The 57671-nt window shown below is 68.2% G+C and carries 53 protein-coding genes, 1 tRNA gene and 3 pseudogenes (1 of these 57 cut by a window edge); 32 read left to right on the top strand and 25 right to left on the bottom strand.

What is annotated here, in order from left to right; translation table 11 throughout:
• Positions 1-8: 8 nt before the first annotated feature.
• From O7605_RS29965 to O7605_RS29985, 5 genes are all read right to left on the bottom strand, one after another.
• Complete coding sequence (locus tag O7605_RS29965; protein WP_269742326.1) at positions 9-1310, bottom strand: hypothetical protein; 1302 nt, start codon at positions 1308-1310, stop codon at positions 9-11.
• On the bottom strand, positions 1307-2002 hold the full coding sequence (locus tag O7605_RS29970; RefSeq protein WP_269742327.1) for a GGDEF domain-containing protein: 696 nt from the start codon (positions 2000-2002) through the stop codon (positions 1307-1309). The genes O7605_RS29965 and O7605_RS29970 overlap by 4 nt, the downstream gene beginning before the upstream one ends.
• A 244-nt stretch (positions 2003-2246) precedes the next feature.
• On the bottom strand, positions 2247-3002 hold the full coding sequence (locus tag O7605_RS29975) for a hypothetical protein (protein ID WP_269742328.1): 756 nt from the start codon (positions 3000-3002) through the stop codon (positions 2247-2249).
• Positions 3003-3110: 108 nt separating this feature from the next.
• Positions 3111-4100 carry a DUF4192 domain-containing protein gene (locus tag O7605_RS29980; RefSeq protein ID WP_269742329.1) on the bottom strand — a complete coding sequence of 330 codons (990 nt, stop codon included), beginning with the start codon at positions 4098-4100 and terminating at the stop codon, positions 3111-3113.
• Positions 4101-4234: 134 nt separating this feature from the next.
• Positions 4235-5404 carry a hypothetical protein gene (locus tag O7605_RS29985; protein ID WP_269742330.1) on the bottom strand — a complete coding sequence of 390 codons (1170 nt, stop codon included), beginning with the start codon at positions 5402-5404 and terminating at the stop codon, positions 4235-4237.
• Positions 5405-6054: 650 nt separating this feature from the next.
• Between O7605_RS29985 and O7605_RS29990 the strand changes: the two genes are divergently transcribed.
• Both O7605_RS29990 and O7605_RS29995 read left to right on the top strand, forming a co-directional pair.
• Complete coding sequence (locus tag O7605_RS29990; protein ID WP_269742331.1) at positions 6055-6537, top strand: hypothetical protein; 483 nt, start codon at positions 6055-6057, stop codon at positions 6535-6537.
• A 182-nt stretch (positions 6538-6719) separates the two neighbouring features.
• Positions 6720-7610 carry an alpha/beta fold hydrolase gene (locus O7605_RS29995; RefSeq protein WP_269742333.1) on the top strand — a complete coding sequence of 297 codons (891 nt, stop codon included), beginning with the start codon at positions 6720-6722 and terminating at the stop codon, positions 7608-7610.
• A 39-nt stretch (positions 7611-7649) separates the two neighbouring features.
• Here the strand turns inward: O7605_RS29995 and O7605_RS30000 are convergent, their stop codons facing one another.
• The gene (locus O7605_RS30000) at positions 7650-8504 is read right to left on the bottom strand and encodes a TRM11 family SAM-dependent methyltransferase (protein ID WP_269742334.1); all 855 of its coding nucleotides are present in this window, start codon (positions 8502-8504) and stop codon (positions 7650-7652) included.
• A 4-nt stretch (positions 8505-8508) separates the two neighbouring features.
• Positions 8509-9081: a hypothetical protein gene (locus O7605_RS30005; RefSeq protein ID WP_269742335.1), complete on the bottom strand. Its 573-nt coding sequence runs from the start codon at positions 9079-9081 to the stop codon at positions 8509-8511.
• 281 nt (positions 9082-9362) lie between these two features.
• Between O7605_RS30005 and O7605_RS30010 the strand changes: the two genes are divergently transcribed.
• Positions 9363-10136, top strand: coding sequence for a hypothetical protein (locus tag O7605_RS30010; RefSeq protein ID WP_269742336.1), 774 nt, complete (start codon positions 9363-9365; stop codon positions 10134-10136).
• A 306-nt stretch (positions 10137-10442) separates the two neighbouring features.
• Here O7605_RS30010 and O7605_RS30015 read toward each other — a convergent pair whose 3' ends face one another.
• Positions 10443-11990 carry a hypothetical protein gene (locus O7605_RS30015; protein ID WP_269742337.1) on the bottom strand — a complete coding sequence of 516 codons (1548 nt, stop codon included), beginning with the start codon at positions 11988-11990 and terminating at the stop codon, positions 10443-10445.
• The gene (locus tag O7605_RS30020; RefSeq protein ID WP_269742338.1) at positions 11941-12552 is read right to left on the bottom strand and encodes a hypothetical protein; all 612 of its coding nucleotides are present in this window, start codon (positions 12550-12552) and stop codon (positions 11941-11943) included. Before O7605_RS30020 ends, O7605_RS30015 begins: the two co-directional genes overlap by 50 nt.
• 244 nt (positions 12553-12796) lie before the next feature.
• Here O7605_RS30020 and O7605_RS30025 point away from each other — a divergent pair, with 244 nt between their 5' ends.
• The gene (locus O7605_RS30025; RefSeq protein WP_269742339.1) at positions 12797-13975 is read left to right on the top strand and encodes a hypothetical protein; all 1179 of its coding nucleotides are present in this window, start codon (positions 12797-12799) and stop codon (positions 13973-13975) included.
• 291 nt (positions 13976-14266) lie between these two features.
• On the opposite strand, the gene O7605_RS30030 is transcribed toward O7605_RS30025, so the two are convergent.
• Positions 14267-15592, bottom strand: coding sequence for a hypothetical protein (locus O7605_RS30030; protein WP_269742340.1), 1326 nt, complete (start codon positions 15590-15592; stop codon positions 14267-14269).
• Positions 15593-16350: 758 nt separating this feature from the next.
• Between O7605_RS30030 and O7605_RS30035 the strand changes: the two genes are divergently transcribed.
• Positions 16351-17019 carry a class I SAM-dependent methyltransferase gene (locus tag O7605_RS30035; RefSeq protein ID WP_269742341.1) on the top strand — a complete coding sequence of 223 codons (669 nt, stop codon included), beginning with the start codon at positions 16351-16353 and terminating at the stop codon, positions 17017-17019.
• 207 nt (positions 17020-17226) lie between these two features.
• Here O7605_RS30035 and O7605_RS30040 read toward each other — a convergent pair whose 3' ends face one another.
• The 3 genes from O7605_RS30040 to O7605_RS30050 all read right to left on the bottom strand — a co-directional run bounded on the left by O7605_RS30040 (position 17227) and on the right by O7605_RS30050 (position 18446).
• Positions 17227-17352 (bottom strand): hypothetical protein, encoded by a 126-nt coding sequence (locus O7605_RS30040; RefSeq protein WP_269742342.1) that lies wholly within the window; start codon positions 17350-17352, stop codon positions 17227-17229.
• 207 nt (positions 17353-17559) lie between these two features.
• Positions 17560-17949 carry a hypothetical protein gene (locus O7605_RS30045; protein ID WP_269742343.1) on the bottom strand — a complete coding sequence of 130 codons (390 nt, stop codon included), beginning with the start codon at positions 17947-17949 and terminating at the stop codon, positions 17560-17562.
• A 179-nt stretch (positions 17950-18128) separates the two neighbouring features.
• Positions 18129-18446 carry a hypothetical protein gene (locus tag O7605_RS30050; RefSeq protein ID WP_269742344.1) on the bottom strand — a complete coding sequence of 106 codons (318 nt, stop codon included), beginning with the start codon at positions 18444-18446 and terminating at the stop codon, positions 18129-18131.
• A 150-nt stretch (positions 18447-18596) separates the two neighbouring features.
• Between O7605_RS30050 and O7605_RS30055 the strand changes: the two genes are divergently transcribed.
• Positions 18597-19106 (top strand): O-acetyl-ADP-ribose deacetylase, encoded by a 510-nt coding sequence (locus tag O7605_RS30055; protein ID WP_269742345.1) that lies wholly within the window; start codon positions 18597-18599, stop codon positions 19104-19106.
• A gap of 67 nt (positions 19107-19173) precedes the next feature.
• Here the strand turns inward: O7605_RS30055 and O7605_RS30060 are convergent, their stop codons facing one another.
• The 4 genes from O7605_RS30060 to O7605_RS30075 form a co-directional block, all read right to left on the bottom strand.
• Positions 19174-19677, bottom strand: a complete 504-nt coding sequence (locus O7605_RS30060; protein ID WP_269742346.1) for a DUF4265 domain-containing protein — start codon at positions 19675-19677, stop codon at positions 19174-19176.
• Between the two features lie 172 nt (positions 19678-19849).
• Complete coding sequence (locus tag O7605_RS30065; protein WP_269742347.1) at positions 19850-20098, bottom strand: hypothetical protein; 249 nt, start codon at positions 20096-20098, stop codon at positions 19850-19852.
• 88 nt (positions 20099-20186) lie between these two features.
• Positions 20187-20630, bottom strand: a complete 444-nt coding sequence (locus O7605_RS30070; RefSeq protein WP_269742348.1) for a DUF1707 SHOCT-like domain-containing protein — start codon at positions 20628-20630, stop codon at positions 20187-20189.
• 98 nt (positions 20631-20728) lie between these two features.
• On the bottom strand, positions 20729-21103 hold the full coding sequence (locus O7605_RS30075) for a VOC family protein (protein WP_269742349.1): 375 nt from the start codon (positions 21101-21103) through the stop codon (positions 20729-20731).
• A gap of 162 nt (positions 21104-21265) precedes the next feature.
• Between O7605_RS30075 and O7605_RS30080 the strand changes: the two genes are divergently transcribed.
• The 16 genes from O7605_RS30080 to O7605_RS30155 all read left to right on the top strand — a co-directional run bounded on the left by O7605_RS30080 (position 21266) and on the right by O7605_RS30155 (position 37183).
• The gene (locus tag O7605_RS30080; protein ID WP_269742350.1) at positions 21266-21760 is read left to right on the top strand and encodes a YfbM family protein; all 495 of its coding nucleotides are present in this window, start codon (positions 21266-21268) and stop codon (positions 21758-21760) included.
• Positions 21761-22117: 357 nt separating this feature from the next.
• Complete coding sequence (locus tag O7605_RS30085) at positions 22118-22408, top strand: pilin (RefSeq protein WP_269742351.1); 291 nt, start codon at positions 22118-22120, stop codon at positions 22406-22408.
• Position 22409: 1 nt separating this feature from the next.
• Entirely contained in the window at positions 22410-23342 is a 933-nt protein-coding gene (locus tag O7605_RS30090) for a conjugal transfer protein TrbL family protein (RefSeq protein WP_269742352.1), read from the top strand.
• 62 nt (positions 23343-23404) lie between these two features.
• Complete coding sequence (locus tag O7605_RS30095) at positions 23405-24298, top strand: PrgI family protein (RefSeq protein WP_269742353.1); 894 nt, start codon at positions 23405-23407, stop codon at positions 24296-24298.
• The gene (locus tag O7605_RS30100; protein WP_269742354.1) at positions 24295-26046 is read left to right on the top strand and encodes a VirB4 family type IV secretion system protein; all 1752 of its coding nucleotides are present in this window, start codon (positions 24295-24297) and stop codon (positions 26044-26046) included. Before O7605_RS30095 ends, O7605_RS30100 begins: the two co-directional genes overlap by 4 nt.
• Complete coding sequence (locus tag O7605_RS30105; protein ID WP_269742355.1) at positions 26043-28502, top strand: type IV secretory system conjugative DNA transfer family protein; 2460 nt, start codon at positions 26043-26045, stop codon at positions 28500-28502. The genes O7605_RS30100 and O7605_RS30105 overlap by 4 nt, the downstream gene beginning before the upstream one ends.
• 209 nt (positions 28503-28711) lie before the next feature.
• Positions 28712-29569: a replication-relaxation family protein gene (locus O7605_RS30110; RefSeq protein WP_269742356.1), complete on the top strand. Its 858-nt coding sequence runs from the start codon at positions 28712-28714 to the stop codon at positions 29567-29569.
• A gap of 321 nt (positions 29570-29890) precedes the next feature.
• Entirely contained in the window at positions 29891-30580 is a 690-nt protein-coding gene (locus tag O7605_RS30115; protein WP_269742357.1) for a hypothetical protein, read from the top strand.
• 91 nt (positions 30581-30671) lie between these two features.
• A complete protein-coding gene (locus tag O7605_RS30120; RefSeq protein WP_269742358.1) occupies positions 30672-31400 on the top strand; it encodes a hypothetical protein in 729 nt (242 codons plus the stop codon).
• 12 nt (positions 31401-31412) lie between these two features.
• The gene (locus tag O7605_RS30125) at positions 31413-32009 is read left to right on the top strand and encodes a hypothetical protein (RefSeq protein WP_269742359.1); all 597 of its coding nucleotides are present in this window, start codon (positions 31413-31415) and stop codon (positions 32007-32009) included.
• 178 nt (positions 32010-32187) lie between these two features.
• Positions 32188-33441: a helix-turn-helix domain-containing protein gene (locus O7605_RS30130; protein ID WP_269742360.1), complete on the top strand. Its 1254-nt coding sequence runs from the start codon at positions 32188-32190 to the stop codon at positions 33439-33441.
• 70 nt (positions 33442-33511) lie between these two features.
• Positions 33512-34501 (top strand): DUF932 domain-containing protein, encoded by a 990-nt coding sequence (locus tag O7605_RS30135; RefSeq protein WP_269742361.1) that lies wholly within the window; start codon positions 33512-33514, stop codon positions 34499-34501.
• An 89-nt stretch (positions 34502-34590) separates the two neighbouring features.
• Positions 34591-35025, top strand: coding sequence for a hypothetical protein (locus tag O7605_RS30140; RefSeq protein WP_269742362.1), 435 nt, complete (start codon positions 34591-34593; stop codon positions 35023-35025).
• Between the two features lie 43 nt (positions 35026-35068).
• The gene (locus O7605_RS30145) at positions 35069-35467 is read left to right on the top strand and encodes a hypothetical protein (RefSeq protein WP_269742363.1); all 399 of its coding nucleotides are present in this window, start codon (positions 35069-35071) and stop codon (positions 35465-35467) included.
• A 98-nt stretch (positions 35468-35565) separates the two neighbouring features.
• Complete coding sequence (locus tag O7605_RS30150) at positions 35566-35895, top strand: hypothetical protein (protein WP_269742364.1); 330 nt, start codon at positions 35566-35568, stop codon at positions 35893-35895.
• A 265-nt stretch (positions 35896-36160) separates the two neighbouring features.
• Complete coding sequence (locus O7605_RS30155; RefSeq protein WP_269742365.1) at positions 36161-37183, top strand: C40 family peptidase; 1023 nt, start codon at positions 36161-36163, stop codon at positions 37181-37183.
• 135 nt (positions 37184-37318) lie between these two features.
• On the opposite strand, the gene O7605_RS30160 is transcribed toward O7605_RS30155, so the two are convergent.
• On the bottom strand, positions 37319-37468 hold the full coding sequence (locus O7605_RS30160) for a hypothetical protein (RefSeq protein WP_269742366.1): 150 nt from the start codon (positions 37466-37468) through the stop codon (positions 37319-37321).
• A 416-nt stretch (positions 37469-37884) separates the two neighbouring features.
• Between O7605_RS30160 and O7605_RS30165 the strand changes: the two genes are divergently transcribed.
• On the top strand, positions 37885-38397 hold the full coding sequence (locus tag O7605_RS30165) for a helix-turn-helix domain-containing protein (RefSeq protein ID WP_269742367.1): 513 nt from the start codon (positions 37885-37887) through the stop codon (positions 38395-38397).
• Positions 38398-38645: 248 nt separating this feature from the next.
• Here O7605_RS30165 and O7605_RS30170 read toward each other — a convergent pair.
• Positions 38646-39357: pseudogene (locus O7605_RS30170) on the bottom strand (IS256 family transposase); the annotation flags it as partial.
• Positions 39358-39438: 81 nt separating this feature from the next.
• On the opposite strand from O7605_RS30170, the gene O7605_RS30175 reads away from it, so the two are divergent.
• A complete protein-coding gene (locus O7605_RS30175) occupies positions 39439-41001 on the top strand; it encodes an ISL3 family transposase (RefSeq protein WP_269742368.1) in 1563 nt (520 codons plus the stop codon).
• Positions 41002-41028: 27 nt separating this feature from the next.
• Here the strand turns inward: O7605_RS30175 and O7605_RS30180 are convergent.
• Positions 41029-41613, bottom strand: a pseudogene (locus O7605_RS30180) (transposase); the annotation flags it as partial.
• 516 nt (positions 41614-42129) lie between these two features.
• Between O7605_RS30180 and O7605_RS30185 the strand changes: the two are divergent.
• The 3 genes from O7605_RS30185 (at position 42130) to O7605_RS30195 (ending at position 44621) form a co-directional block, all read left to right on the top strand.
• A complete protein-coding gene (locus O7605_RS30185) occupies positions 42130-42507 on the top strand; it encodes a hypothetical protein (RefSeq protein ID WP_269742369.1) in 378 nt (125 codons plus the stop codon).
• Positions 42508-42544: 37 nt separating this feature from the next.
• Complete coding sequence (locus O7605_RS30190; protein ID WP_443083905.1) at positions 42545-43864, top strand: IS701 family transposase; 1320 nt, start codon at positions 42545-42547, stop codon at positions 43862-43864.
• A gap of 451 nt (positions 43865-44315) precedes the next feature.
• Positions 44316-44621, top strand: coding sequence for a hypothetical protein (locus O7605_RS30195; protein ID WP_269742370.1), 306 nt, complete (start codon positions 44316-44318; stop codon positions 44619-44621).
• A gap of 269 nt (positions 44622-44890) precedes the next feature.
• On the opposite strand, the gene O7605_RS30200 is transcribed toward O7605_RS30195, so the two are convergent.
• Positions 44891-47638: a BTAD domain-containing putative transcriptional regulator gene (locus tag O7605_RS30200; protein WP_269742371.1), complete on the bottom strand. Its 2748-nt coding sequence runs from the start codon at positions 47636-47638 to the stop codon at positions 44891-44893.
• Between the two features lie 126 nt (positions 47639-47764).
• Here O7605_RS30200 and O7605_RS30205 point away from each other — a divergent pair, with 126 nt between their 5' ends.
• Entirely contained in the window at positions 47765-49738 is a 1974-nt protein-coding gene (locus tag O7605_RS30205) for a hypothetical protein (protein WP_269742372.1), read from the top strand.
• Between the two features lie 278 nt (positions 49739-50016).
• Here the strand turns inward: O7605_RS30205 and O7605_RS30210 are convergent, their stop codons facing one another.
• Positions 50017-50583, bottom strand: coding sequence for a hypothetical protein (locus O7605_RS30210; RefSeq protein WP_269742373.1), 567 nt, complete (start codon positions 50581-50583; stop codon positions 50017-50019).
• A gap of 618 nt (positions 50584-51201) precedes the next feature.
• Here O7605_RS30210 and O7605_RS30215 point away from each other — a divergent pair.
• Complete coding sequence (locus O7605_RS30215) at positions 51202-52911, top strand: recombinase family protein (RefSeq protein WP_269742374.1); 1710 nt, start codon at positions 51202-51204, stop codon at positions 52909-52911.
• On the opposite strand, the gene O7605_RS30220 is transcribed toward O7605_RS30215, so the two are convergent.
• Positions 52893-52976: transfer RNA gene (locus O7605_RS30220), tRNA-Leu, on the bottom strand. The two genes, O7605_RS30215 and O7605_RS30220, sit on opposite strands and share 19 nt — an antisense overlap.
• A gap of 192 nt (positions 52977-53168) precedes the next feature.
• Between O7605_RS30220 and O7605_RS32235 the strand changes: the two are divergent.
• A pseudogene (locus O7605_RS32235) lies at positions 53169-53351 on the top strand (hypothetical protein); the annotation flags it as partial.
• A gap of 782 nt (positions 53352-54133) precedes the next feature.
• On the opposite strand, the gene O7605_RS30230 reads toward O7605_RS32235, so the two are convergent.
• Positions 54134-54271 (bottom strand): hypothetical protein, encoded by a 138-nt coding sequence (locus O7605_RS30230; protein ID WP_269742799.1) that lies wholly within the window; start codon positions 54269-54271, stop codon positions 54134-54136.
• A 75-nt stretch (positions 54272-54346) separates the two neighbouring features.
• Positions 54347-54862 carry a hypothetical protein gene (locus tag O7605_RS30235; RefSeq protein WP_269742800.1) on the bottom strand — a complete coding sequence of 172 codons (516 nt, stop codon included), beginning with the start codon at positions 54860-54862 and terminating at the stop codon, positions 54347-54349.
• Between O7605_RS30235 and O7605_RS30240 the strand changes: the two genes are divergently transcribed.
• Positions 54855-55805 (top strand): fibronectin type III domain-containing protein, encoded by a 951-nt coding sequence (locus O7605_RS30240; RefSeq protein ID WP_269742781.1) that lies wholly within the window; start codon positions 54855-54857, stop codon positions 55803-55805. The two genes, O7605_RS30235 and O7605_RS30240, sit on opposite strands and share 8 nt — an antisense overlap.
• Before the next feature lie 208 nt (positions 55806-56013).
• A protein-coding gene (locus O7605_RS30245; RefSeq protein ID WP_269742375.1) for a fibronectin type III domain-containing protein crosses the window boundary here: on the top strand, positions 56014-57671 show its 5' portion. The gene runs 961 nt beyond the window's last position; only the first 1658 of its 2619 coding nucleotides appear in the window; it begins with the start codon at positions 56014-56016; its stop codon lies beyond the right edge, outside the window.

The raw sequence follows: 57671 nt of genomic DNA on the forward strand, positions 1-57671 counted from the left end.
TTGGGCCGTTACTTGAGGTCTTCGGCGCCCGGCGGTTGCCGTGTGCCGAGTATCCGCACCGTGGTGCTGAGCTTGATCGGTTTGTCCTCGGGCCCCTTCAGGAACGGTTCGATGCTGATCTTCTTCCGCAGGCGTCGGCCCGGCCCGTATGCCTGGTTGCGTTCGTGGCCGGACACCCAGTACCGATAGTCCGGCCCGGTTCGACTCCGCTCGGCGCCGGCTGCCTCCGCTTCGGCAGGCGGTCTGGCGGCTGGCGGTTTGATCCGTACGACGCGCACGTCAGGTGCGGGGCGTTGTTGTCTCTGGTAGGCCCTGCGGATGGACTTGGGCACGGTGGCGGTGGCGGCTTCGGCCATCTGTTGGTTCATCAGCAGCCAGGTGGTGATGAGCGGTCCGAGTGGGTGGGTGCCGTCCACGACGGTGCCGGTGGTGAGGTGTTCGGTGTGGATGGGGATCAGCCAGCCGATGTCGTGGCGCAGTGACGGCATCAGATCCTCCGGGACGCCGCCCCCGATGCTGCGGTAGCACAGGACGTGCCAGCCTCCCGGTTGCGGGGTCCACGACGCGGCGGCGACTTGCCGGCGCTGGCCGAGGGGTCGGGGCCAGGCGACGAGTCCGCTCGGGGTGGGGGTGAGTCGTTCGGTCACCGGCGCGGGTGGCTGATCCGGGCTCACTTCGTTGATCAGGTCGGTGAACTCGTGGTCGATCCAGTACAGCGGGGCACGGTCGAGGTTCTCGGCCAGCGCGTTTCGGGTGGTGGGCGTGCGGAGGGGTTCGGGAAGGTCTACCGGGCTGCGGAGCAGTCCGGTGAGCCGGTCGCGGATCTTCGGCACCATACCGAGCTGGATCGTGGCGGGTGGCCACGTCGTGGTGGTCAGCAGCGTGCGTCCTTCGCGGGCGTAGATGATCGCGCGGTGCACCATGCCGAGCAGGGCGTGGCGTGGGTCTGTGGGCTGCCAGCCCATGACGGCGGCGCTGGCGGCGGTGAGGGCGTCGGGGTTGTCGGCTTCGATGTGGTGGGCGCAGCGCAGGCAGACGTGCCAGCGGGTGTTGTAGGTCTGGATGACCTCGCGGCTACCGCCGATGCCGTGGGCTTCCAGTTCGGCGGTGCGGTACACCCAGACGGGACGGGCGGCGCTGCAGATGTGGCAGCGGTCGTAGACGTCACCGACGAGATCGGCGGGCACGGGGACGGGTCGGTGCCGGTCGGTTTCGCTGACCGGATGCCGGTAGACGACCTGGCCGGCGTCGTGGTGTTCGGTCAGGGCGTAGCCGCAGGTGGCGCAGGCGATCAGGGTGCCGAGGTTCACGCGCCGGCCCTCCCCGGGGTGCGGTGCTGGTCGCGGGGGCGCGGCCCACGGCGGGGGGTGCGTGCCGGCATCGCCATGCCGGGGACATAGAGGACGTGTCGGTTCCCGCCGCCGTGTTTGGCGTGGTACATGGCGACGTCCGCGCGGTGCAGGGCGATCTCACCGAAACCGTCGGTGCTGTCCACGAGGGCGACACCGATGCTCGCCGTGACCGTGACGGTCGTGGGTGCGCCGTCGATGTCCAGGCGGGCGGGTTCGGCGATGACGGCGACGAACGCCGCGCCGAGGCGGTCCGGGTCGTGGCCGTTGGCGGGTAGCAGGGCGGCGTACTCGTCGCCGGAGAGGCGGGCGGCGGTGCCGCCGTACAGGTCGGTGAGTTCCTCGACGCGGTCGGCGATGGTGATGAGCAGGTCGTCGCCGGTGTCGTGCCCGTGGGTGTCATTGACGGTTTTGAAGCCGTCGAGGTCGATGAGCACGACGATGATCGGCTGCGGGGTGGCCGCGATGATGGTGTGGGCGGCGAGCAAGCCGGCGCGGTTGCACAGGCCGGTGAGGGGATCGTGGGCCAGCTGCCAGGCGGCGTCGGTGAGCGCGGCCCGCAGCCGACGCGTCTCGACGCTCACGTGGCGGGCCCAGGCGCCGAGGACGATCGCCACGGCGGCGGTGGCGATCACGGTCAGGGTGGTGAACACTGGGTTCCTCCATTTCTGGTGGAGAACCCGGGACGCACACGTTTCCTAGGCGAGGGCGTCCCGGGTCCAGACATGACGGCGGCCCGCCGGTGGCGGGCCGTTCTGCGTGGGGTGCTGCCTGCGGTTCGGGTGGCACCGTGTGGTGGTGCTCGGCAGCCGGTGCCGCCCCGTGCGACCCTGCGACCGTGCGGCCGTCGTGGACGGCCGGTGGTGCCGGTGATGGTTGTCGCGGGTGGAGAGTGGGTCAGGTAGGCAGGTCCCACAGGAGGTGGTGGGCGAGCCAACCGGCGGCGGTGGGCAGCACGATGGCGTAGGTCGCGCCGACGCGCCGGCCGCGCGCGACGAGGTGGCCGTCGGGCGGGTTGACCGAGGCGACGAGGACCAGGCCCCGGCAGGACAGGCGGCGGCGGGTCCGGGCGATCAGGTCGGCACCGATGATGATCAGAGGGCGGCGGGTGGCGTGACGGCGGCCCTGGGCAACCGTGTCGGCGTAGTCGAACTCGTAGCCGGACTGCTGTTCGACGGCGTGCAGTTCGGTGCGGAGCAGTCGGCTGCCGGTAATGGCGACGGGCGGGAACCAGATGCCCGTCATGCGGACCTTCCGGCGGTGCGCGGCCGGCTCCGGATGAGCGGTGGGCACGGCGGCAGGGTCGAGGTCGGCGATCCCGCTGGGCAGGGCGCAGCGCAACGTCGGCGCGGCGGCGGTCCCGGTGAGGTGCGGGCTGCGGGGTACCGGGTGGGTGGCTTGGTCGGTGCGTAGCGTGGCGGCCAGGTCAGCTGGCACGACGGCGTAGGGTCGCACGGCGTCGAGGACCTCGGACGGGTCGAGGATCGTGTCGATCAGCCCGAGTCGCAGGCACACCGGTTCGGTATCGGTGTCGGCCGCCGGGTCGTCGGTGAGGTCGACGACGGTGGCGAAGAAGGTGCGGTGCGGGTTCCAGCCGACCTGGATCGTGTACCGCTCGTATCCGGGTCGGGGCGCAAGGGTGTAAAGGCTCACTGTCGTTCCCTTCGATGAGGGCAGCCGGGGCGCCGCTGCACGAGGTCGGCGGCGTGCCGGCAGGGATGGGTCCGCCCCGCGCTGGCGGTTCGCCCGAGAGGTGGGCGGCTACCGGGTGGAGGGATCGGTCCGGTCGGTGACCTGCGCGAAGGTGGCCGGCGGTAGACCGGCGCGCAGGGCCTGCAGCAGCAGGTCGGCCAGCCGGTAGGCGGGATCGACCTGCAGGGCCCGTTCTGCGGCCATGACGGCCAGGGCGCCGTCGCCGCACCGCCAAGCGGCGAACGCGAGCAGGGTGGCCGGAGCGCACACGAGCGGTTCGGCGGCGCGGCGGGTGACGTCGGCCCAGAATGTGACGTGCCGGTCGGTGGGCTCGGTGAGTTCCACCGCCCGGTCCCGCACGGACGGCCGGGTCAACAGCACCGTGAGCCAGGCGACCTCGTCGTCGCTGAGGCTCCCGTCGTGGCGTAGCGCCTCACCGACGGCCTGCACGCCGACTTCGTGCACGGGCGTGCCGGCGGCGAGCATCCGCTCCAGGCGGAGCACCGCCTGGTCGGTGGCCTGCCGCATCCGGTCGCGGGCGGCGCCGTCGACCGGTGCGAATCGGGCGGCGACGGCGGCCCGGTCGGCGAAGGCGACCAGCCCGGCGGCGGTGGCCTGCACCGCGATCAGCGACGCGGTCGGATCGAACGGTGTTCCCTGCGGTGGGCAGCAGGCACGGTCACGGCAGAGCAGGCTGACCCATCGGGTGCCGGTCACCCGCAGCAGGTCCCGCACGGTCATGTCGGCGGCGGTGACCGCCTCGTTCACGGCGTGCAGGGACGTATCGACGTGGTCGGTGTCGCCGTAACCGACGATCACCAGGTCGGTGACCGCGCGCTGACGTCGCACGACGCGGATCAACTGACCAGCGAGGTCGCGGATCTCCTGGTCGGGAGCATCTGGGGCGGGCAGGTCGGTGCGGGCGACGAAGACGACGCGGCGGCCGTCGGTGACGATCACGACGATGCTGGCGTCGTCGGGGCGGAAACCGAGCAGGTACGGCACGGCGGCCACCACATCGGCCGGCGAGCGCAGCGACAGCTTGGGGGGAAACGACACGAGAACCTCCAAAAGGGGTGTCGGGATGAGGGTGAGAAGGCCGGTGAGCGGGACCGAGCCGCCACCGGGCGAGGTGGCCGGGTTCGCCTGCGGCCGGCCTCGAATCGACCGGTCTCGAATGGGCGACCGAAATTTCAGTCCCGGTCGGGGTCCAGACACAGGTCGATACCTGCGGTCTCGACGGTGGCGGTCACCGTGACCAGCTGATGGTCGACGCCCGTCAGGGCACGGGTCAGGTCCGCCTCCACCAAGAGTTCCGCTGCGGCGGCGGCGTCAGCGGACGTGGCCTGATCACGCAGCCGGATCTCGTACTCGTGCCGCCACGGCACCCGCCACCTGCCCCGGTCGACGCTGGCGTGCTCGCGGTCCGTCCACCCGTACGCGCTCCACGGCCGGGTCTCGTCCGACCCGTCGGTGGTGACCGCCCGCATCGTGTCCCGCACCGCCTCGCACGCCTGCTCGGCGGTATCGGCGGCGATCAGCAGGACCAGGTCCGCGACCGCGATGACATGGTGGGCGCGGGGCAGCGCATCGAGTCCGAGACCGGTCAGAAAGCCGTCGACCCGCGGTGCCACACGGTGCGAGCTGCCACCGAACTCGTCGTCGACCAGCGCGCGGATCGCACGTGACCGGATACGGCGACGCAGGCCGGCCAGGGCGTCGAAGGCCACGTCCCGCGCCGCGATCGCTGCGACGAGGTCATCATCGAGCTGATCCCCCGCCGTCTGGGCGCCGCTGTCGGTGTCCGTCGCCCCGTCGTCGTCGCTGTCGAGGGCATGCCAGGTCAGGTCGGTCAGCATGATGCCGGCGGCGGCCAACACCGGCAGCTGCCGCTGCACCGCCGCCTGCGCGGCGACCTGCGCGTCCACGGCCCGGGTCGCCGTCGCCCAGGTCTGCAGGTCGACCCGCACGGTGAGGCGATACCGCGTCGGCGACGCGTCGTCCCCGTCCGGCTCGCGGGTCACCTCCACGACCTGCCGTGGGTAGACCGCCACGGCGGGGTCCAACCGGCGCACCTCCTCCGGCACACCGAAACGTGCCTGCTCGCGGGCCTGCTGGTCGTCGCTGTGCGACCGCGTGTACGACAGCACCGCATCCGCGCACACTGTCCACCGCTCCGGCAGCGGCTCCAGACCCCACTCGGCGAGGGCGTCCTCACACCCAGGCCGGCAGATCAACCGGTTCTCCAGCGCGGCCATCAGCGCCGACCGCGCCTCGACCGCCAGCGTCACCCGTTGTGCGATCGCGGCCGCCGTCTCACCACGCAGCAGGCGAATCTGCTCCGGCAGGCTCACGTCGCTCATCGCGACACCCCCCGGCGGGCGACGGGAGCAATGGGGACCCCGATGACCGGTCCGCACGAGGGCACCCCCTGGGTGGGGGTCGTGTCGTCGGCGGGGCCGGATCGGCGGTCGTGGCGTGCGGCTGCGGCGTTACCGGTACGGGGATCGGGTGAGGTTGCGGTACAACGGACGGCTGTCGGGTCGCCGTCCGGGTGCCGGTAGGGATTAGGCATGGTGTCCTCCTTGGACACGACGAAACGGCGGTCACCCGGGTGGTGACCGCCTGAGGGACAGGGGTTCGCGCCCAGACCACTGCTGCTGCGGCCAGGGGCAGGTGACGAGTGCTGCGGCTCGGAGGCGTACCGACGGCGGCCGACCGGAGGGTGGGCGCGATGCCGTCGCGGGGCGCGTCAGATCAGCACAGGCAAAAGAGAGGGAAGAGCCTTCAGGCTAGCGGCGGCACCGTGGCCAGGGCCGGGGCTGTCAGAACCGACCGTCTGGCAGATCCTGACAGCCCTGCCGGTACCGCAGGCCACGACGGCATCCCGCGATGTGAGGACCCCGATTCGCCACGACACGCCTGCATCGAGACCGGTGGCGCGCATGGCCGAGCCGACCCCGGACGGCGATAACCAGCGGCGCCGGTGCCGGACGTGGGTCACCATGACGATGTGAACCCGAACGAGGCACTGCTCGCCATGCGTGAGGCGGTGGCGCTGTGGAGCGTCGGCGACGTCACCGCCGCCGAGGTGGTTCGTCACGCCTGTGACCTACTGGTGGCAGGTCACGACGGACCTGCCCTGCGCATGCTGGCCGCAGTGTCACTACGTCACGCAGACGACGAGATGCCCGACGTCCTCGAAACCGCGCTGGCCGAGCTCAGCCTGCCCTACTACGAGCGCGGCAGCCCTGCCGGGCAGGAAGCAACCCTTCGGGTGCTTGCCGCCCGAGTGGTGGCCGAGACCATGTCGCCGTCGAGCCTCACCGTCTGGGCACACTCGAAGATCGGCCACGATCGGCTTCCCCTCGCCGAACGGCTTGTGCAACTCGACGACGTCTACGGCTGCGTCGAATACAGCGATACGACCGACGAGGACGTCGACGCTGAGGTGGTGGCTGAAGCCCGCCGGATCACGCAGTCAACTTCCCGGTGACTCCTCACCGATGCGGTGAACGCAACCGGCGCTCAGCGGCACGGCTCACTGGTGCCCCTGCTGAGCACGCCAATCCGACGATTCGACGTCCCACGGTGGCCGGGCGCACGCGGCCAACCATCAACTGACCCGGCTGTCTCGCACCGCGGAGCGGCCCGGCACAAGCCGCCATACTGTCGCCTGTGAACCCACACGTGCGCAGCGACGACAACTGCCACCTGTGGGCCGAGCAGGCCGGCACCGGGCCGCCGCTGGTGCTCTGTCACGGCGGTCCGGGCCTGTGGGACTACCTCACCCCGGTCGCCCGGCTGCTCGACGACCATGCCCGCACCATCCGCTGGGACCAACGCGGCTGCGGACGCTCCCAGCGGCGCGGACCCTACAGCGTGGCCCGCTTCGTCGCCGACCTCGACGCGGTACGCGACCAACTCGCCGGACCGGTCATGGCGCTGCTGGGCCACTCGTGGGGTGCGCACCTGGCGTTGCGGTATGCCATCGAGCACCCCGAACGGGTCAGCCACCTGATCTACGCGCCCGGAACCGGCATCGACCCCGAACGCGGCTGGCACCCGCACTACCAGCGGAACCTGCGACAGCGCCTCGGTCACAATCTGGACCGGTGGGAGGCGCTCGGTGCCCGCGTCCGCACGCCCGCAGAACAACGCGAACGGGCGGTACTGCAATGGTCGGCCGACTTCGCCGACCCCGGCACCGCCCTGCGGCACGCCGAACGTATGGCCACTCCATGGCTGGGCATCAACCAGGACTGCAACCAGGCCCTCAACGCCGAGGTCAAGCAGGAGCTCAGGAACTCCGACCTGGTCGTGCGGTGCCGGGCGCTCGACCTTCCCGTGCTGATCATCGACGGCGCCGAGGACATCCGCCCCCGCTGGGCCGTCGACTCGCTGCACGAAGCGCTGCCAAACAGTCAACGGGTGAGCCTGGCCGGCTGCGGCCACCTGCCGTGGGTCGAGAACCCGCACGACTTCCGACAGGCGGCAACCACCTTCCTGACGCGACACAGTCACCAGACTCCCAGCCAGGTACACCGCAGGCCCCCGGATCCGCGATAGCGTGACTGCGGTCGAACCCTTGGGTACACGTCGAGAACCTCAGGTCCCCGAACTCGCGGACTTCCAGCCTCGTGTGAGGACCAGCACGTCCTCGTGGGCGATGAGGTGCACGGGCAGTCCTTCGGCCCTGGACCGGCGTACGGATATGAGCCCGAACATCGAGGCACGGTGCACGATCTGCCCGTCGCGGACGGCGGCGAGCATCGCCGCGCACCGCTGCACCGGGACCAACCCCACCGACCGGGCGACCGCGAGCAGTTCGCCCGGCAGGTCGATGAAGTCGTCCCGCTGGCGGCGTACCGGCCGGCAGGTGATGATCACGATCCCGTCGGGACGCAGCAGCGGGTAGCTGGCGGCCAGGATTGAGGCGAACCCGTCGAGCAAGCGGGACCAGCCGCCGTAGGCCAGGTTGCCGTGCTCCCGGTTCCCGTACTGGTGGTACCGCTTGCGTACCCCGGTACTTGTGACCCGCACGAGACCGTGGGTGCCGCGCCCGTACGGCGGTGAGGTGAGCAGGAGTCCCACCCGGCCGACCGCGGACGCGGGTACCAGATCGAGCAACCCGGTGGCGTCGCCGGTGAGCACCTGCGCCGTGCCGGCCGCGTCCTTCGACGCGGCGAAGGCGACGTTGGCCTCGGCCATGGCGGTGTAGCGGGGCTCGATGTCGATCCCGATCCCCTGTCGACCAAGGTGCATGGCCTCGACGAGAGTGGTGCCGGACCCACACATCGGGTCGAACACCAGATCGCCCGGGGCGGTGTACGAGCTGATCGCGTGGGCGGCCAGGTGCGGCAGCATCTTGGCCGGATGGCTGGAGGTTTCCGGGACGTAGCGGCCCCTGCGCTGGTCACGAGCAGGTATCTGGCAGGTCAACCAGACCGAGGTGACCGGCATGGACTCAACCATCGGCGCCCCCGGCCTCCGTGCTGCGCGTCAGGATCAGCACGTCGGTATGAATGTCGAGCTGCGTCTGCTGGCCACGTCGGGGCGGTCGGTCGGCCACAACGATGTGCTGCAGGTACGCCAGGCCGGCTCGCTTCGCGGCGATGACCACGTCGACCGGCAGGACGACGTCGCCGTGCGGCAGCAGCACCGCCACGCAGCCGCCGGACACAAGGCTTTCACAGCAGCGGAGAAAGAAGTCCACCGGCGAGGTGGCCTCGGTCAGCGGCCAGCCGACGACGATCAGGGTCGCCGCCTCCCGGCCCCAGCCGACCTGCCGAGGCGCCTGCAGGTGACTGCGGCGGCCGGCGGCGATGACCGCGCGGGCCAACTGCGGCCCGCCGGCCAGGTCGATGATCAGATCGGACGGGTGGGTGAGGTTGTGGACCAGCCGCACGCCCATCGCGTTGGACATGGTCTCACCCACTGCGGGAGCGGGGACCGGCCAGACGGTAATCGGCACGGGCGGGTCGCCGGGCACCACGTCCCCCACCGGGATCGGCGCGCGGCGCGGATTGCTGTCGGTCATAGGCACGGTGGCCCCCGGACCGGCGGGCGTACTGACGATCCCCAGTGCGCCGCTGACAGGCCGATCGAACCCACCCCGCCCCTGACAGAACCCGTCACCCCGGCCGCCTGACAGCCTCCCGACCGGGTGTGCGGGCCGTCCTGACAGATCGGAACCTGACAGGACCGGACACCACCTGCCCCGGTCTGACAATCGCCTCTGGTGTCAGGTCGAGCTGTCCCAATCGGTGCTCACGGAGCCTTCGCACAAGGCGGCGCGCTCCACGTCGAAGGGACATCACCATGGCAACCATCAGCCGCACAAGGACTGCCGACACGGCACTGACCACCGCCGAGAAGGCATTCGAGCTGCTGACGTGCGCACCCGCGCCGCTGGTGTTCGACGCACGGCCGGTGCCCGGCCTGCCGGACACCACGATGCCGCTGGACAAGCTCCGCCAGCTGCTCATGCTCGAGTGCTACGACAGCACCACCACCGACGAGCTGTGGCGGCAACTCGCCCACCACGCCCGCGAATGGGGACCCGCCTGGCTCGTCGGCGCGATCGGCGTAGCGCTGCCCGCGCTCACGCACCTCGCCGCGAAGATCAGCCGCGGCGCGGCTCGGCACGCCGACGACGTGGACTCCGAAGTCCTCGCCGGGTTCCTCCACGCCCTGCGCACGGCAGACCTCGCCCCACCCCGGCTGTGGCTGCGGCTGTGCTGGGCGGCCTACCGTGCAGGCATCGCGGCCGTCAAGGCAGACGACAGCGAGGAGCTACCGCCCGACCTGCCCAGCGGGTCACGCTCACCACGCATGCCCTACGGGCACCCAGACCTGCTGCTCGGCCGGGCAGCCGCCACCGGCATGATCACCACCGAAGCCGCCGAACTGATCAGCGCAACCCGATTCGGCGACGCCCTGATCGAGCACCTAGCCGCCGAGCAAGGCATAACCGCATCGGCCCTGCGCATGCGCAGAAGACGAGCCGAGCGCATCGTGGCCACCGCCATCACACGCGGCGACCTCTCCGGCCCGGTCCACTCGTCCAGCCGCCGCGAAGGCATGGCGGCCTAACAACGCACCACTCTTCATCTACAGGAGGCCGCCCCGGCATTCCCCCGGGGCGGCCTCTGTCGGCGTACAGCGTCGAGTGCAGAGGTACGTACGGCTGCAAGTGCACAGCGGCACTGAGTTCGATCTACGTCCGGACACCCGTCGCCTGACCTGGCGGCGAATCGAGTCGGTGACGTTGGGTGATGCGGGTTGCTGAGCCCAGCCGTCCTCGGCGTCCGGATCTGCCGAGTTGAGTACGTCTGATCACATCGAGTGCAGCTTGAACGAACATGAACAAGCTGCATGCTTATCTTGATGTCTTAGCCTCTAAATATTTTCACTAGGTTCAATCTTCCCAGCCAAAGCCAGGTCCACAATGGCCTGAAATGGATGTCGGTTGCGGGGAAGAGTCGACAGGGCCAAGGCGTCCCACGAGTCGATTGTATCGACTCGTGCCAAATGATGCTGAGCGAAAGGTGGACCGTCAGTCCATTTGGCGGCGTATCGTGCATTAGTGATGGCTCGTAGACCGAACTCTCCGGCACCCCACCTTGCGAGACTCTCGTCCGCCAAAAGCAGCGTCGGGACGACACCGAGAGCTTGCAGATCCCCGACTCCCTGCTCATATAGCCTAGGTAGGCCGAATATCACACAAAGATCCAGCAGGACGGCGGCGAGATACGAATGACTCCTTTGCTTTTTCTCGACATGAAGGAGCGGTGGACCTACCAGGAATTCTATTTCTTCAGTCTCTGTCGCTTCCGATGACGGCAATCCCCACCCGTCTTCATATCGATCGAGGAGCCACACGAAGACAGCTTCAAGGTATCGTTCGACCGATTGTCCACCGACCACCCAGCTGCCAAGAGCTCCGAGCAGCACGCTATGCGCCCACCCATCCGACGGAGGCCTTTCGACACCTGGTTGCGATGACAGCACGGTGGAGACGGCTTCGGCACACGCTCGCCGTTCCGGCTCCGACAAACCTAATTGGAGCGCAAGGAGACCCCATGTCTCGACCAATCGCAGGCATACGATCGGATAAACAATATGGGGCATCAGGGGCGATACCTCGTTCAACAATGAGCGTGGATCTTCAATAGCGGCTCTGTACTGCTCAAGAAGACCTAACCCGTACGCGGCGTGAAGCTGACGCGCAAGTCCCGCGAAGAATTCTGCATTCTTCGCTCCCGGTTGACTCCTGGCGGCACGTAAAGCGCAGATGGCAGCAAAGGCGGCCATATCGGAGCGGCGGTTCTCGCGCAATCTCTCAGCAACCACGGCAACCTCAATTGCCACGCGGGGAAGCGGAGCCGTAGCCCATGTGCGTGTGTGACGCTCAAGTTGTCGCTGGTTAACAGTTCCTTGATCAATCGCGCCCAGGACAGCGAGAAAATCGCCAGTCAACCCACCTGCCAATCCGCAGGTAGGGTCCCCGACTAGCCATTGTCGCAAAAGATCCTGGTCCCAGACATCAAAGCCAATTTCGCCACGGCCTTTAAGAAACTCTCGATACTGCTGAGCATCGGGGGCCGCACCACCGACCAAACGTCCGGTTGTAACAAGGACGGCAACCCTTTCCATAGTCGAGTCGAAAGAAGGATGCGCGATTGTGTTGTATCTTGCTTCATCCACCTGCGCACGGATCTCTCGCCACGCGGCCGTGTTGATATCACCCGCCTTGCTCTGTATCGAGTACTGTCGGACGCGTCCATCGTCTTGCCGCTTGGCGATGAAGTCTTTCCCGAACTCGTAGGCACCATGAATCTTGTGTATATCGAAGAATCCGCTGGCGGCAAGCAAAGCCAACAACGGAGCGTCGAACTCACGCTCGGTGACGTTTTGAAGGTAGTGATCGACTACCCCTTCGAGCATCCCACTCAGCCTTCTTCCGGGCTAGCACAGCATTGAGTCGAGCCGTCTGTTGAGGAGTCGGCTCGCCGAGGCTTCGGAGCTTTTCTGCCGTGACAGGATTTACCACGAGACTGAGGTTGTGGTTACCGTCGTCATCGAACGAGAACTCCATCGCATCGACAGCATCGATAAGAAGGTCGTATGAAATATCGCCCTGAATCACGTTCCCAGTCGCTTGCGTCACATTGCTGATATCAGCAAGGATCTTTTTCGACACCTCCGCCTCCTGTTCTATGGCCGCTCGGTTTAATTCAGCAATAAAGTCGTCGTACCTCCCCTCAATGATGTCGTCATTCTTAATCGATATGTTGAACCCAACCTCAACAGGCTTTGAGTCGAGCGTTTCGCCGCTTTCTAGTTCAGCAGAGTAGGTAGGAAGATGCTCGACCGACTCTTTGCTGACGAGTGAGTACACGCCGCCCTGCGCTTCCATCAGCTCCTTTATGCACGCTGCCATAAAAGCCGAGCCAGCAGCATCGTACTCCGGGTAGGACACTCGGAAGTCAGCTCGTTTGCCAGACACGGAGGGCATGCTACTCCTACTCGGTGGGCAACCCGCCTGGTCGTCACATCAAGTCACCGACGACGGGACGGCGGCCGATGCCGAATGCTAGCGGACGCTGGAAAATCGGCCCTCGATCGCACTCTCGTGCCGCCGACCGGCGTCACAAAACGTGATTAAGGACGGCAGTGCCCAGCGTGCGGTCGGGCCGAGAACGGTGCGTTGCACGAGGGTGCCCGATTTCGACACCACGTAAGATCGCAGCGTGACGGACTCGACGCCCCATTGGCTCCCCGAGCGCCATCTCGGCGTCGCCGCGACGCTCTCGCACGCGGACGAGCTGATCGGGCAGGTCGGCGATCTGCTCTTCGCCTACCAGACGCAGGCCGATGGCGTGGTCGGCTTGCGCGAGGTTCCGGCGGGATCATTCAGCCGGACCGTCGTAGGCAGCGTGGCTCCGATCCCACGCAAGGTGCCACTCCTCGTGGCCGACGCGTTGGTGGCACTGCGGGCCGCGCTTGAGCACGCACTGTTCGCCGAGGTCGAGTTCTTGGACGGTGCGCCGCTCGACGAGAAGGCGGCCAGGCTCGTCGAGATGCCTGCGTCGGACACGTACGACAAGTTCGAGGAGTGGACGAGGAAGCAACTTCGTAACCGTCCGCCGTCACTGCGAGCTGGCAGCGAACTCGTGCGGCGGATCGATCGCCTGCAGCCCTTCCATCGTCAGAGCGATCCTCGGATGCACCCTCTGGCTCGACTGGTGCTCCACACGAACCACGCGAAGCACAGGACGCCCGCGATCACCGCGGTCCGCCTGGCTGCCATGTACCAGGAAGACCAAACGCCCCGCTCGGTACGCGACTTGCCACCGCGGCCCGAAGAGCCGCTGCGCGTCGGCGACGTAATCGCGGAAACCCCGATCGGCACCATCATCCCCGTCACCCTGTTTCCGACGATCGGAATCAATCGACCGGGCACGGACCGGTGGCCGGTGCTGATGCAGGAGCTCGATGAGATCTCCCACTGGGTCCGCACCCAGGCGGTGCCGCGCCTCGTCACGGGCACGGAGCCGCCCGAGCCGGCACTTCCGCCGCGCTATGAGATCGCTGTTGGCCACCAGGACGAACGCCGCGCGATGTCGATGGGTTCGACGACGTCGGCCGCAGATCGCCAAAAACAGCGCCTGGGCGCGGCAGTCGTTCGGACCGACCTGGTAGATCTGATCGGCCAGGTGGACGGCTCCCCGAGCGACCAGCAGATCACAGCGTGGCTGGCCCAACTGACCGACGAGGATGTGCTCGATCGGATGTCGAGGCTGAAGGTGACCCATACCTACGACCCAGGCGTCATGCTGCATAACGTCAAAGTGCTGGAAGGGCTACGTGACGAGGCTCTGGGATTCCTCCGGTGCGGACGCCCGGTCTTGCCAACCAGGGGCAAGTAAACACCCAGGCCATCAGCGGCTTACGGCGCGACGGCGTCGAAACTCGCAGACAGGTCCAGTGTTCTGCCGCTGATCACGCGCCCGGTCAGCGTCCGCTCGTAGCCGAGATGAGTGCGTCGGATTATGCAGCGAGACCACCGCGCCAAGGTCAAGAGTATCTGCGACAATGTGCGTCGTGATGCACGAAAGGCCGGCTTGGGGTTCGCCGCACGGAAAACGGATATTTAGGAAAGGCTCGAACGTCCGCAGTCCTTGCTGATCGTTTCTGGGTTCTGACACCGCCGCCATTCGTCAAGGCAAGGGCGTTGCCCAATGATCCATCACTCGCTCGGCGACGAATCTCACGAGCTGGATGTCGGATTGGAGGCTACGAGCCTCACGACTGAAGGGCAGGAGTGGCCGGCCAGTTCGCTTACCACCTCTGCCCGGTTCTTTGGCATGCACGATTCTACATCTGATACCGTAGATCCTCATGGCAACGTCATCTCGATAATCGAACCCAGGTTTCGGCTGGCCATTTGGATCCCGTTCGAGGGTTCTCACATCGGCGATTACTCTGCTATCAGATGCTACCGCGAGTATGTTGCTTCCGCGGAGGAACCCTTCGAGCTGTCTCGGCTGCATGGCGATGCGTAGGAGTGCTTCAATCTGACCAGGCTCGATGCTCAACTGCTTTCTGGAGGGAACGACGCCTTGGGTGCCAGACTTACCAATCGACGCCGAGTATGACGTTGCCGCCCGCAAGTAGTAGTATTCCAGAACCTGATAATACTTGAGGTACCTTTCCAAAGCATCTCGGCCCGGCGTGTTTGCAGCCCCGTACAGCTCAGTAGGAATTAAATCGTGCCGCCGAGACGGAAAACGAATTCTGCTTCGCGAGTTAGTGCGGGCACTTGGCACCTGCTTGTACGCTGGGCTCCAAAGCCTCACCGGCAGGTCTAGATTTGACGCCAGCATATGCAAGTAGCTTGACCCGTAAGACTCCAGCGCATCCTTCGCTTCACTGGCGTCCGCCGGCGAGAAGCCGCCCAGTTTGAGAGCGATTCCTGGGAGTTCCCTTCGACGGCTTCCAGCGTATGCAACAAGGAGGCTGTCACATGCGCCTGCGATCCGCAGAGTTCGTGCGCCTCGACCGTGTGGCCGCTTGTCATCTACGTTCAATAGACCAGTTGAATTCAGCAGGCCGAACACGTCTTGGACCACCGGATGCTCATGCAGGTTCGCCCTCGTCTTCAGCTTCGGCCTCAATTGGCGAGATAGGGCAAGGATGATGTCGTCCCGAGGCCCGGCCAGCCAGGCTTCGATGACGTCCTCCGACTTGACCCACAAGGCTCGATGTTCGGGAATCGGATGTACTTGCTCGACCAACCGCCGCGCCCCAGGTAAGTCGGTGGCGGATCGGAACCTGGTTCTAAGGATCGCGTCGCCGTTCTCCTTTAGGAATACGAGGCGAGCATCTCCTCGCGGCCCGCGATTACCGGACCATTCAATTCGGACGTCAGAGCGGAGGGACGCCAACGCCGTTAGCTGTTGCACCGCATCGGCGTACGTGACGGCGGGGACAGGTTCGTCATAGTCCCAGATATCGTCATCGGCCTCATAGTATTCGTCGTCCACGCGCTGCCCCGCCCTCCTTTGTTTGCTGCAGCAAAGTTGAACTAATCCAACTGCCCTTCCACCTGTTCGGCGGGCCACACACTCAGATCGCCGGGCGGATGTGTCGCCCGCAGGGGCGCCTACGGCGCGGTGCAGTGGATGCCGGCCGCAGAGTCTTGGCGAGAGTCAAGCCGGTGGCTGGATCCCGGCCTGACGCAGGCGCCACCGAGCTGCTTCCCGGTGCTGTTCGTTGAAGATGGGCTTCCATCTGGCGTCGAGGATTGCCCACTCAATGGTGAGTTCTGGTCGTCCTGCCTGGACCAGTCTCTCGAAACCGGTCTGGATGTCTCCGCTGATTACGAGCCGCCGCGCAGCCTCCGCAGCGCCATGCCTGCCAGGCATTCCGACCCATGCCGCCGGGTTGTAGGGGGGCGAGAGCCTCCGACACGCGCCCACTGCGGCATCGCAGGCATCCTGGAACTCGGCTTCGAGCGACGCGTGCGGCCGCTGGCTACCCTCATAGCTCGTCGACAAGTTGCGCTCCTTCGGCGAAAGCCCGCTCTGCCGGAAAATCGTCAGTATCCCGTCCGTTCACGAACGTGCACAACCCTCGGCATCAGCGGTGAACTCTCATGCCGCCGACCGGGCGTCACAGAACGTGACCAAGAGCGGCGGCATGCCACGTGCGGTCGTAGCCGATGAGCGGGTCGCTCGGACCGTTCTGAGCTGCCGATCTTGTCGATGTTGCGGCCCGGTCCGTGTTCCGGGATATTCGACCGATGGTTGGTCGCGACGATCTGGCGGAGTTGCTCGACGAGCAGGCCGGGTTTTATCGGGCGGTTGCTCCCGAGTACGACGATCATGCGCTGCCGTTGCCCGGCGGCGGTGAGCTGTCCGAGGCGCTGGATGCGTTCCGGCCGACCGGTAGCGTGCTCGAACTCGCCTGCGGCCCAGGCACTTGGACCGGCCAGTTGGTGCGGCATGCCACCGACGTGACCGCCGTGGACGCCTCCGCTGAGATGCTCGGCATCGCCTCTGCCCGGGTGGGCAAGCAGCGGGTCCGATTTGTGCTGGCTGATTTGTTCGGCTGGCGGCCGGACCGTCGCTACGACGTCGTGTTCTTCGGGTTCTGGTTGTCGCACGTTCCGCCCGAACGCTTCGCGTCATTCTGGTCGATGGTGGCCGACTGTTTGCTACCGGATGGAAGGGTGTTCTTCGTCGACGACGGGTACCGCACGGTCGAGGAACTCATCGAGGGCGAGGACTCCGTGGTCGTCCAACGCCGGCTCACCGACGGAACGGCTTATCGAATCGTCAAGGTTCCGTACCAGCCCGAAGACCTCGAACAGCAGCTCGACCGGATGGGTTGGCGCATCAAAGTCCGTTCCACGTCCGGGCCGTTCTACTGGGGAGCGGGAAACCACGCTCGCCCGCCGCAGGTTCGCTGAGCCAGCGACGGCTGCGGGGCAGCGACCGCGGAACCGAGTCGCACGCGCACGGCCGGCTCAACTGCCACGGCAGACAGCGACCGCGCTCAGCACCCGAATCCAGCCGCAGTCCGGGTGCGCTGGCCGCCCGAGGAGCACAGGCCGCGCCGTAGTCGGAACTCGCTTGACCAGCCGCCTACGCTCGTTCGCGTGCAACGGGATCTGGTACTACGCGGGCTGGCGGAGAACCCCGCAGTGCCAGTTGACGAGCTTGTGCGCCTGCTGCGCGGCTGGCCGGAACCGGTTGCCGAAGGACTTCAGGCCCGCGCTGCCGTTGGGTACACCCCGGCTCACGCTGTGGCTGCCTCACCGGGCACCGGCAGCCTGCCTGGTCGAACAACTTCTCAGGCACGCCAGGCTCACACCGAGGAACCGTGTGAACGCGCGCTCGGTCAGGTGCTCGCTCATGCCGCCGCCCGGGCGTAGCGGTCGTTGCAGGTGGTTGGTCCACAATGGGGCGCTTTCCCGGCGACTTTCCCACCAGTTGCGGGATGCCGATGGTCAGAGACTCCGTCGGTAGCCGCACTCCTCGTGTACCCAGTGATCAAGGTAGGTTGCCCTGTCGACGGGCGAATTGACGACGGTGAGCCATTCGGTTGCCGCCTGCTTCATGTGTCGGACTGCAGCGGCGTCCTGCTCCGGTGGTCCCCTTCCAGGGGCGTCCATCTCATCTGTCAGCGCTCCCCAGATGAGGTTGAGCGCGGTCGGAACGTCGGGCAGATACTCGCCTGCAGGGGTCTCGGACATTGCACCCACGGCCAGCCCTTGGAACTCGAGGCCCGCGGAGTAGGTGGGCCAGCCCTCTCCGGCATCGAGCACAAGACGTGCCTGATCGGCAGCTGCCGCCAGGAAGCCTTCGGGCCCGTGTTCCGGATGCCAATGACCTGTCACGACAAGGACGCTACGTCCCCCTTCAAGAGCATCGAGCCCGGCTCCATGCTCAGCGAGCGCGCCCTGAAGCGGCCCTCGGGCGGCCGCGGCACCTACTCGGCCGCGGCCCCGTGTGGCGCCGACGCAGACTCGGGCACGCGGTCATGCCGCCGACCGCGCGACTGCGGAGGTGGGAGCGGTCAGCACAGCGGTAATCGGTACAGCACTTCGACGTACCTGATCTCGTCGTGGACCACGTCGAGGATGAGGTGGCCCGGCCAAGGCGCGTCGAGGCAGACATTGCGGTGGCCATCGCCATAGGCGCCAGCCGGCGGCGGCGCGGTGTAGAAGCTCTGGCAGAAGCCGTCCCCGCAACCGCACGTCTGCACCACTCGCAGCCGCCCAACCTGCTCCGCCAACGGTTCCTCGCCTTCGGCCCCGAGCGCTGCGCCGAGTTCGGCGGTGAAGACTGGCCACATCGTAGAGAGCAACGGTGCGTACGCAGCGTTGTTCTCCACGAGGAGGCAAGCTACCTGTGCGATGCCCCGAGCACACGCTCATTTGCCGCAGATCGTGCGGCGGGAGCTGTCGATCTGTCTGGATGAAGTGGCTGCGCGGTTGGCGACGGTGGGTCGGCACGCCGTCGTCTGGTGTGCCAGGATCCTGCTGTGGTCGTGATCGAGATTGTGATGGGTGACATCACGCGGGAGCACGTGGACGCCATCGTCACGGCCGCGAACGAGTCACTGCTCGGTGGCGGGGGTGTGGACGGCGCGGTTCACCGCGCTGCTGGGCCTCGCCTGGCGCAGGCTGGAGGTGCGATCGGCCCCTGCGAGCCGGGAGACGCAGTGGCTACCCCGGCATTCGACCTCGACCCGCCGGTGCGGCACATCATCCATGCTGTCGGGCCGATTTGGGAAGGCGGCGGCCACGGTGAGGCCGACCTTCTGGCCTCCTGCTACCGCAGGAGCCTGCAGGTCGCCGACGAACTCGGCGCCCGCAGCGTCGCCTTCCCGGCAATCGCCACCGGCGTCTACGGCTTCCCTGCCGACCAGGCCGCCCGGATCGCTGTAGCAACGATCAGGTCCACTTTGACAAACGTCCAGCTTGCAAGACTCGTCGCATTCGACGACGACACCCGAAAGCACCTACAAGCCGCAGTGACAGCCACTGGCTGACCCATCTGGATCTGCCGCAGATCGTCGAGTGGTCGCCCGGCGCGAATCGTGGATCGATCCAGGGAAGTCAGGCGTCCCACCATCGTGTGCTCCCAGATCCCACCTCGTAGTGCCACCAGCCGCTGTTCTGGCCACGTTCCAACACCAGTTTGATGGCGGCGAAGTCCGCGTCGGCCGGAATATTGAACGCCACCAGCGGCAACTGCTCGCTGAAGACCTCACCGCCGAGATTGAAGGCCGCGAACTCGGCGTGCACGGCCCGCGCCGACCGGCCGAGTGGCCCAGCGGGATTCGGAAGCACCCGCACCGTGCAGTTGCCGGAGGCTTGGACCTGTTCCACAGACCAGAACCGCCCGTCGGCGTCCGTCACGAAACGTATGATGTCATCCTCAGCCACTCCGTCCTGCAGGAACGGCACGTTGCGGACCTGGGCCAGATCCTCGCCAACCCGTGTTGCCCACAACCCTTCCGTATCGAATGGCAACCAGCCCTCCCGCGGGATGAACCGGAACCAGACCTTGATGTCCTCGGCTTCCCGCTGAGAATGGACGTCGACCGAACCCGATGCCATGTGAGGCCCCATCTTCGAGAAGCCGACGCAACACTCGAACACTACTCGCCAGCCGCCGCCCAGCGGCTCTCACGGCCAGCGCCACGATGCACGCTTCTGCCGCTGACCGCGTGTCTGCCGGCCAGCGCGCGACCGGTTACTCGTATTGCGGCACCGTGACGAAGCCCACGGTCTACCTGTCTTCGTCGAGGGGGTAGGAGTCGACGAGGAAGCAGTCCGGCTCGTCGCGGAACCCGGGAAGCCTCCGTGCGGCCACCATGCGTTCGTCTGCCTTCTGCTGGCTGGAGTAGACGCCAAGGATCTTCAGGTCGTCCCCGCCTTCTTCGTCCCAGACCAACTCGCCGTCCTCGCCCCGATGTTTGGTGGGGCTACCGTCGACGAAACGTGCGTGTCGAACGTGCCAGAGCAGGAAAACTTCCACGGGTTGACCGTACGGCCTGTGCGATCATCACGGTCCTCGGTCCGACCGGACTGTCGCCCGTTCATGGCCGCGAGTCGCGTCCGACCGTCTATTGCGGTTGTTGGCTGCGTCCACGGTTCAGCAGGTGCTCGGTGTAGACCAGCGCCACGCTCAGGGCCACCGGCACCGCAAGGCTCCACCAAGCGCCGTATACGAAGCCGAGCACGACCGTCACCGGCAGCCCCAGCAGCAGCGCGAGGCAGACCGCTACCGCGAGGGGCGGCATGTCCTCGTCGGCGTCTGCCGACGGGCCTGGCGACCGGGGAAGGTCGGGATGGGGAGCGGGTAGGTCAACGAAGACCTGCAGCAGTTCAGACTGGATACGCGCCGTCTGGCACGCTGCCCATCGCTGCTCGTACTCGGCATGGTCCAGCCGCTCGGCGGCGAGATGTTCGTCGAGTGCCTCGCGCGCGGCGTCGCGCTCCGGCGTGCCGATCCTCAGGTCGACAGCAGACTCGTCCAGGTTCTGGACGAGGTCCTCCGAGTTGGTCACCGGCCGAGGGTAGGGCAAAGTCTCTGATCATTTGCGGGAAGAATCTACGACCTGAGACGCCCTGACATGCCGCGGAGCGCTCGTCGCTGAAGGTGACGTCAGTCCTGGCGTGGGACTAGGCAGAAGGGGTGCCCGGCCGGGTCGGTGAGTACCCGGAATCGGTCTCCGTCCGGCTGGTGCTCGGGCTTTGCCGCACCCAGCTCCAGGAGCATGGCCTCGGCTGCGTCGATGTCGTCGACTGTGAAGTCGAGGTGTACTTGCTGGGGCACACTCTGTTCCGGCCAGCGTGGTGGCTGGTAGTCGCTGACTCGCTGGAAGCCGATGAACAACCCGTCTTCACGGGTGAGCCCGGCGAACTCGTCGTCGGACTTGGGATGCAGTGCGAGTCCGGTGGCCCGCTGGTAGAACGCGGCCAACTCCAAGGGGTCGGCGCAGTCGAGCGTGATCGCCGCGAGGGTCAGCGTCGAGCGCACCTGCCACTCCTTCATGACGATGTGCCGGCAACGGGAAGGAGTGTAGGGCGGCGACAATGCACGGACATGCCGCAATCGGCGCGCTGACCTTGCGGCTCCTTCGTGCTGTGGTCCGAGCTGAACCCCCGCAACGACTGGTGAAGATCAGCATAGGATCTCTGCGTGCTGGGAGTGCACTTCGCGATCACGCCGGAGCAGGAGCGGTCGCTGCTCGCGGCCGCCGATGACGGCGACGGCGACGGCGACGCGGTGGACGAACTTATCGAGGAGATCGAGGAGTCGTGGGCCGAGGACGGCCTGAAGGTCGACAGCGATAAGGCATGGGACGCCATCCACCGGTGCCTGACCGACGGCACCCTCGAACCCGATGGTGGCGAGTATCCGTTCAGCCATGCGGTGCTCGGCGGACGCCGGCTGCACGACGAGTACGTCATGGTCTACCTCACGGTGAACGAGGCCCGGGACGCGGCCGCCGCTCTGCAATCCGTCGACCGACGCCAGCTGCGCCAGCGGTTCGACGCCATCGACGACCCCGACTATCACGGCGCCCTCGACGACGCCGACTTCAACTACACCTGGGACAACCTCGTCGAGGTTCGGGCGTTCTACCAGCGGGCTGCAACCGCCGGGCGTCCCGTGGTCTTCACCGCCACCTGAACTGGGCACTGATCTGCCGCCAAGACGCACAGTCTCGATGGCACCGGCCAGCGCATCGTCAAGCGGTGGCGGCGACGTGAGCCGTTGTCCGGTCTTGTCAGGGTGTGACAGGCGGGTGGTGGGTTCGATCGGCCTGACAGCCGAGATCTGGGCGGTGCATGTCATCCATGGCATGCCCGCCCGGTGGGGACCATTTCCTTCCGGCGAGGCCCCCGGGTCTGGCATGGCTGGCGCGGCGTACTGACACCGCAATTCCTTCGCATCGCGCAAGGGAGGAGCGCCCCCAACCGGACCTCACCGGTCCTTCGCTCTGGTCCTCACCGCGGCGGCCCCGCATATCTCTTGTGGAGCGCCGCAATGCACACAACTCTGTCCGTTCTGTCTGATCTCGCCGCCACGCCGCAGCCGTTGGCGGTCAACAGCATCAACCAGGTCATCTCCAACATCACCGGTTGGGTCATGGGCATCATCGCGCTGGTGGCGACGATGTTTCTGGTCATCGGTGGGCTGCGCTACATGGCAGCCGGCGGTGACCCGGCGCAGGTCGAGCAGGCCAAGGGCAACTTCAAGTCCGCCCTGGTCGGCTACGCCCTGGCGGTGCTGGCCCCGGTGATCCTGCAGGTGTTGCAGGGCATCCTCGGCGGCTGACATGTCAACCATGATGATCAACGGGTTGATGGAGGCCCTGGTCGGCTGGCTGGCCGAGACGGTGAACGCCGTTCTCGGCGGGCTGCTGGCCTTCCTCACGTCGTCGATCTTCGTCTCGCCGGACGTCACCGTGTTGCCGCAGGTGCGCTCGATCGCCGGCAACAGCGCGGTGGTCGTCAGCGCCTGCTTCGTCGTCGCGGTCATCGCTGCCGGTGTCGCCGTGATGTTGGGTGATTCGGTCGAGACCCAGTACCACGTCAAGCACCTACTCCCCCGGCTTGTGGTCGGGTTCGTGCTCTCCGTGTTCGCGGTCCCGCTGACCGGCGCGCTCATCGAGATTGCGAATGCGTTGACGGTGGCGATGGCCGGTGAGTCCGCACCGACCACCGAGACCGTCGCCTTCGTCCGGGCGCGTATCGCGTCGGCGATGACCGATCCGAGCAACGCGCTTCTGATCGCGGTCATCGGGCTGCTCATCGTGGTGCTGATGTTCATGCTCGTCGCCGGTTGGCTGGTGCGCATCGGTTTGCTGGTCATCCTGGCGGGCATCGCGCCGGTGGCGTTGGCCTGCTACGCCACCCCGTGGACGCAGGGCGCCGCCGGGCTGTGGTGGCGTGCGGTGCTGGGGTGTCTGGCCACACCCATGTTGCAGGCGGTGGCGTTCTCGGCGGGCATCGACCTGCTGGTCGACCCGACATCGAACCTGCCGATCCTGCTCGGCCTACCCAGCTCGGACACCCTCAACCTGCTGATGGTGATCGTGGTCCTGTGGACCACGGTGAAGATCCCGAGCCTGATGCGCCGGTTCGTCACCCAGCAGGGCCGCGCTCCGAACATCACCGGCCTCATCCTGCGCACCGTCGCTGTCCAGGGAATGACTCGTGGCCTGGGTCGGCGTATGCCAACGCCGGTACGGCCTACGCGGTCGATATGAGTTCCCACACCCACCGCCGCTACCGCCGGATGCGCACCCGTCTACTTCAACCGGAGTGACACATGACCAACCTTGATGACAACGTCCCGCGCGCCGTCGTGCCGGCCAACGTGAACGAGCCGGATCGCATCGCGTTCGGCCTGACGTTTCGGCAGCTCGGCATCATCGGTGGCGTCGGCCTGGCCGGGTTCGGGATCTACCGCATGTACGGGCACCTGCTCCCGCCGGCGGCGTGGATCGTCGCCGGGGTCCTCGTGTTCGCTGTCGCGGTCGTGGTGGCGCTTGGCCGCCGCGACGGACTTCCCTTGGACGTGTGGCTGCGCCACGGCCTCACGCTGTCCCGCAGCCGGCGCACCCTCGCTCCGGGCACCGCGCGGGCCAGCGCGGTCGCGGCCGTCGCCGGTAAGCCGAGCGTCCCGGCGCCGCTGCGCTCGCCGGTCACGGCGGTCAGCTCGACCGGAGTCCTGACCAGCGAGGGCAGCGACAAGGTGTTGATCGCCTGCGGCACCACGAACATCCACCTACGCACCGGCGGCGAGCAGGGTGCGCTGGTGGACGGGTTCGGTCGGTTCCTCAACAGCCTGACCGGGCCGGCGCAGATCGTCGTTGCCGCGCAGCGGCACGACCTGACCGTCTATGCGCAGGCGACCGTCGATCACGCGCCGCGCCTGCCACACCCTGCGTTGCGGGCCGCCGCCGACGACTACGCCGAGTTCCTCCTCGACCTCGACAGCGAACGGGATCCGTTACGCCGGCAGGTCCTCGCCGTCGTCACCGGCGCGCACGCCGCCGACACGGCCCTGCGTGCCCTGTCCGGCCTCGGTGTCGAAGCCACCGCGCTGGACGGGCCGGCCGTCGCCTCGGCCCTCGCGAACGCGGTCGATCCGTTCTCCCCACCGGTGCCTGGCCCTCGCGCGGTGCCCGGCGCCCCGATCACCTCACGGAGCACATCATGAACATGTGGAAACCCAGGAAGAGTGTCGCGGTCGGGGAGGGCATGCCCTCCCCAGCCGCGTTGTCGGTCACGCCCTGGCATGTGCAGGTCGGCGACGGGTACGCCGCCACCTACGCGGTGTGCGGCTATCCGGCGGAGGTCGGCCCCGCCTGGCTCGACCCGCTGCTGTCCTATCCCGGACGGGTCGACGTGGCGGTGCACGTGGAGCCTGTCGCGCCGCAGCTGGCCGCGCCGATGCTCAAACGCCAACGCGCCCGCTTCGAATCGTCGCGCCGCTTGGATGCCGACCAGGGACGGCTCGGTGACCCCATGGTCGAGGCGGCAGCCGCCGATGCCGCCGACCTCGCCGAACGGGTCGCCCGCGGGGCGGCGAAGCTGTTCGACACCGGCATCTACGTCACCGTCCACGCCCGTACGCTGGACGAGCTGCGCACCGTCACCGCGGGCGTGAAGTCCGCCGCCGCGAGTGTTCTGTTGGACCTGCAGCCGGCGACGTTCCGCCATCAGCAAGGCTGGGTGGCGACGTTGCCGGTCGGGGTGGACCCGCTGCGGATGCGCCGCATCCTGGACACCACCGCTCTCGCTGCGGCCTTCCCGCTCGCGTCGGCGGACCTCGCTGCTCCGGCTCCGGGGGCCGTCGCCCCGCCCGGGGGCGTGCTCTACGGGGTCAACACGACCAGCAATGGGGTGCTGATCTGGGACCGGTGGGCGCAGGACAACCACAACAGCGTCGTCCTCGCCCGCTCCGGTGCGGGCAAGAGCTACTTCGTCAAGCTCGACGTCCTGCGCAACCTGTACCAGGGCACGACCGTCAGCGTGATCGACCCGGAGGACGAGTACGCGCCCCTCGCCGATCACGTCGGCGGCACCGTCGTGCAGCTCGGCCAGCCCGGTGTCCGCGTCAACCCCCTAGATGTTCCCACCGACAACCGGCCCGACACCCTGACCCGGCGTGGCCTGTACCTGCACACGCTGATCTCGGTCATGCTCGGCGCGGCACCGCCGCCGGCCGAACGCGCCGCCCTGGACCGGGCCATCACCACCACCTACGCCGCGGCGGGGATCACCGGCGACCCGGCCACCTGGACCACACCCGCACCCTTGCTGCGCGACCTGGCCGCCACACTCGACGCGGACGACGACCCGGCCGCCGGGCAGCTCGCCGCGCGGCTCGCCCCGTGGACGGTGGGGAACTTCGCCAGCCTGTTTAGCGGGCCGACCACCACCGCCCCGACCGGACATCTGGTGGTGTGGTCGCTGCGGCACCTGCCCGACGAACTACGTACCGTCGGCACGCTCCTCGCGCTGGACTCGATCTGGTCGGCCATCGACACCCCGACCGCGAGTTCACGCCGGCGGCGCAAGCTCGTGGTGGTGGACGAGGCATGGCTGCTGATGCGCGACGGCGAGGGCGCGCGGTTCCTGTTTCGGATGGCCAAGGCCGCCCGCAAGCGCTCCGCCGGGCTGTGTGTCATCACCCAGGACGCCGCCGACGTGCTCTCCACCGACCTCGGTCTGGCCGTCGTGTCCAACGCGGCGACCCAGGTGTTGATGCGCCAGAGCACGCAGTCCATCGACTCGGTGAGTGAGGCGTTCAGCCTGACCGCCGGGGAGTCGCGGCTGCTGCTGTCGGCGCCCAGGGGCGAGGGGCTGCTCGTCGCGGGCCGATCGCGCATCCCCTTCCGCAGCGTCGGGTCGGGCGCAGAGCATCGGATCGCGGTTACTGGTGTCGGGCAGGACGAGGGATGATCGCCCCGACCTGGCCTGCCGAGGTGTGGCAGTGGGTCATCGCCCGGCCGTGGCTCGGCTTCGTCGCCGCCGCCGTGATCGTCGGCACGGTGTTCGCCCACGATCAGGTGCTCGCCTGGCGGCATCGGCGGTTCGCGGCCGGCGCGCGGTGGTTGACCATCGCCGCGCCACCCGAGGTCACCGCCGAGGCCGCCGCCGCGTTCTGGAGCACCCTCATGGGTGTGCTGACACCGTCGGTGTGGCGTCGGCGTGTGTTCGGCTACCCGCATGTCGGGTGGGAGTACACCTGGACCGGCCGCGCCCTGACCATCCGGGTCTGGGTGCCCGGCACGGTGCCGCCCGGCGCGGTCGAGGCCGCCGTCCGGGCGGCCTGGCCCGCCGCGACGATGACGACCACCGATGCCGCCGCACCGATTCCGGGTGAGGTGGGTGAGGAGGTGGGTGGGGCGCACTGGCCGCAGCACACCGACGTACTGCCGCTGCGCGCCGAGCACGACGCCGATCCGCTGCGGGCGCTGCTCGCCGCCGGGGCCGAGGTCCGCCATCGGGAGCACGCGTGTGTGCAGATCCTCGCTCGCCCGGCCCCCGCCGGACGGGTCCGCGCGGCTCGGCGGGCGGCGGCGGGCAGCAGCACCCATCCGCACGGGCGGCCCGACGTGGCCGCCCGTGCCGTCTCCGGGGCGGCCCGGTTGGCGATCGAGCCTGTGCTGTGGCTGCTCGACGCGTTCACGCCCGGCCCGGCCCGGACCCGCGCACCGGCCACCGTGCGGCGGGTAGCCGAGCGGGACCCGGTTGCCAGCGCGGACGCCCGCACCGTCGTGGACAAGGCGGTGCGGGTGCCGCACTTCGAGATCGCGGTCCGGTTCGCCGTCGCCACCGACCCGGACAACACCCGACCGGACGCGCAGCGGGCGAAGCAGATCCGCGAGCGCCTGGTCGGACTCGGGCACACGATCGCCTCGGCTGCCGCGGCGTACACGGGCCCGAACCGGCTGCGGCGGATGACGATGCCGCAACCGGTCGCCACGATCGCCGGGCGCAGGTTACGGCGCGGGTTCCTGGCCACCGTGCCGGAACTCGCCGCCATGGCGGCGCTGCCACTGGACCTGGCGGTGCCGGGCCTGGACCGGGCGCGGGCCAAGGCTATGCCGGCGCCGGTGCAGGTGCCCTCCGGCGGCCGTGGGGTGAAGGTGTTAGGCCGGTCGCAGATCGGCCACCACAGCGTCGGGCTGAAGGTGACCGACGCCCGCCAGCATGTGCACGTGGTCGGCAAGACCGGCGTCGGCAAGTCCACGCTGCTGCTGAACATGATCCTCGGCGACATCAAAGCCGGCCGCGGGACGGTGGTCATCGACCCGCGTGGGGATCTGATCACCGACATCCTCGACCGGCTTCCCGCCTCGTACGCGAGCAAGATCGTGATCGTCGACCCGGACCAGGAGAACCCGGCCTGCTTCAACCCTCTCGATGACGGGGGCGATCGGCACCTGGCCGTGGACAACCTGGTGGGGATCTTCGCGAAGATCTTCCAGGGTCAGTGGGGTCCCCGGATGGACGACACGATGCGGGTGGCGTGTCTGACGCTGATGCGCCACGCCAAGCCGACGCTGAGTCTGGTGCCGTCGCTGTTGCAGGACCGGGAGTTCCGAGGCCGGTTCACCCACGGCCTGGACGACCCGGACGGGCTCGCCGGGTTCTGGGTCTGGTATGACGGCATCAACGAGCAGTTCCGCGGCCAGGTCATCGCCCCCGTCCTCGCCAGGCTCAGGGCGTTCCTGCTGCGGGACTTCGTCAAGAGCGTCATCGGCAACGCGCACAGCTCGTTCGACATGGGCAGAATCCTCGACGGCGGTGTTCTGTTGTGCCGGCTACCGAAAGGCATCCTCGGCGAGGAAACCAGCCGCATCCTCGGGTCGCTGATCGTCGCGCGGGTATGGCAAGCCGCTATCGCCCGCGCGAGCATCCCCGAAGACCAGCGTAGAGACGCCGTCCTCTACATCGACGAATGCCAGAACTTCCTCACCCTGCCCGGCAGCGTCGGAGACATGCTGGCCGAGGCACGCGGATTCCGGCTCGGCCTGGTCCTGGCCCACCAGGACCTTGCCCAACTACCCAGGGATGTCGCGGCGGCGGTGTCCGCCAACGCCCGCTCGAAAGTGTTCTTCAACGTCGACCCAGCCGACGCGCGGGAGTTGTCCCGGCACACCAAACCCGAGCTGGACGAGCACGACCTGGCTCACCTCGACGTCTACACCGCCGCCGCCCGGCTGCTGGTCGGCAACCGGGAGCTACCCGGGTTCACCTTCGTGACGAACCCACCGGCGCCGGTCGTGGGTGAGGCGACCGCGATCCGGCAGGAATGCGCCGCCGCCCACGCTCACGCCGACGAAGAGCCGCCGATGCAGCAACTCGCCCGCACCGCGATGAAGCGGCGCATGACATCCCGCGAGCGCTGAGCAGCGACGACGCTCGTTCGGGGCCTCGGCTGGGTGCGGCATCGGAGGCTCGTTTGGGGGTGTCCACGACACGAGGCCCCAGACGAGCCCTCCGCACCCGGCCTGTCAGGTGCCTGGCCTGCCGAAACCGGCCCGACGACGGGGCCATTTGCAAGATCAACCTATCCAGACTCCCTACGGGACTCTCTCTCCACGGGGGTGAGCCATCTATGCCGCAATCGCGTACTGCCAGCCTGCTGGCTATCTATCCGCACATCACCAACCGTGACCGTCTCCTGCTCCAGCTCCTCGACGACCACCAGGTCCTCACCACCGACCAGATTCACCGCATGCTGTTCCACGCCCGCCGCACCTGTCAGATCCGCCTCGGTGAGCTGTACGGGCTGGGCCTGCTGGACCGGTTCCGGTTCGCCCGCGACGGCGGCGGCAGCCACCCGTGGCACTGGACGCTCGGCCACCACGGGCACCGCTTCCAGGCCGCCGCCCACCACCGGCCCGAACCCACCCTTCGCACCAGCCGGCAGACCGCGCAGCGACTCTCGGCGAACCCACACCTGAGGCACCTGCTCACCGCGAACGAGTTCTTCGTCCGCCTCACCGCCCACGCCCGTCAGCACCCGGAGACGCGGTTGGACCGGTGGTGGTCCGAGTCGCTGACCACCAAGCAGTTCCGGACCATCACCGCCGACGGACACGGCCTGTGGAGCAACGCCGATGCCGCAGTGGGGTTCTTCCTGGAAGCCGACACCGGCACCGAACCCCTGCGCAGCCGGGTGGTGACCAAGCTCGACCGGTACGCACGCCTGACCCGGCGCGGCGGACCCCGCTACCCGGTGCTGTTCTGGCTCGGCAGTGAGCACCGCGAGGAACACCTCCACCAGCTTCTCCGCGGCGCGCACGACGATGTTCCGGTCGCGACCGCCACCCACACCAGCGAGCCCGCCGAAGCGGTCTGGCTCCCGGCCGGCGCCACCGGCCGGGTCCGGCTCATCGAGCTGCCCAGCGACCACGGCCAGCCGGTAGCGGACAACCCGAACTACCACGACGACGGCGACTTCGTCTGCTGACAGACCCTGACAGGCGCACCGCGGATTCTGTCACCGCAGGTCGCAGGCATCGTCGTGATCCCTGACCGGGCTGGTGCTGTCAGGTCACGACGCTACGGTGCAGCTTCTTCTCTTTGCTCGCACCGCCGCCCGTCTGTTTCCCCTTTTCGGATCTGCCCGCGCCAGCGGAATCACCCACAGCCCACCCTCCCGGTCGGCCCGTGATCCACACCTCGCGCCCCACACGGCAGCTCTCCTGGTCCAGACGCCGCGACCCGGTGGCACCACCCTGCACACCCATCCATGCATGCCCCGCCCCTGTCGCGAAGGGAGCACTCCGCCATGCCCAAGCCCACGCCGCTCACCGACAAGGTCGTCACTGTCTGCTTCGGCCCCGGCGAGGACGCCGACTGGTTCGCCGCCTCGGAGAAGGTCAACGACCTTCTGCACGCCAACGGCACCCCGGCCCGCCGCTACCGCGTCCGGCACCGCCGCTTCATCGGCTGGCTGACCCGGTTCCTCGGCTACTACCTGCTCGACGCCGCCCGCCGCTTCGGCGCGGTCACCCTCGCCGCCGGAGGCCGCAAGAGCCGCCTCGACCTGACCGGCACCACCGCCCAGGCCGCCCACGCCGCCGGCCTTCGCTGGCGTGCGTGGAACACCCACATCAACGCCACCACCCGGCCCGCCCGCCCTTGGGAGGACTACCTCGCCCAGCACCACGCCGACCCTGGCACGGTCACCCTGAACGAGGCCCGCCGCCGCTTCGAGCAGCAACCCCGCGTCCTGGCGATGCTCGCCGCCTCGTTCGACCCCTACGAACTGTCCGTCTACCAGGCCGGCGAAGCCACCTACGTCGGGCTCCACTGGCGCATCGCGCTCATCGGCGACGCGCTGATCACCACCGACGGCCGGCTCCTCGCCCCGGCCAGTGACTCTGTCGCGGACCGGTTCCGGTTCCTCAACGAGGCGTGCGCCTACCTGCGCGGCCTGCGCTCCAGCGCACGCCTGTGCGCCGTCGCCATCGCCTGAGCCCTCCCGCCTAAACCTCCCATGGCCGGTCGCAGCCCCCGCGGCGACCGGCCATCGCCATGCCCAGCCCGACCAGAGAAGGAGTTCCTCGATGTTCCTGACCGATCCGGTGTTGCGGCGTATCGCCGCCGACACCAACGACGTCCTGCCCGAGCACCTGTGGCGCCACGACACCGCCACCCCCGAACCAATCGGTGACCTCGCCCGCATCCTGCACACAACCGCCCGCGACTTCACCGACAGCACCACCAGCCTCGACGAGGCTCTCGCCCGGGTGGGCATGCTCTCCACAGCGGCCCGGCACGCGATGGCCGCCCGCGCCGACCTGCACATCGCCGCCTACCAGCAGACCCTCACCGACGCGCTCGTCGCCCGCGAACGACACGCCGTGCTCGGAGCCGCGCTGCTCACCTGCTACCGCGCCTGGCGCAACCACCGGCCGATCGCAGACGGCGACGAGCGGCACCTGCTCCTGCGGCGCTGCGATCCGTCGCGCGGCGTCGCGACGCTGCGGCGTACCGACCCGCACACCTGGCAGGTGACGCCCGACGCCGAAGCCGCCACCGCCTTCGACATCCCCTATCCGGATCGCGTTGTCGGCGAGGTCACCGAAACCGACCACGGGTGGACGCCCACCGCCTACATCGCCCGGCCACATCAGGCACCGCTGGCCACGGTGTATCCGCTGCCCGTGCGCGGCGAGCTCGCCTCGGCCTGCCGGTCACTGCTGCGCTGGTGGCACCTGCGCCACTCCGACGCCTGGCGCAACCGAACCCCGACACAGCTCACCCCCACCGAAATCGCCCACCTCACCTCCTGAGCAGGTGGCCTGATGCGGCACCGCAACACGGTCGGCCGCTGGATCACCGCGACGACCGGCCGCACCCTCGACCAGCACGCCACCGACCCCGCTCCCGCCGCCGCACACCTACCCGAAGCCGCCGCCAACCTGCGGCACCTGCGCACCGAGCTGCTGCTCGCGGTCGACCGGCTGCGCACCCTCCTGATCAACGAAGACGACCTGCACGGATCCACGAGCACCGTCGCCGGTCCCGTGGACACCATCAGGGAGCTGGCCCGCGAGTACCGGTACGCCCGCAACTGGATCGACACCCTCATCGGCGACGAGGCACGGGCCGCGTACGCGCAGACGCATCCCGGCCAGACGGTACGGCGGCGCTACGTCAACAACCCCGGCGACACCATCCTGGTCGTCCTGCCCCACACCGACTCCTGCCGCAGGCAGAACCTCCCCGGACACACCACCCGCATCCGGGTCGGCACGTCCGACGCCGCACTCCGCCCGCCCGGCAGCGTCAACCCGCTGCGGCTGTCCCACGCCGACGCCGGCATCTACCGCGACCCGACCGAAGACCGTCTCTACGTCCTGAACACCGGGGCCGACGAGACCGCCGGCGCCGGCCACTAGCGGCCGCGTCACGCAGCCCCGAGAGCGACCGGGCCGCCATCCCCGCAGCACCCCACACGGCAGCGCACCGCATCCACGTGCCTGCCGCGCTGGCCGCTGCCCGCGCGGCCCGGCGCACCACCGCCCGGCACAACCCGTGCCGGGCGTTCCCAACCGCAAATCCCCCAAGGAGGGACCGATGGAAAACCTGTCCCTGACGCCTGCCACGCAGGCCGTCCTCGACGCCTTGACCGAACTCGGTCAGGGCAACGTCCACGAACTGGCCGACAAGGCCGGCAAGGCCCGCTCGACCACCGACAAAGCCATCAAGACCCTCGCCGACGCCGGACTGATCGCCGCAGTGGACACCGACGCCGACCCGGCCGAAGGCACGCCCACCCGGTGGACCCCGGCGACCCCCACGGAGGCCACCGACGCCGCGCCGGACGACCCCGGCGGCGAGCACACGGCCAACCCTGACGAGACCGCGCAACCCGACGGCACCGACCTCGACAACCCGGCCGGCGAGCCGGACACCGGCGACACCGAGCCGGCCGACCAGACCGGCAACGAGATCAACGGCGACGAGGACGCAGACGAGGAGCCCGACGACACGGCGGACGAGACCGACCGGGACGACGCCAGCAACGAGGGCCCGGACGACGAGGACAGCGGCGCGGACGACGAGGGTCGGACGGTCGCCGTGGTACAGCCGACGCGCCCCGGTGACCGCAAGGTCATGGCCATCAAGGGCGTCCTGGCCGACTACAGCGATGCTGGCGCGACCCTCGACCTGATCGTCGCCGAAAGCGGCATCGGACACGTCACCGCCACCCGGCTGCTGACCGCGATGGAGCAGGCAGACGCCGCCCGCCGGCTCCCCGGCGAGCCGCAGCGGTGGATCCCGGGCCCCACCAAGGCCAGCGAGGTCGACCCGAACCCGGAACCGCCCCGCTGCCCGCTCTGCCTTCAGGTCATGCGCGGCCTGGCGAACACGCCGACCGCCACGGCGGCCGTGCAGCCCCTGGTCCGTCCGGACGGCACGCTGCACATTGTCGGCCCGGACGGTGAGACCCACGTCGTCACCCTGCCCACCCGCGCCACCCCCCGCACGGCGAGCACCGCCCGCACCGTGGGCCGCGTCAGCGGCGACGGGACCGTCAACGCCGACGGCAACCAGCCCTTCGGCCGGGGCGAGTTGGAAAAGCTCACCCTCGATTATCTGGCCGCCAGCCCCGGCCGTCAGATGACCCCGCAGGACATCGCCAGCGCGCTCGCCGCGCAGCTCAACCGGCAGGTCAGCAACGGCGCGGTGCGTAACAACCTCACGAAGGCCGCCGCCGCCGGCCGCATCCTCCTGGTCTCCGACAACCCGCTGGCCTTCGTCCACCCGGCACCCGCCGACAGCGGCGCTGCCGCCGAGGCGGACGCGGACAACACCGACCAGTCCTGACCCACACCCACCATCCCGGGGGCCGAGCTATGCGCTCGGCCCCCGCAACCGCATCCGAGAGGAGAACCCCGTGCCGCACGACCTCGAAACCTTCACCGACGGGACGACCGCCTTCGCCAGCGCCCGCCTGTCGGCCTGGCACCAACTCGGCACCGTCACCCAGGACACCATGCGCGCCGAGGAGATCATGGCCGCCGCCCGACTCGGCGACTGGGGCGTACGCACCATCCGCACCGTCGGCATCGACCTCGTCAACGGCGTCGAAGTACAGATCCCCGCCGATGACAAGCGGATGACCGTCCGCCGCAACCCGGTCACCGGTGAGACGGAGTATCTGGGCATCGTCGGCACCGACTACACCGTGGTCCAGAACGAGCAATGCGCCGAGATGCTGGACCGCCTGGTCGATCAGGTCGGCGGCGCACACTTTGAGACCGCGGGCAGCCTGCGGCGCGGCAAGTCGGTGTTCGTCACGATGAAGCTGCCGCACGCGATGGAGATCGCCGGCGTGGACCGCCTGGACCTGTATCTGATCGGCACCACGTCGCACGACGGCACCGCCGCCCTGCGGGTCGACGCCAGCCCGATTCGGGTGGTGTGCGCCAACACCCAACGGGCCGCGTTCGCGCACTCGGTCGGGCACTACACGTTCCGGCACACCTCCAACGTCAACTCCCAAATCAGCCAAGCCCGCGAGGCACTGGGGCTGATGTGGAAGTACATGGAGACCTTCGAGAAGGCCGCCGAACGGATGCTTCAGACCGCGATGACGATGCGCGAGTTCGAGCAGGTCGTCGGCCAGGTGTGGCCGGTCAAGGACACCGCCTCGGAGCAGACCCGCAACAACGCCAAGCAGCGCCTCGGCACGCTGAAGTACCTGATCCGTGAGGCCGACACCCAGAAAGCCATCTCCGGCAGCAGGTGGGCCGGTTTCCAGGCGATCACCGAGTACCTCGACCACTACCAGCCCGCCAAGAACGAGATTGCCCGCGCCAACCGGGTGGTCACCGGCAATGTCGGCGACCTGAAGCTGGCGGCCTTCGACCTGCTCAAGGTCTGACCACACATCGCCCACCAGCCGGGGCAGCGGCGCCGCTGCCCCGGCGCTATCACGGAGGGAAGGGCCATGACACGGCCGAGCACGACCAGGTGGGGTTCAGACCGGGCGGGCAGCCGATGAGCGGCCACATCCGCCACCACCGCGACCTACGGCAGTCGGTGTGCGGACTCCGTGCCACCGACGTGCAGCGGTGGGAGACCGAGAACCCACCGCGCATCGACGACACCTGCGAGGACTACTACACCCTGCTCCCCGAGGCCCAACGACCCGACGACGCCAACCACCCACTCGGAGACGCCACGCTCATCGACACCCTGCGACGCATCGTCGCCGACCGCCAGCACGCCAAGATCGACGGCGTCATCGTGGACGTATGGTCCGCCGCCGTCACCGTCCTCATCTGGGACCAGCTTCGTGACGACAAACGACAGCGACTGCTGACCCTGCCCTCACACGAGCTGATCCTGCGCTGCGTCGCGATCTCCACCCGCCTCACCAACAACCGCAACGGGGGCAGCACATGACCCGCCCCGACAGCCGCAGTGGTTCCACTTCGGGCCGCCCTGGGTGTTCTCCATCGACGCCGCACGGGCGCTGATCGCCGCCACGCCCCGCGACACCCAGCCTCTCGATGTCGCGACGTGGGCGACCGCATACGGCCTGACCCGGCTCGACGACCCGCACCAGCGGGTGGCCAGCTTGATCGGGCCGACCAGCACCGCACTCGACCGGGCCTACGCCATGACCACCGACCTGAAAACACCGGTGATCGTCGCCCAACTCGACATCAGCGGGCACCCACCCGCCCCGCTGCTCATCGACGGAACCCATCGCCTCTACCGCGCCTGGCGCGAGCACCTGCCGCGGCTGCCCGCCCACCTGCTCACCGCCGAGGAGACCCGCCAGGTCCAGGACAACACCCTCCTGCGACCCGGCCGGACCTCCATCACCGGGCCGCCGACCTGAGCGACGGCACTGACCACCCCACAACCGCGTACACCCCGGAAGCTGCCCACCACCGGCGGCGGCCGAGGCGTGCGCGCGTAGACGTTCGGAGGAACCCCATGGCCTACATCCCGCCGTGGCAGAGGCTCTGCGACTGCCGCTGCCTCGTCCACCACCAGCAGCCGCGCACCACCTACACCGACCCCGACTGCGCCTGCACCATCACCTGCGCCACTCAACCCCTCACCCTCCTGGCCGACCGGTGGGGCTGCGCCCTGTTCCTCGACCACGGCGGCGACCTGTGGCACGTGCCCGCCATGGCCAACGGCACCTTCGACTGGGCCTACGCCGCCGAAATCGACAGCCGCCACGACTCCTACGACGCCAGCCGGACCATCGAGCACCTGCTCCGTCAAGCCGCCCACGTCCTCCAGGCATCCATCAACTGACGCGACCGCTCAAGGTGGGCCGCCCGCGAGGGCGGCCCACGGCCCTTTTTGCGTTTCACGCGCGGCACCGCACCCACCGCAGCGTCTACGAGCGCGACTGCGACCGCCTGCCACCGCTACGACCTGATCGCCAACTTCCTCCGCGATATCCCGCCAGGCGGCTGCCGCTCATCTATCGCCCACAACCACAGCACCGCTCCACGCCTGCCGGACGAGCACCCGCGCACGCCGGCCCTTCTTCGTCTGCGACGGAAGGTCAATCGCCATGACCAAAGCCATCATCGGTGTCGTCACCATCGTCATCGTCGCGTGCTTCGGACTGCCCATGGTCCTCCTGTCGGCCGTCACCGGCGGCGGCTCCAACGGATGCGGCATCGTCGCCGCGCCCGCCCTGCGCCCCACCGGACCGCGGCCCGACATCGGCACCTGGGACACCGAGCAGCGAGAGATCGCCGCGACCATAATCGACGTCGGCGTCGCCAAGGGCGTCCCCCGCTGGGGATGGGTCGTCGCTGTCGCCACCGCCATGCAGGAATCCGGCCTGCGTAACCTGCCCCACCTCGGCGATGGCAACGACCATGACTCGATCGGGGTGTTCCAGCAACGCCCAAGCCATAGATGGGGCACCGCCACGCAACTGTCCGAGCCGGCCTACCAGGCCGGGAAGTTCTTCGACAAGCTTTTGACCGTGCCCGGCTGGGAGGCGATGCCACTCACCCACGCCGCCCAGAAGGTTCAGGTCTCCGCGTTCCCCGACGCGTACGCGAAGTGGATCGACGACGCGTTACACCTGGTGGACCAACTGGCCAACACCCTCACCGACTGCGCCACCGGCGCGCTCGCCGCCCTCCCGGACGGATTCGCGCTACCCGCGAACACCCCACCCGCCGTCGCCACCGCCATCTTCTGGGCGGCGAACCAGCTCGGCACCCCGTACCACTTCGGGGGATCATGCACCGACCCCCACTCCGGCAACCCTGACAAACAGTGCGACTGCTCATCCCTAATGCAGGCGGCGTACCGAGCGGCCGGGATCCCCATACCCCGCGTCACCACCGACCAGGCAAACACCGGCAAGCCCGTGGCCGACCCGACGCTTCTACTGCCCGGCGACCTCATCCTCATCGCCGGCAGCGAAGGCACCGTGGCCAACCCACGCCACGTCGGCATGTACCTCGGCGACGGACTCGTCATCCAAGCTCCGAAAACCGGCGACGTTGTCAAGATCACTCGACTGAGCAGGTGGATCAACCAGACTGCCGCGATCCGTCGGATCGTTTCTTGGTGAAGTGTAGGTTCTCAATAGATCTTTCGGTTTCTCATCGATCTGTCGGTGTACTTGTCGGTTCCGAAAGATAGCTGAGAAGTTTGCGTGGCCAGGTGCCCGACGTGCGGCAACCTGGCCACGCTCAGCCTAGCGGAGCTACGGCGCGGCTTTCCGTGCTTTAAGCACACCGACGGATGCAGCGATAGCCGAGATGATTCCCGAGACCGCTGCGACGCGCGGGGCTGGCATGGCAAAACTCAGGCCGAGAACCGCAATGACGGCCACCAGAACAATGATGATCACCATCCTCCGCTTGCCAGGAGGCCCCCACCAGGGGTGATGATGGATACAGGACTTGGTCATCGGACCCCGTCCTCTCTGCCGGCAACGCCGGCGGTTCTGGCCCGCCCGACGTGCACGAGTTCCTGCCAAGGCCATGAACGACGGGCGGGCCGCTCAAACTCCGTGCCTACAACGCTAGGTAGCCCCTGGGAGTCTGTTCAACGATCAAGAGACAATACGAGTACAATCCGCGCTATTGACGAGACAACCGGCAGGAGCCCATGCCGCGACGACCAAACCCCCTCCAGCCTGACGACGGTCCACGTGCGCGGTTTGCCCTTGAACTACGCGCGCTTAGGGACAGTCGAGGGGCGACCGCTCCGAGCATTGATCAGATCAGCGTTCAACAACGTGTACCGAGATCCACCCTCTACGCCGCGTTGCGTGGGGACCGTATTCCCACGCGTGACATCCTGGCGATCATCGTTAACGCCTGGGGTGGTGACGAGGCCGGATGGATGGCGAAAAGAAGCGCCGTGGAGGGTGAGCTGGAGCGAGATCGACGCGCGACCTTGTCGACAGACCGCACATCACCCAGTGCAGTGACCTCCTCCCGCACACGCGGAAATGCTGGTGACAATGAAGCCCGCGGTGGAAACGACGAACGTCGGCAGTTGGTGGAGTTCCTGCAACGTGTACGCGCTCAAGCTGGTCAACCGACTTTGCGGCGAATCGCAATGGCCGCCAACGTGCCTGTCAGCACGCTGTCGGACACGTTCAGCGGCAAGAGGTTGCCGAGGTTCGACACATTGCAACAGATCTTGATGGCGCTTCGGGTGGACCCCGAGCTTGCGCTCGCGGTGAGGCACGTCTATGACCGTGCCCTCGACCAGGAGCGTCAGCTTCGCGATCAACGCCGTACTCGGCTCACCACACCTGAACGAGGTCGGTAGACCTGACCCGGCGCTACTTCGATATGGCGCTGCATCTCAACGACCTCCGCTGACATCCGGCTTCGTCCGGCTTGGTCCGGCCTCGTCCGGCTCTCAATCGGACCAAGCCGCGCCTGATCGGCAACTCCCGGCAAGAGCAACTCTCACCCGCTGATCGGGTTGGACGCCGCAGCCGGACACCGCCACCGGATCTGTTAGTCCCCGCCGCGGGTCTGTCAAACGAACGGTGTAACTCGGGTTGTTGGCGTCTACTTGCGGCCTGCGGACAGGCGTCCTTCGAAGGCGATGTCGAAGGCGTTGAGGGCTGGCTTCCAGCGGATGGTCCAGCGCCGGCGGCCCTGCCCGGTGGGGTCGAGGCTCATCACGGCCAGGTAGACGCATTTCAGCGCGGCGGCCTCGTTGGGGAAGTGGCCGCGGGCGCGGACGGCGCGGCGGATGCGGGCGTTGACGCTCTCGATGGCGATCCGTGGAGCAGACGACGGTGCGGATCTCGGCGTCGAAGGCCAGGAACGGCACGAACTCCGCCCACGCCTGCTCCCACAGCCGCACGATCGCCGGATACTTGCCGCCCCACGCCTCGGTGAACTCGGCGAACCGGGCCCTGGCAGCAGGCTCCGTGGGCGCGGTGTAGACCGGCCGCAGGGCTTTGGCGATGGCGTCCCAGTGCTGCCGGCCGGCATACCGGAACGAGGCACGCAGCAGATGGATCACGCAGGTCTGCACCACCGCTTCGGGCCACACCTCGCCGATCGCGTCGGGCAGCCCTTTGAGTCCGTCACAGACCACCATGCACGCGTCCGCGACACCGCGGTTCTTCAGCTCGGTGAGGACCTGCAGCCAGAACTTGGCGCCCTCACCGCCGTCACCGGCCCACAGCCCAAGGATGTCCCGGGTGCCCTCGACGGTGACGGCCAGGGCCAGGTAGATGGGCCGGTTGGCGACCTTCCCGTCACGGATCTTGGCTCTGTCGCCGATCTTGTGATGTGGACGGTTCGATTCGGGACGGGGCAGTTTCGTTGATCATGTCTGGCGTGTTCGTTTGTGGAGCAGCTATTGCCACACCTGTCGGGTCTGTCGATCGAGGCTGTTGAGCAGCGTGCCGGCGTGATGGTGCTGTCGGGTCGGGCTCGGACCGCGACTGCACGGTGCGGCCGTTGCCAGCAGCGGTCGGGCAGGGTTCATGGGCGTTATCAGCGGCGGCTGCGGGATGTCGCGATAGCGGGGACGGCGTTGCTGCTTCAGGTGCAGGTCCGGCGGTTTCGCTGCGACAACACCGGCTGCCCCGCGAAGACTTTCGCCGAGCAGATCGATGGGCTAACCGTGCCGCATGCGCGGTTGACGCCGGGGCTGCGGAGTATGCTGACGCAGATCGGTTTGGCTCTGGCTGGCCGGGCCGGTTCCCGGCTGACGTCGGTGATCGGCGCGGCCGTGGGCCGCGATACGTTGTTGCGGCTGGTCAGAGAGTTACCCGATCCGCTGATGCCACCTATCACGGTCCTCGGCGTTGACGACTTCGCGTTTCGCAGAGGTCGTCACTACGGCACCGTGCTGATCGACATGGCCAGCCGGCGTCCGGTCGACGTGTTCGACGGCCGTGACGGCGACAGCCTCGCCGCATGGCTGCGGCAGCACCCAGAAGTTGAGGTGATCTGCCGCGACCGGGCCGGCGGCTATGGCGAAGGAGCCCGCACCGGTGCCCCGGACGCGGTGCAGGTCGCGGACCGGTTCCACCTCTGGCAGAACTTGGGCCAGGCGGTGGAGAAGACCGTCAACGCGTGTTGGTCCCGGCTTGTTGCCCCGGCACCGCCACCAGCCGACGACACGATGCCCGCCGAGGTGCAGCCGCCACCTGAGAAGAAGATCGTGACCCGCCTTCGTGAACACCATGCCGCCGTTCACCAATTGGCTGCTCAGGGCATGAACAAGTCGGCGATCGGTCGCAAGCTCGGCCTGCACCAGGCCACTGTCCGCAAATACCTGAACGCTGCCAGCGTCGCCGAGCTGACCGCCGTCACCGAGCAACGCGCGCACCTGGTCGACGACTACGTCGCCTACCTGCACCAGCGCTGGAACGAGGGAGAACGCAACGCCACCCAACTGTTCCGCGAGATCAAGCAGCAGGGCTATCCCGGCGGGGAACTGGCCGTCCAGCGTTACCTACGCCGCTTCCGCAAAGGCCTCGGCCACGCCCCGCACCCCGGCCCGAAACCGCCGTCAGTGCGCCAGGTCACCTCATGGATCATGACCCATCCCGACCATCTCGATCCCCGTGACACGGCCAAGCTTCGTGATGTTCGCAGCCGCGACCAGGACCTGAACCGGCTGGTCAAACACGTGCGAGCCTTCGCGGTCATGATGACCGGCCGACACGGCGAGCGCCTCGAAGAGTGGATCGCCGCCGTCGAACACGACACCCTCACGCCACTGGCCGGATTCGCCCGCAACCTACGCCGCGACCTCGACGCCCTCCGCAACGGCCTGACCCTGCCGCACAACTCCGGCCCCGTCGAAGGCACCATCAACCGCCTCAAAATGATCAAACGACAGATGTTCGGCCGCGCCAGCCTCGAACTGCTTCGCAAACGCGTTCTGCTCGCGCACTGATCTGCTTCACACAACCGGCGACAGAGCCCGGATCTTCACGTGCACCGCGTCCAGGAAGATCACCGGGTAGACCGGGTCCAAGGGCCGGTTCTGCCACTCGGTCATGCCCTCGACAACCTTGTCAGTGATCGTCGAGATCGTCTGCCGTGACACGTCGGCACCGTAGACCTCGGCGAGGTGGGCCTGGATCTCCCCGGTGGTCAGGCCCTTGACGGACAGCGAGATGACCATGTCGTCCACGCCGGACAACCGACGCTGCCGCTTGCGGACGATCTGCGGCGCGAACGACCCATCCCGGTCGCGCGGCATGTCAATCTCGACCGGGCCGACATCGGTGAGCACCGTCTTGGCCCGCACACCGTTGCGGGAGTTCCCGCCGTTCTTGCCCGCCGGGTCGCCCTTGTCATAGCCCAAGTGATCGGTGATTTCGCCCTCAAGCGCTGATTCCAGGACTCGCTTCGTGAGCTGCTGCAACAGACCGCCGTCGCCGGTCAGCTGCAGACCCGCCGCACGGGCCTGCTCCACGATCTGGGCGACGAGTTCCCCGTCGAGACCCTCCGCCGGTTGTCCCGGCCCGTTCTTCGCCACCGCGGCAGTATCCACGGCGGCCATCGATCCATCAGACATCAGGTGCTGCTCCTTGATCAGGAGTTACACCGTTCGTCTTACAGTCCCACCCCTGGTAACGCCGAGGCGCTCAGCGTTACGGCAACGCCGCGATCAACCCCGCCAGGCCAACATCAGAAGCCGGCAACGGACCGTTCCGCGAAGAAACCGACAGATCCGTGAGACAAACCGTCCCGACAAATAGGTGAGACGGGCATGGAGACCCAGGTCAACAACCAGGCGCCCGACATCTCAAATGAGATCCCACATCAAGGTTGTACGTTCTCCTCCTCGCGGCGCGGCGGTCTGCCGGACAACCCGCCGGAGCCGTCCCGGCATTTCGCAAACACCCCTCAGGACCGGCAAGGAGGAGGCCAGCTTCATCCGGGGATCGGGCAGCGCGACGGGGGGTCATGCGCCTCCGAACGCCTCGTGCGACCGCCCGCTACTCTGTCCCTCGTGGATTGGGTGACTGGGTTGCGTGCACGGCCCGCGACCATGCGCCCAGCGAGATGCGCGGACATGGTTCTTCTCCGCAGCGACCCCGGGACCGGCAAGAGCGAAGCCTTCGCGCATGTCGTGGCGAAGCGTGTCGCGAGGAAGCTGACCAGGTTCTACGACAAGACCACTGGCTTATCGGTTGACGCATCCCCCGTCGACCTCAGCCGTGGCATTGTGCTGGTTAGCGATGCACTCAACCAGATGTTGGCTGGATTCTCCTGGCCTGGCTATCAATCGATAGAAATCGACTTCCGCAACGGCGCACCTCCCGTCAATCTACGCTTTCGCCTCGACGCAGACGGCCACCCGAAGCCTCGCGATCCAATCCGGCTAGTACGGCAGCCGCCGTTTGAGATGTCGCTGGTGGGGCCGGGTAGACGAGGTGCGGCCACCGCGTGATCGTCTGTCTGCTGTGGACATAACTTCAGATCTGGCGGTGGCCGCGTGCCACAGCGTAAACCCTGCCCGGTGGCGGCGGGTTCTGGCCGGGGTGTGTGATGCGTTCGCGGGTCGGTTCGGGCGGGTCGAGCCGCGGCGGGCTGCGGCGGCGTTCGTGACCGGGCTGCTGGCGGATATCGAGGTCAAGACGTGCTGGCAGTTGGCGGAGCAGGCCGGGCATGCGCGGCCGGATGCGATGCAGAGGTTGTTGTATCGGGCGGTGTGGGATGCCGACGCCGTCCGCGACGATCTGCGTGACGTGGTCGTGGCCCGGTTCGGTGACTCGGACGCGGTGCTGGTCGTTGACGAGACCGGGGATCTGAAGAAGGGCACGCATACGGTTGGGGTGCAACGCCAGTACACCGGCACCGCCGGCCGGATCGAGAACGCGCAGGTAGGGGTGTTCTGTGGCTACGCCAGCCGGCATGGGCACACACTGATCGACCGCCGGGTCTACCTGCCGGTGTCGTGGACCGATGACCGGGACAGATGCCAGGCCGCCGGAGTTCCCGACGAGGTCGTCTTCGCCACGAAGTCCGAGCTGGCCGCCGACATGATCACCGCTGCCCTCGACGCCGGCGTCCCCGCTGGGTGGGCGGCTGCGGACGAGGCCTACGGCAACAGCAGTGTCTTCCGTGCTCGCCTGCGTGAACACCACCTGGGCTACGTCCTGGCCGTGTCCCGCAGCCACCTGGTCCCTCTCGACGGCGGGAAGACTCGGGTGCGGGCTGACCGGGTCGCCGCCGGCCTGCCGGCCTCGGCGTGGCAGCGCCGCAGCGCTGGCGCCGGATCCAAGGGCCCGCGTTTCTACGACTGGGCCTGGCTCGACGACGTCTGCACCGACGCCGACCCCGACGACGGCGGCCACCACAGCCTCCTGATCCGCCGCAACACCACCACCGGTGAACTGGCCTTCTACCGCTGCTGGACACCCAGACCGGCCACCCTCGCCCAGCTCGTGAGGGTCGCCGGCATCCGCTGGACGGTCGAGGAAAGCTTCCAAGCCGCCAAGGGCCAGGTCGGCCTCGACCAACACCAAGTCCGCCGCTGGGACTCCTGGCACCGCTTCACCACCCTCGCCCTGGCCGCCCTCGCCGTCTTGGCGATCTGCGCCGCCGAAGCCGACGATGATTCCACCGACACCGGTCTGATCAAGCTGACCGTCAACGAGACCCGCCGGCTGATCAACACCCTCGTACTCCGCCCGATCCGCGACCTCGCCCACCGTCTGCGCTGGTCAGACTGGCGCCGCCGCCATCAAGCCCGAGCCCGCCAAGCCCACTACACCCGACGCCTCAACCTCGAACTCCAGCCATGATCCCGAACGGCGGCTGCCGTACTAGTTCCGTGGTGGTCGAAAGCCGAGCGCTTGCTATGTGATCCCGTAGCACTGAAGCACGTCAAGCGAAAAATCGATGAACGTCGGACTTGGCACCTACTTCCCCCGCGTGAGGTGTCATCGAATCTACGCCAAGTGCGTACCGCCCGGCACGAAACAGCCACAAAGACCGCCGATCCGGGGCCACCTTCCCGTTCCGACATCGGCCGCATTCTCGCACGTCGCGCGGAGATCATCCTTCGGCGGATTCTTGGCCGGACTTTCGCGTCGATTCCTGCCGCGAAGCCGTTGCTAGTTCCTGACGTCGACCATTCGATCGAGAGCCATCGCAGCCGTGCGCCTGGAAAAGCCCGAAAGACCCTGCGACCCCTTGTCTTTCGGGAGCTAGTGATCGCGTAGATCCGGGCTCCCTCTTCTTGTGGAGCCCGCCGTGCCAGCCTTTCCCGCCAATCTGCTTGGCGACCTGCCACCAGCCGCCCTAGTCGTCGGCTTCGCCGCCTTCCTTGCATATAAGGCGGCTTGTCGAATCATCGACAAGCCGCTAATTCTTGCCACGATCGTCGGCGTCTTCGGGAACGAGCAGCGCCGTAAGGACGCTATAAAGATTGTGGGCAAACTCTGCGGCGATGAACAGGAACCAGAGAAAGAGGACACTCCATCAATTGCTCAAACTCCGGCCACCGTCGACAATGGCAGAGGAAAACGTGATCCCACGTGTCCCACCACCGACAATTAGCCAGGTTGAAGCTCCTCGACAAGCAAGTTAGATCAGCGAATAGCTGGTAGGATCCTGCGGTCGGCGGCATGAATGGCGGCGGTCGTCGTGTTGGATCCTCAGGGTTCGTCCAGCCGTCGCATCAGCAACGCGGAGGGAAACCGCCAACGTGACCGGCACTTTTGCCGCCAGCCAGGCATATCCTGCTCGCTGCTGGAACACGTCGCACTACAGAATTTACAGAGACTCGCCGCTGCCGGGGGTGGAGGGACTCGGCGCGGCGGTGACGCTCACTTATCGCGCAGGCTGACGCGAAGTTGAGTTGCCAGCGTGATCGTGTCCTCCTGTGGTTCGGTGTCGATGTCGGCGAGGGCTTTGGTCAGGGCGCGTAGCAGGGTTCGGATGCCGTCGGTGTCGCCGAGGGCGTGGCGGGCGCGCATGGCCTTGCGGTAGGTGGCCTCGTTGTAGCGGTCCAGGCCGATGGCTTTGTCGAGGAGGTCGGATGCGGCCTGCGGATCGTGGTCGAGTAGGTCGTCGGCGAGCAGGAGGTGGGCTTCGGTGCCCCAGCGTCGGACCGCCTCGCGGTGTGGCTGCAACCACTCGTAGTCTTGGCCGTCCGCTAGCGGTGCGTTGTAGAGGTCGCATGCGGCGGTGAGTAGCTCCCGCCGACGCGGCTCGGTGGCGATGCTCGCATCGCGCATGAGGTCACGAAGCCTCCACACGTCGATGTCCACGGTCGCGGGGTCGAGCCGGTACCGCCCGGCGACCTTGATGACGTAGGCGTTCTTCGTGTCCGCGGTGCCGGCGCGGCCGAGCACGTGCCGCAGGTTCGAGGCGTTGGTGTGCACGCGTTGGTCGGCTTGGCTGATGCGAGCGTCGGGTTCGAGGTATTCGCCGATCTCCCGAGTGGCGGCACCGTCCGGGTGCACGGCGAGGTACACCGCCAGTTCCAGTGCCTTGGCTCGTAGCGGTCGGCCAGTTCGGGTGATGTTGTCGATGCGTGGCGATCCGAGTACCCGGAGCTGTGCCTTGACGGTAGTGGAGTCACTTGCTGGCGGCGCGGCGACCGATTGTATTTCGTCGGCTGTCTCAGACTGGGTCCGGCTGGTGTGGAGCGGAATGGGCGCCGGTATGGCTGGTGAGGTGATGGTGGGCGTTTCGCCGGTCTGTGCCTCACGCAGTGTGGTCAGGAATGCGACCGCGGTGGCCCCGTCGAGGACGGCGATGCGCTCGCCGAGTGGCGATGCTGTGGAGCTTTCGGGATTCCGGGCGCGACCGTCGGTGGTGACGGTGATGGTGGGGCCGGGTGGCCAGGTGCCGAGCAGCAGTGCGGTGACGGCCAGGTGGGAACCGGTGCTGAGGGCGGCCTGCACGCGGTGGAGGATGTCCGGTGCTGGTGTGGGGCTGATCAGCAGCACCGGCGGAAGCGCCTCCTCGTCCGGAGCACGATGGTGTAGGTCGTCGAGGTCGGTGAGGCTTTGCTCGTCGAGGATGCGGGTGCGGTGCAGCAGCATCGCGTCGAGGATGTTCAGGGCGTGGTCGAGGTCGTCGGCGACGTGTAGGCGTGGCCATGGTGTGAGCGCGGTCGGCTCGAGGCCGGTCAGGGTGGCGAGGGTGGCGTGGTCGATGACGACTTCGCCGCGACGGTTCGGCTCGCGGGGGCCGCCGGAGACGAGCATGGCGACCAGGGCGGCGCGAGCAGCCGCGTCCGCGCCGTCGCCGACGAGACCAACCCCGCCGGGTGGCAGCAGCGATAGGTCGGTGACGGCGCCGGCTCGTGGGGCCAGGTCTTCGGCGGCGGGTAGGTCCCGGTTGCGTACGACGTGACGGTGTACCTCGGCCACTGCCTGCGGCATCACCGGCGGGTTGTCGGTGCCGGCACTGCCGGGTTCGTGGGGGATGAAGCGGCGGCGGCGTTGCAGCCACGTGAGCGCGGCGGCGGCGCTGATCGCTGCGGCCAATGCCCACGGTAGGAAGTTGCCTCCAGGTAGCTCTAGGCCGTCTCGATCGCCGGACGGTGCGGATGTGCTCTGCTCGGAGGCCGGGCCGGGAGAATCACCGTCGCTGGATGCCTCGGCGGATGGCTTCGGTGTATCCCGTGTGGTGGGTTGGTCCGGCAGGGGGACGTCTGGTGCCGTCGGGGTAGTGGGCGATTCGACTTCGCTGGAGGCGTCCTCGTCATCCGGGAACGCTGGCGTCGGTGTGGACGGTTCGGCAGGTGCAGACGGCGGGTCGGCCGGTTGGCGGGGTCGTGGTGGGGCTGGGGTGGCGTCGGCCGGTGGTGTCGCGTCGGGGGGTAGGCGGAGTTCCCAGCCGGGGTAGATGAGGTCGCAGTCGCGTAGGGTGCCGCCGACGGTCGGGAAGTGGCGGTGTTTGTTCAGGGCGCAGATGTCGGGCCACCGGTTGGTGTCGCCGAGCCAGGCGGCGGCGATCTTCGACAGGGTGTCGTGGCGTTCGACGGTGTAGACGTAGCGGGTGTCGGCGACGCGGATGATCGCCGGACCGCGTGCGATGGCCTGCTGCGGCACGGTCTCGGCGATGCCGGTGGAGACGATGACGGGTGATCGGTCACTGCCGGTGCTGCCGGTCAGGTGGGTGGAGGTGACGGCGAGAGCGGCGGTGCCGGCCAGGCCGAACACCATTCGGTGCAGCGGGGCGGGCAGCCGGAGCATCGGGATCCGCCAGCGGGTCACGACGGCGACCAGCTCGGCGATCAGGAGGAGGGCGAAGGTTGCCCAGAGCAGCCACAGTGCCCAGACCGCCAGCCCGGTCAGCATCTCGATGGTCAGCCGTTGCTGGGTCTGCTCGATCCAGGCGGTGGCCTCGGCCCAGGTCGGGAGTCGCTGCAGCGGATTGCCGGCGACCAGCCACAACAGCGCAGGCACGCCCAGCAGGTAGACCACGGCCCCGATCGCGCTGCGGATGACTCGTCCGGCGCGGCCTCGCGGGGCGGGAGGTGGTGTTTGCCTTGGGTGGTAGACGGTGGGACGGGTGCCGTACTCGGTCAGGCGGTCGTTGGTGTGCGCGGCCTCCGGCATGACACGGCCCCTCCCCCGAACGAAATGGCCATCGACCTGTCCCGCATACACGCCCCTGCATGCCTTCGGCCATCCCACCGAGAAGGATTCTCACCATCCGCACACAAAGGATCACCATCGGCGAATGTGGTTGACGTTCTCCCGACCCTGCACGCGACACTGCCGGGCATGTCCAGCGGGGGGCCACGGCTGTCGATCGATCTCACCTCACCAGCCGTCGCGGCGACCGTCGACCGGTCAGGCACCCGGATCCCGGTCCTCATCGGCGGACAACTCGTTCTGCCACCCGGCGTCGCCGTCGCCCCCGGCGGGCGCCTCTACTTCGGTGTCGATGCCACCGCCGGCCAGACACTGCCCGCCGACCATCATTTCGTGCCCGACCCGGTCAACCAGCTACGCGCCGCACCGGACCCGACCGACGTGGACCCGGTCGACGTCGTCGGAGGGCTGCTGCGGCACGTCGCCGAGAACGCCCGGCACCAGATCGGTCAGGCGGTCACCAGTCTGACCCTGACGATTCCCGCCGGGTGGGGACCACGACGCCGGGACCTGCTCACCACCGCCGCGACCCGCGCCGACCTACCGCCACCGACGCTGGTCACCGCCCCGGCCGCGCTCGCCACCTACGCCACCACCACCCTCGGGCTCACCGCACCCGCCGGCACGTGTCTGCTCGTCTGCCACGCCGACCAGCACCCGCCCACCCTCACCGTCCTGCAAACACACACCAACGGCTACCACGAACTCGCGATCCACGTGATCGACACACCACACGACCTGGACCAGGCCCTCACCCACCACGTCATCACCACTGCCACCACCCACGACGATCCGCTGCGGCACCGCATCGCCCAACCCGACGCCGACCGGGACGTGACAGCGGTACGCGAAGCGGTCCGGCAGGCCCGACACGCCCTCACCACCCAGGACCGCGCACCGGTGCTGCTACCCGCACCACGCCCACCGACAGTCATCACCCGCACCGACGTCACCACCGCCACACAGCCACTGCTTCAGCAGATCCCCACCGCCGTCGACGCCATCCTCGACGCCGCCGACATCACCCGCGACCACCTCGTCGCCGTCATCGCGCGCCAAACCGGACCCGTCCCCGACCTGGTCGAGACCCTCACCACCGCCGCCGGCGCCACCGCCAGGGCGGTCGGGCATCCTCACGCACTCGCCGACGGCGCCCTGACCCTCACCACCACCACGCACCACCGCACCGCCACAGCCGCCGACACCCCACTGCCCCGCGTCCGTCTACGCATCAGCGACCTCATCGCCACGCTCCTGCTCGGCGGATCATCCCTCGCGATGCTCCTACAAGCCGCCTACGGCGCCGACATCCGCGCCATCGACGGCCGCGTCGTCTTCGTCAACACCTCCCTGTCCGAACTCGGCGCCGCCAGCGCCTTCGCCGTCCTCACCGCCTACGCCGTCGCCTACCTCGCCCCCACCACCTGGCTCGCCGGACCACCCACCACCAACAGCGAACCCACCGCGGGACGCCTCATCCGCCACGCCTACCTCGCCGCCGCCGCCAGCGGCCCCGTCGCCGGCATCCTCTACGGTCTCGCCGTCGGCACCATCACCGAGTTCACCTACCGGCCCTTCCTCACCTGGACCCTCGGCTGGACCCTCCCCCTCGCCGCCTGCGCCGCCGTCATCGCACTCGCCGCGCCCCACATCCCCGCCGACGACCTACCCGCATGGCTCACCCGCGCCAAACCCGCCACCCTCCACGCCACGATCGGCGCCACCGGCATCCTCCTCATGATCACTTCGATGGCGCAGATGCCCATCAACAGCCCAGGCGTCGGCCTCGTCGGCATCACCGGGGCCGCCCTCATCGGCGTCGCCACCGGCCTCACCATCACCCGCATCCGCGCCGTGCGCGTCATCATCGCCACCGGCCTAGCCATCGGCTACGCCCTCGTCCACACCTGGCCCAACCACAACGCCCTCATCATCGGCTACCTCCTCGCCCTCACCTGGTGGGCCATCCACCTCACCGCCCACACCCTCCGACTGGCCTTCTCCTTCCGGGCGAAAGCAACCCTCCAGCGCCTGTCCGGGGATAGAAACCAGACGTCGTAACAAGAGAGACAGTGAGATCGACACAGGTTGGAGGAGCCGAGGCTGCGCGGCGCCCGACCCGCTGACCATCCCCGCAGCCTGCGGCCGGACCGGTGCAGGTCAAGCGCCCGAGCCTCCAACAGCGGCGTCGTCATGGTCGTCGGGCAGCAAATCGCCCTCGCTTCGCAGATGTCCACTACGAACAATCATGGTGCCCTGACCTGTACTCGCAGGTCCTCTGAGCTTCGAGAACAGTCCACGACCGACCACGGTCGTCCCCGCCTGTGTCACCCAGTCAGTCACTCATCGGTGATCGCTGTAGCGCGTGCCCGGAGATCAGCGTCGGATGGCCTCCCCAGCCCTTCTGACGGTGTGGTCTTGGGCACCCGACGCCAAGGACGAGGAAGGGCGAGGGCGACCTTGGCTTCGTTCAAGAACTTCTGGCGCAACGTCCAGAGATTCTGCCGCATCTGTAGATCTCGCTCCAAGGCATCGCGTAGCGGACTGTCGAGAAGTGCCAGGTAGCGCTTTGTCTCGATGCGCAAGTGCTGAGCCGCATCTACGACCCGCGGTGCTGCCAGTAACCTCAGACGGCTCTGCATCGTCCGCATCCTGCGTTCTGCTGCCTTCGCTTGCGCTCGGTGGCAAGCGTCATCAACCGGTGGCCAAACTTCAGGCTTCCCTTCCCGAATGGCGTGCTTGACCGCGTCCTTGCTCTCGAAACTGGCATCAACGAAGTCCACGAGCACTTCAACCAGGGTTTCCCGGGCCCACTTGGCATGCTCCCGACGGCCGGACACGACAAGGTTCACACCGGCAAGCACAGCGGCGAGAGAAGCGGCGACCGCGGAGATGATGGCAGGCATCGTTCCCATCCCACCATCGTGATGCTGTAGCGCAATTGTCAGCAAATATCGCACCAACGACCATCGTGGTGCAAACCTGGCACGAGGGCCTACGTAACGGGACGAGGCCGTAGTGGCGATGCGGCGCATGCGCTCCGGGCAGGCCCCGCCTGCCCGCAATGCCGGCCCGAGGGGGCGCAGATGCTCCGGGGTCAAGGGCGGCCCCAGGGCGATCACGTAGCGACGCGAAGCGCCCTTGAGGTCGAAGGGGCGGCCCCGCATCCTCCGCACCGCATCCCACCACGGCCCGCAGTGACTCGCCCATCGAGCAATGCTCGATGGACTCTTTTGTACCCGCTTCGAAAGCGAATGGAGGTCGCCATAACCAATTCATCCGGTGCGAGAGCGCCGCCGGTTCCATTTGGGGAACATCCTGAATAGCGAATCAGAACGACATGGATCAGCCAACGACAACTACAATGTAGGCGGGCCACAACACCATTCGTCCGACCCGTTGGTAATGCTGCCCAATGCGCCACCCACATTCGACGCACCCGCCACTAAGGCGCTGCTTCGGCTACTACTGAAGGTCCGCGACCGACGCAGCGAGCTAAAGACGCCTAACACGATGGAGCCTTTGTGAACGCGCATCAACTCATCGGACGCTCACGCTACTCGCATTGCTTCGCATTCTACGGGCGAGTCTCCACGGAAGACAATCAGGACCCAGAGTCTTCCTACAACTGGCAGTTCCTGCTCGCCGAGAATCTCGTCAAGCCCGTCGGCGGAGAGGTAGTCACCAGCTTCTTCGATGTTGGCGACAGCCGCTCGATTCCCTGGCCTCGTCGTCCGGAAGCGAGTCGGCTCCTGGCTGCTCTCAGAGACCCGAACCGAGGCTTCGACAACGTGGTGATTGGGGAACCCCATCGCGCCTTCTACGGCAACCAGTACAGCCTGACTGTTCCGGTCTTCGCCCACTTCGGCGTCAGGCTGTGGGTGCCAGAGGTCGGCGGACCTATCGATCCGGACAACGAGGCCCATGACCTGGTGATGTCGGTCTTCGGCGGCATGAGTAAGGGCGAGCGGACCCGCGTGAAGGTGCGGGTCCGCAGCGCCATGGCCACCCAGGCACTCATGCAGGGCCGCTACCTCGGCGGACGACCACCGTACGGCTACACGCTCAAGGATCTTGGTCCGCATCCGAATCCGCAGAAGGCGGCCGATGGCAAACGTCTGCACGGCCTTACGCCAGACCTACAGACCGCCCCCGTCGTGCAACGCATCTTCCGCGACTTCCTCAACGGTAACGGGATCTTCGCCATCGCAGAGGCCCTGACCAGCGAGGGAATCCTCTCTCCCTCGGCCTACGACCAGGAGCGCAATCCTCACCGTGACGGTCGTGCCTGGGCGAAGAGCGCCGTCCGCGTGATCCTCACGAACCCCCGCTACACCGGCAGGCAGGTCTGGAACAAGCAGCGCACCGACGAGGTGCTCGTAGACGTCGATGATGTGGCACTGGGGCACATGCCGGTCATGCGTTGGAACCCGCGAGACAAGTGGATCACCTCACAGGAGGTCGTCCACGAACCTCTCGTCAGTGACGAGGTTTTCAACGCCGCTCGCGAACTACTCGGGTCGCGAGCGCACAAGCCCGCCACCCACAAGCCACACCGCACACGGCATCCGTATGTCTTGAAGAGCCTCATCTACTGCTCGGTGTGCCAGCGCCGCATGCAGGGCCAGCACTCCCACGGCGTCGCCTACTACCGGTGCCGCTACCCCTCCGACTACGCCCTGGCCAACCGTGTCGATCACCCCAAGAACGTGATCATGCGCGAAGACCGGGTAATCGGCCCGATCGACCACTGGATCGCCTCCGCTTTCGACCCCTCACAACGCGATCAGACGATCGAGCTGCTGGCTCGCCAACTCGGCGCAGAGGTCCGGCCGGCGATTCCACGGCAACCGGCCGCTGGCGACATCACCGCGGAGTTCGACAAGAAGATCGCCCGCTACAGACAGGCTCTCGACGAGGGAGCCAGCCCGGCGGTCGTGGCGGGCTGGATCGCCGAAGCTGAACAGCAGCGCGACAAGGCGCTGGCAAGCCGCCCCGCTGCACGCGAGTCCGACGCCATCGACTCGATGACCGCCGAGGACATCGCCTCGCTGATCGCCAACCTGGGCAACATCGCTGCGACGCTGAAGGAGGCAGACCCCGAAGACAAGCTCGACCTGTACCGAAGCCTACGGCTGAGGCTGACATACTCCGCAGAAACACAAACGGTGCACACCGAGATTGATCTCGGCGAACACCGTTGGGATTTGGATCGTGTCCGAGGGGGGACTTGAACCCCCACGCCCTATACGGGCACTAGCACCTCAAGCTAGCGCGTCTGCCATTCCGCCACCCGGACCTACCTGTCCAGCCTACCGTGTCGGCCCCGGTGATCCCATCACCCGAAGGCCGCCCGGTGGGCTGCACGGGGAGTTACTGTACACGCCCCAGATGGATCATGCACATCGGCATCGGGTGCGTCTGGCCGTCGCGGCACGGGGTTCGCGGCAGGCCCTCGCCGGGTAGCGTCGAGGTGCCCGTACCCGGCAGCATGGGCCCCGTGCCCCATGCTTCTCCCCTGGCCGTCGCTCAGCAACGGGCCCTCGCGCTGCGTGCTGCGGGTAATCTCGCCGCCGCCCGTGACCTGCTGATCGAGGCGGTCGAGTCGACTCGGCCGCCGTTCAGCAAGGATCATCCGGACATGCTCAGCACCGCTCACCTGCTGGCCAGGCTGCATCGGGAGGCGGACGACCCGAGCGCGGCCCGGCGGGTGCTGGAGGAGGCGTTCGCCGCCGGGGAGCGTCGCTGGCCGCATGCCGATCCCCTGATGCTGGCGTTGGCCTTCGAGCTGGGGTCCGTCGCGGACGAGTTGGGCAACCGCCACGAGGCGCGCCGGAACTACACCCGGGTGGCCGCCGCCGGCCCCGCCGTGCTCGGTGCCGACCATCCTGCAGTACGCATGTCACGGGAGTACCTCGGCGACGCCGCTCCCGCCCCGCAGCCCGTGGTCCTTCCTGCCTCCGATCCTGGCCCGGCTGGCCGGTCGGCTCGGGGGGCTCTGGATGAACCTACGGTGTCCCTGGCCGCGCTCTCCACGCTGTGGAAGCCGCACGACGCCTCGACTGCGGCGCCGCCCTCAGCGTCGGGATCCACGCCGGCCATCGATCATCCTGTTTCCGGCGGCCCGGGAACGGCGGGCGTCTTTCACCCACCCGGCTCACCCCAGGGTCCCGGCGTACCGCCGCCGGTCATTCCGGCGGCACCACGGACGTCTGCCGAGCCGAACCCGCCACAGATCCCGCCACCGCCCACCGTGCCACCGGCAGCGGCGCCGCAGATACCGCCACCAGCCGCCGTACCACCGGCAGCGGTGCCGCAGATCCCACGTCAGATTCCCGCATCCGCCGCGTCGCCTGCCCCTCGGATACCGCCGCCGTCCGCCGGACCGCAGGTTCCGCCTCCACCCGCGGTGCCTCCGCCACCAGTGGTGCCGCGGTCGCGGACCGCCTCTCAAGATCAGTCAGTCCGCCCGGCCGACCAGGCCCGATCGGCTGCGGTGCCACCCGCGCCGATGGTGCCGCCGGTCTCGCCTGCCGCCGTGGCCGAGCCCGTCGGCACGGTGCCGGCTCCGTCGTCGCCCGCGGCGTCGCTCACGACGCCGGTCACACCGTCGAGCGGCGCGGCTCGTCAGCGGGTCGAGGACGAGGAACAGACGGGCGTACCGCGTCCCTATCCAGCCGCCGACGGGTCGACGTCGGCGCGGAGCGGGGCCGCCTCGACCGGGCATCCCGAGTGGGCCCGGCCCACGATCCGCGTCCAGCAGATCGGGCCGCTGTTGGACGAGGAAACGGCGCGGGCCGGTGGTCCGCCCGTACCGCCGGAACCGGCAGTTGGTGTGCCCTCACCGGTGAGCGCGGCCCCGGCCTGGTCATCGGCGGTGACCGGACCGTCGGCCGAGGAGCAGCCGGTCAGTGCTCCTCCCGCCTCGGCCTGGTCGGTCAGCGCGCCACCGGCGCCTGGGCAGCCCGCCGAGGCACCTCGGAGCCAGGCCCAACCGCTCACTGCACCGCCCGTCAGCACACCACCCGTCAGCGCACCACCGAGCTGGGCACCGCCCGTCAGCGGACCACCGACGAGCGGACCACCCGTCAGCGGACCACCCGGCTGGGCGCCACCCGTCAGCGGACCACCGACGAGCGGACCACCCGTCAGCGGACCACCCGGCTGGGCGCCACCGGTGAGCACACCGCCGGGTCCGTCCGTGCCCGCGCACGGCGCCGCACTGGTCAGCCCGACGGCCGGCCCGCACGAGATGACCGCACCACTGCCGCAGCCCGGCCCGACCAGCGGACCGCCGCGTCACGCGGCGACCAGCGGAGCGGCCGGCTACATGTCGTCTACCAGCGGACCATCCGGCCATGCACCGCCGACCAGCGGAGCAGCCACCGACGGACCGGCTGACCACCCACCGACCAGCGGAGCACCCGTCAGCGGGCCGGTCGGCCACCCGCCGACAAGCGGAGTTCCCCACCCCGCACCCGTGCCGTACCAGCCGGTCAGCGGTGCGTCGTACGGCCAGGTTGGCGGACCCGGCCCGTACGGGACGGGTGCCCAGCCGCACGGCCCAGCGGCCTATCCGCAGCCCGGCGGTCACGGTGCGCCGCCGCCCTATCCGGGGCCGGCCGCGTCGCCGGCCTGGAGTCGGTCCGGTTCGCAGCTTCCGGGGGTCGCCGCGCCGTACCAGGGACCGTTGGCGATGCCGGGCGGGGAGCCGACGGCGGGCCGCAACCGGGTGGCGATCGTGGTGGCGGTGGTGGCGGTCCTGGTGGCCCTGGCCGCCGTGATCGGGGTGGGTCTGCTGGTCCTGGACCGGCGGGCCGCACCGCCGACGGAACCGACGACGCCGTCGCTCGGTGCGGTGGGCCCGCCGCCGGGAAACCTGACGATGCGCGACGACACCACGACGATCACGTTGACCTGGACGGATCCGTCGGACGGGCTGGTGCCGTTCATGGTGGCCGGCGGGCGGACCGGGCAGTCGCTGGGCATGATGGCCACGGTGGACCCGGGCCGGACCAGCTACACGGTCAACGGGTTGAGCACCCTGGTGAACTACTGTTTCGCGGTGCTCGCCGTCTACGACACCGACCAGTTCGCCACCTCCGACCAGGTGTGCACGTCACGGTAGACCGCGCCGACCGGCTGACCGGCGGACGACCGGTCCCGATCGGACGATCCTGGCGGGACACGCCGACGACACGCCACGCTGGGTGTCCACAGGCGGACGGTGCGGGTTCCCGGCGTCCGTAGCGTGACCATATGATGGCTCCCGGCTCAGGGGAGGGGTCGCCGGACGGGGGCGCCACCTGCCGAGACGACACGGGAGGCTGCCGGCTGTGGCGAGCATCGACGAGGCCGTTGCGACCGGGACCCCACGATCCCGGTCCCGGGTACGCGGTGGTCTGGTCACCGTGGGTACGGTGCTGGCGTTGCTGGCGGCGATGGGGCTGACCGTGCTCGGTCTGGGTTCGGCGGACAACGCGGTGGCCAACTACGACGCGAGTTCGTGGTTGTGGAGCGCCGCGCGCAGCGAGTTGGCGCGGGTCAACGGGGTCACCGCGCGGGTGGACACCCGGATGGAGGTGCCGGCGGCGCGGCGGCATCCGATGCAGGTGACGCAGACGGACCGGCTGCTGGTGCTGCGGGATCTGAACACCGGTCAGATCAGCGCGCTGGACCTGGCGACGTTGCAGATCACCGCGACCACGCCGACCACTCCCGGGCTCGGGGTCAGTGTGGCGTTGCACGAGGACGCGGCGTTCGTGGTGGACGCGGTCCAGGGTGTGGTGCGGCAGTTGGATCCGCGTTCGCTGGCCCCGGTGGGCGAGCCGGTCCGCTATCCACCGGGGATCACCGGTGGCGCGTTCGACGGCGAGGGTCGCCTGTGGGTGGCGGTGCCGGCCGAGGGCACGGTCTCGGCGATCACCCCGGTGATCCTGCCGTCGGAGGCGGCGGACTCGCCGGTGGGTTCGCCGCGGGTGCAGACGTACGACGTGGCGGAGGCGAGCCACGAACTGGTGGTCTCCACGTTGGATGACGGAGTGGCGGTGCTGGACCGCACGGCCGGGGCGTTGGTGACGGTCGTGGCCGGTACGACCCGACGCACGGCGTTGGCGTCGACGTTGACCGGTCCCGGCATCCTGCCGGTGCGGACCAGCGGGCCGGTGGTGCCGGTGACGGTGCCGGGGCAGCGGCAGGTGCACGCGATCGGCGACGGTGGCGAGGTGCGGTCGTTCACGGTGCCGGGCGATGGTGACCGGCTCGGTCCGGCGGTGGCCTGGGCCGGGCGGTTCTACTGCGCGGACGAGGCGGCGGGCACGGTGTACGCGTTCGACGCGACGGGCCAGCTCACCGACACGATCCGGGGCCGCTGGGGTGGCCCGCTGGAGTTGGAGGTCCGGGAGAACTACCTGTTCATCAACGCGCCGGACGCGGCTACCGCGCGGGTGGTGAACGATTCGCACCAGGTACGGGAGGTCGACAAGTACGCCAACGACGTGCTCGGTGGTGATCCGCCGCCGGAGCCTCCGCCGCCGCCTCCGCCGCCGAAGAAGCCGCAGGTGAGCAAGCCGGGTGCGCCGCGCAACGTGAGCGCGGCGGCCGGTGACGCGCGGGCCAGGGTGAGTTGGCGGCCGGCGGCGAGCAACGGTGCCGAGATCATCCGGTACGTGGTGGAGGGTGCCGGGCAGCGGCTGGAGGTCGGCGCGAACCAGCGGTCGGTGGAGGTCACCGAGCTGACCAACGGTGAGACGTACCGGTTCTCGGTGCACGCGGTGAACGCGAAGGGCGCGGGTCCGACCCGGACCAGCAACCCGGTGACGCCGACCGCGGAGGTGCCGGACGCGCCGACCGAGGTGACCGCCGAGGCGCGGGCGGACGGCACGGTGGTGGTGAGCTGGCCGGAGGCGAACGGGCAGGGCAACACGATCGCCCGGTACGCGGTGTCGGCGACCTCGGCGGGCGCGAACGCACCGGTGGGTGAGGCGACCGGCAC

Source organism: Verrucosispora sp. WMMA2121 (assembly GCF_027460185.1).
Taxonomy (GTDB): Bacteria; Actinomycetota; Actinomycetes; order Mycobacteriales; family Micromonosporaceae; genus Micromonospora; species Micromonospora palythoicola.

Coding starts and splice junctions, on each gene's coding strand:
- O7605_RS30100 (WP_269742354.1), top strand. CDS start 24,295: ATGAACATGTGGAAACCCAGGAAGAGTGTCGCGGTCGGGGAGGGCATG.
- O7605_RS30125 (WP_269742359.1), top strand. CDS start 31,413: ATGCGGCACCGCAACACGGTCGGCCGCTGGATCACCGCGACGACCGGC.
- O7605_RS30210 (WP_269742373.1), bottom strand. CDS start 50,583: ATGCCTGCCATCATCTCCGCGGTCGCCGCTTCTCTCGCCGCTGTGCTT.
- O7605_RS30010 (WP_269742336.1), top strand. CDS start 9,363: ATGGCAACCATCAGCCGCACAAGGACTGCCGACACGGCACTGACCACC.
- O7605_RS30200 (WP_269742371.1), bottom strand. CDS start 47,638: ATGCCGGAGGCCGCGCACACCAACGACCGCCTGACCGAGTACGGCACC.
- O7605_RS30115 (WP_269742357.1), top strand. CDS start 29,891: ATGCCCAAGCCCACGCCGCTCACCGACAAGGTCGTCACTGTCTGCTTC.
- O7605_RS30110 (WP_269742356.1), top strand. CDS start 28,712: ATGCCGCAATCGCGTACTGCCAGCCTGCTGGCTATCTATCCGCACATC.
- O7605_RS30150 (WP_269742364.1), top strand. CDS start 35,566: ATGGCCTACATCCCGCCGTGGCAGAGGCTCTGCGACTGCCGCTGCCTC.
- O7605_RS30105 (WP_269742355.1), top strand. CDS start 26,043: ATGATCGCCCCGACCTGGCCTGCCGAGGTGTGGCAGTGGGTCATCGCC.
- O7605_RS30120 (WP_269742358.1), top strand. CDS start 30,672: ATGTTCCTGACCGATCCGGTGTTGCGGCGTATCGCCGCCGACACCAAC.
- O7605_RS30060 (WP_269742346.1), bottom strand. CDS start 19,677: ATGGCATCGGGTTCGGTCGACGTCCATTCTCAGCGGGAAGCCGAGGAC.
- O7605_RS30090 (WP_269742352.1), top strand. CDS start 22,410: ATGTCAACCATGATGATCAACGGGTTGATGGAGGCCCTGGTCGGCTGG.
- O7605_RS30000 (WP_269742334.1), bottom strand. CDS start 8,504: ATGCCGGTCACCTCGGTCTGGTTGACCTGCCAGATACCTGCTCGTGAC.
- O7605_RS30035 (WP_269742341.1), top strand. CDS start 16,351: ATGGTTGGTCGCGACGATCTGGCGGAGTTGCTCGACGAGCAGGCCGGG.
- O7605_RS30005 (WP_269742335.1), bottom strand. CDS start 9,081: ATGACCGACAGCAATCCGCGCCGCGCGCCGATCCCGGTGGGGGACGTG.
- O7605_RS30160 (WP_269742366.1), bottom strand. CDS start 37,468: ATGGTGATCATCATTGTTCTGGTGGCCGTCATTGCGGTTCTCGGCCTG.
- O7605_RS30095 (WP_269742353.1), top strand. CDS start 23,405: ATGACCAACCTTGATGACAACGTCCCGCGCGCCGTCGTGCCGGCCAAC.
- O7605_RS30015 (WP_269742337.1), bottom strand. CDS start 11,990: ATGCTCGAAGGGGTAGTCGATCACTACCTTCAAAACGTCACCGAGCGT.
- O7605_RS30130 (WP_269742360.1), top strand. CDS start 32,188: ATGGAAAACCTGTCCCTGACGCCTGCCACGCAGGCCGTCCTCGACGCC.
- O7605_RS30185 (WP_269742369.1), top strand. CDS start 42,130: ATGGTTCTTCTCCGCAGCGACCCCGGGACCGGCAAGAGCGAAGCCTTC.
- O7605_RS30085 (WP_269742351.1), top strand. CDS start 22,118: ATGCACACAACTCTGTCCGTTCTGTCTGATCTCGCCGCCACGCCGCAG.
- O7605_RS30155 (WP_269742365.1), top strand. CDS start 36,161: ATGACCAAAGCCATCATCGGTGTCGTCACCATCGTCATCGTCGCGTGC.
- O7605_RS29985 (WP_269742330.1), bottom strand. CDS start 5,404: ATGAGCGACGTGAGCCTGCCGGAGCAGATTCGCCTGCTGCGTGGTGAG.